The organism is Nocardioides sp. Root240, assembly GCF_001428825.1.
Classification (GTDB): Bacteria; Actinomycetota; Actinomycetes; order Propionibacteriales; family Nocardioidaceae; genus Nocardioides.
The window spans coordinates 318,885-374,025 of the sequence record NZ_LMIT01000010.1; the positions used below are offsets into that span (position 1 = coordinate 318,885).

Genomic DNA, 55,141 nt, shown 5'->3' on the forward strand with positions numbered 1-55,141 from the left:
TTGTGACCACTCGTGGGGGTCTCCGACTGGCCGCCGATCAACACGGGCCGGGCGGCCGCGTCAGCGGCGGCGCGGACGAAGTCCGCGCCGACAACCGCGCCGCNAGGCGCCGCGAAGCGGCGGAGCGCAGCGACGTCCTTGACGCCGGGGGTCGGTCGGCTGACGCGCGGCCGCCCCAGGAGCCACGGCCCCGGAGTCAGCGCGGAGTCAGCGCTGGTCGAGGAACGCGGGCCGCTCGAGGCCGGCGTACGAGTGCTGGCTCGACGTCGAGAAGTAGTTGATCCCGATGAAGTTGAACCACAAGGTGGCGACGCCGACCAGCGCCAGCATGGCGGCGCGGCGGCCCTTCCAGCCGGCGGTCGCGCGGGCGTGGAGGTAGCCGGCGTACACGACCCAGGTGATGAACGCCCACACCTCCTTCGGGTCCCAGTTCCAGTAGCGCGACCAGGCCTCGTGGGCCCAGATCGGGCCGGTGATGAGGACCGCGAAGGTCCACACCGGGAACGCGAAGGCGTGCACGCGGTAGGCGAGCCGGTCGAGGGCGTCGAGCTGCGGCACGCGGGCCAGCCAGCGGCCGAGCGGACGGCCGGCGGCGGCTGCGCGGCGCTCGGCGCGCATCCGGACGAGGTACATGATCGAGGCGATGCCGCCGAGCGTGAACGCGCCGGTCGCGGTCGCGGCGGACACCACGTGGATGACCAGCCACGGCGAGTTCAGCGCCTCGGACAGGGGCGCGACCGCGTCGTGCAGCCAGATGACCGCGACCATCAGCACGGTGATCACGAAGCCGACGACGAGCGGGCCCATCCAGCCGAGGCGGAAGCGGCGGTAGAGCGCGAGGTAGAGCGCCGCCACGATGAACGAGCCGGTCAGCGTGAACTCGTACATGTTGCCCCACGGCACCCGGTTCGGGTCCGCGGCCATGCCGCGCCCGACGAGCGCCACGAAGTGGAAGGCGGCGGCCAGGCAGGTCAGCATCAGGCCGAGCCGGCCGAGGAAGGCGACCCGCGGCGAGTCCTCGCCAGCGCCGGCAGGTGCGGCCGGGGTGGCGGTGCCGACGTACCCACCCTCGGCGACGGTGTCGCCGCCGCCCGCCGTGACCAGGTCGCCGGCGACCGCCGGCTGGCGCAGCGCGGCCCACTCGGCGAGGTGGACGAGGAGCGCGAGGAAGTAGAGGACCCCCGCGGCCGCGACCGTCTGGTTGCTCAGCGCCTCCCAGTTGGCGTCGGTCATCGTGGGTCCTCCTTGAGCTGGCCGAGCAGCGTGGAGAGGACCTCGTCCATCTCACCGTTGCCGGACCGATCGAGTACGGCGAGCTCGACAAGCGTCTCGCCACTGCCGTCCATTGTGCCGGGGATCGCCCGCACCCACACGCGGCGGGGGCGGAGGAAGAGCGAGGCGCACAGACCGACCAGCGCCATGATGACGCCGACCAGGGCGACGCCCTTCCCGGGCGTCTGGCTGATCTGGACCCGGATCCAGGGGTCGACGCGGTCGAAGGTGACCGAGCCCAGGCCGTCGGGCAGCTCGAAGGTGTCGCCGATCTGCAGGTCGACGCGGACCGGCTTGCCGTCCTTCTCGATCTGCTTGGCGTTCATCTTGTCGAGCACGTAGACCGACTGCGAGCGCCCCGAGTCGTAGCCGAGGTCGCCGGTGTAGGCGAGCATCGACAGGGTCGGGTTGAGGTCCTCGCCGAAGACGGTGACCGGGTTGCCGTTGCGGAAGTCGAACGTCGGGTAGAACAGCCCCTCCAGGCCGATCTGCGGATTGGTCGACGGCGGCTTGATCACGCCGAAGGAGAGGAAGCTGGCGTCCTGCGGCAGGAAGGGCGTCGGTCCGGTGTAGGTGATCTTGCCCGTGCCGTCGCGCACGGTGACGACCGGCGCGTACCCGTGCCCGATGAGGAAGACGTCGGTGCCGTCGATCTCGAGCGGGTGGTTGACCCGGAGGTCGTAGTGCTTCTCGGGGGCGTCCTGCGACGCGTGGTAGCTCAGGTGGGCCTCGAACTTGCGGGCCTGGCCGGTCTTGGGCCCCTTCTTGATCCACTCGACGTCGAACTCGTCGACGGTGAAGCGGAAGTCCTTCATCTGCTTCGTGGTGAACAGACCGCCGGGCTTGAAGTCGTCGTACTGCGTGAGGTTGTTGCTGAACGTGCTGCCCTCGGTGATGATCACGCCGCCCTGGTAGCCCCACAGCCCGCCGACGGCGAAGCCGGCCAGCACGACGAGCACCGACAGGTGGAAGAGCAGGTTCCCGGCCTCGCGCAGGTAGCCCCGCTCGGCCGCGACGTAGTCGTCGCCGGCGCTCGCCGCGCGCAGCCGGTGCCGCTTGCCGAGCACACTGCGCGCACGGTCGAGCACCTCGTCGACCGACAGCTCGGTCCGGTACGACGCCTGCACGGGCATCCGCGTCAGGTTCCTCGGCGCGACGGGCGGCTGCGCGCGCAGGGCCCGATAGTAGACGAACAGGCGCGGCACGATGCAGCCGACGAGCGAGAGCACGAGCAGCAGGTAGATCGCGGAGAACCACGGCGAGGAGTAGACGGAGAAGAGGTCGAGCTTCTCGTAGACCGGGGTCAGCTTCGGGTGCTCGTCCTTCCACTTGGTCACCTTCAGCGCGTCGACGCCCGCCTGCGGGATGACCGAGCCCGGGATCGCCGCGAGCGCGAGCAGCAGGAGCAGCATCAGCGCGGTGCGCATCGAGGTGACCTGGCGCCACAGCCAGCGCAGCAGCTCGCGCGCCGTCAGCTCGCCGGGCCGGCGGTCCTGGTCGCTCACACCGACACCTGGAAGGTGTCGACGAGGTGGAGCTGCATCCACTGCACGATGTGGTCCCACCAGCCGGTGACCATCAGCACGCCGATGAGGACCAGGAAGGCGCCGCCGATGCGCATGATGAGGACCTGGTGGCGTCGCACCCAACCGAGGGCGCGGGAGAGCCGGTTGTAGGCCAGCGCGACCACGATGAAGGGCAGCCCGAGGCCGAGGGCGTAGCAGAGCGCGAGGATCGCGCCGCGGGTCGCGGTCGCGCCGTCGGCGTAGGTCAGGTTGAGGATGACGCCGAAGGTCGGGCCGACGCAGGGCGTCCATCCGATCGCGAAGAGCGCGCCGATCAGCGGCGCGGCCCCGAGGCCGACCGCGGGGATCTTGTGGATGCGCAGGTCGCGCTGGAAGAGCGACAGCGCGCCGGCGAAGACCAGGCCGAGCACGATCAGCACCGCGCCGAGCGCCAGCTGGAGCTCGTCCTGCCAGCGGCGCAGGGACGTGCCGAGCGAACCGAAGGCGGTGCCGTAGAAGACGAAGACGATCGCGAACCCGAGCACGAACAGCACCGAGCCCAGCAGCATCCGGCCGCGGCGGTTGCTCGCCTTACCCGCGGCGAGGTCGGCGCCGGACAGGCCGGTGGCGTAGGAGAGGTAGCCCGGCAGCAGCGGCAGCACGCACGGGGAGAAGAAGGAGACCAGGCCCGCGATCGCCGCGACCGGGATCGCCAGGCCGAGCGAACCGGCGGCCGCCTGCTCCTGGAACCACTCCCCCATCAGGAATCGTTCTCCGCGAGGATGTCCTCGACGACGGAGGTCAGCGTGGTCCGCGACGGGACCGGACCGTTGATCAGGGCCGCGACCCGGCCCTGCTGGTCCAGGAAGATCGTGGCCGGCATGGACGGCGGCGCGTACTCGCCGAGCGCGAGCAGCGTCTCGCTGCCGGGGTCGTAGAGCGAGGGGTAGTCGACGCCGCGGTCCTTCTCGAAGGTGGCGGCGTTCTCGGGCGCGAGGTCGCGGATGTTGATGCCCACGAAGGCGACCTCCTCCTTGCCGAGCTCCTCCTCCGCGTCCACGAGCATCGGCATCTCCTTGCGGCACGGGCCGCAGCCCGACCACCACACGTTGAGGACGACGACCTTGCCGCGCAGGTCGGCGACGTCGAGCGGCTCGCCCTGCACCGTCGTACCGGAGATGTCGACGGGGTCCTGCCGGTCGCTCGTCGCGACGGTGACGACGTTGCCCTCACCGCCGACGTACTCGAGGTCGCCGGTGCCGCCCACGTCGGAGCAGGCGCTGGCCAGCAGCAGGACGCCGGCCAGTCCTGCCAGCGCGCGGGCGGGACGTCTCATGCTGGCGGGGTCCCCTCGGGCTTGTTCTCCTCCGGGGCGTCGCCGGCCGAGAACGGAGCCGCGATGTCGCCGGTCGGGATCAGGTCGATCGCCGGCTCGGCGTACGAGATCTCGACCAGGTCCTCACCGGCGAAGCCGAAGGAGGTGATCGAGCACAGCGTGCACTGCCGCTTGCGCGGGTCGTGGAGGAACGAGCGCTTCTCCGCCGCGAGCCGGGTCGTCCAGATCGGCAGCTGGTGGGAGACGAGCACCGCCTCGTGGCCGGCCGCGTCGCGGCGGGCGTCGTGGACGGCCGCCATCATCCGCTCGACGATCGCCTTGTAGGGCTCACCCCACGACGGACGGAACGGGTTGTAGAGGTGGCGCCAGAGCAGCGGGTTGCGCAGCGCGTTGTTGCCCTTGCCGAAGGTCAGGCCCTCGAACCGGTTCTGCGACTCGAGGACGCGTGGCTCGAGGCCGACCTCGAGCCCCAGCGCGGCGGCGAGCGGGGCCGCCGTCTCCTGCGCGCGCTCGAGCGGCGAGGAGCGGATCAGCGTGATGTCGTTGCCCTTCATCGCCTCCGCGACCCGGTCGGCCATCGCCCGGCCACGCACCGACAGGTGGAAGCCGTCGCGGCGGCCGTAGAGGATGCCCTGCGGGTTGTGGACCTCGCCGTGGCGGACCAGGTGGACGATCGTGTCGGGGGTGCTCATTCGTCAGCCTTCTCGGTGGTTGAGGTGCGAGCGCCAGCGAGCCTCGAAACCTCGGCGGCGGCGCGGGCGGCCGCCGGAAGGGCGTCGAGGACCTGCTGGACGGCCCGGTCGTCGTGGGAGGACGAGACGAACCACGACTCGTACGCCGACGGCGGCAGGTGCACGCCCTGGTCGAGCATGGAGTGGAAGAAGGCGGCGTACGCCGGCACGTCCGTGCGCTGCGCCTCGGCGTAGTTGCTGACCGGCTCGTCGGTGAGGAACACCGAGAACATGGAGCCGGTCGACTGGATCACGTGCGGCAGGCCGGCGGCGGCGAACGTCTCGGCCACCCCGGCGCGCAGCGCGTCGGCGACGACGTCGAGGCGGGCGTACACCTCGTCGGTCGCGTGGGTCAGCGTCGCGAGGCCGGCCGCCGTGGCGACCGGGTTCCCCGAGAGGGTGCCGGCCTGGTAGACGGGGCCCTCCGGCGCGAGGTGGCCCATCACGTCGGCGCGGCCACCGAAGGCCGCGGCGGGCAGCCCGCCCCCCATCACCTTGCCGAAGGTCATCAGGTCCGGGACCCAGCCCTCCACCGCACCGTCGGTGCCCCACTGGCCGGCCCTCGAGACACGGAAGCCGGTCATCACCTCGTCGCTGACGAACAGCGCGCCGTGGGCGCGGCACGTCTCGGCGAGGAACTGGTTGAAGCCCGGCGCCGGCGGGACGACGCCCATGTTGCCGGGGGCGGCCTCGGTGATCAGGCACGCGATCCGGTCGCCGTGCTCGGCGAAGACCGCGGCGACCGCCTCGCGGTCGTTGTACGGCAGCACCAGGGTCAGCTCGGTGGAGCTGGCGGGCACGCCCGGCGTACCGGGGATGGAGAAGGTGGTCAGCCCGGACCCGGCCGCGGCGAGCAGCGAGTCGACGTGGCCGTGGTAGCAGCCGGCGAACTTCACGACGACGTCGCGACCGGTGAACCCGCGGGCGAGGCGGATCGCCGACATGGTCGCCTCGGTGCCCGAGGACACCAGGCGCAGCCGCTCGACCGGGGTGCGCGCGACGATCGCCTCGACCAGGGCGACCTCGCCCTCGGTGGGCGTGCCGTACGACGTACCGCGCGACACCGCCTCCGAGATCGCCTCGACCACCGCGGGGTGGCCGTGGCCCAGGAGCATCGGTCCCCACGAGCAGACCAGGTCGACGTACCGGTTGCCGTCGACGTCGGTCAGCCACGGGCCGGTGGCGGAGCGGATGAAGCGGGGCGTCCCGCCGACGGCGTTGAAGGCCCGGACCGGTGAGTTGACCCCTCCCGGGGTCACGGCGCGGGCCCGGGCGAACAGCTCGTCGGAGCCGGAGGTCACGAGGTCGGGCACCGCGCCATTGTCACCGATCGCCCCCGGCCCCCCGACATCGCCGTCGCTTCCTGAGAGGCACCTGAGCACGTGGCGGTCCGCCAGGGGGTGATGTCACATCCGGCGTCTTTGTGCCGCGTGCACATACCACGGCGCCCGCATTGTGGGCCGGATCATGTGACACCCATAACTTCGGTGTGTCACGATTCGTTCTCCAGGTGTCGCGCCGTCGTGGCCTCCATCACCGGGGGCCGGAAGTTCTCGGCCGACGCACAGGTGGGGGCTTAGAGGGAGCGGCCCACGCGAGACGGCCAGCAATGGCCAAGGGGAGAGAGACGGGACATGTCGAGGAAGCGTCTGGGGCGGCTGCAGCGCGCCGCCACCATCATTCCGCTGGCACTGCTGTCGGCAGCCTGGACCGCTTCGGTCGCTGGTATCGGCGGCGTGTCGGCCCCGGTCATCGCGGCCGACAGCCCGGGTCGGGTCACCGACGACACGAGCGTGCCCGAGGAAGAGATCGAGGACCCCGCGAGCCTCTCCGACCCGTCCGAGGTGGAGGGCCTCGACGGAAACACGGCAGGCATCGTCAACGCGGCGTCGACCAACGCCATCCCGGCGGCGGCCCTGGCGGCCTACCAGCGCGCCGAGACGGTCATCAACTCCGCTGACAAGAGCTGCAAGATCACCTGGCAGCTGATCGCCGCGATCGGTCGCGTCGAGTCCGACCACGGCCGCTTCGGCGGCAACGTCCTCAACGACGACGGCGTGGCGACTCCGGGCATCTACGGCATCCCGCTCAACGGCAAGAAGAACACCAAGGCCGTCTCCGACACCGACGCGGGCGTCTACGACAACGACACCCAGTGGGACCGCGCCGTCGGCCCGATGCAGTTCATCCCGTCGACCTGGCAGGTCGTCGGCGTGGACGCCGACGACGACGCCGCCCGCAACCCGCAGGACATCGACGACGCTGCGCTCGCCGCCGCGGTCTACCTCTGCTCCGGCGACGGCGACCTGTCCACGGTGGCCGGCCAGCGTGCCGCGGTCTACCGCTACAACCACAGCGACGCCTACGTCGACCTGGTCCTCAAGATCATGAACGCCTACCTCGAGGGCGACTTCACCTCGGTGCCGAACAACTCGACCGCCGCGGGCTACGTCGTCCCCGAGCCGCCGAGCTTCAACGTCGGCGGCCCGAAGGGCACGAAGGGCCACAACGGCCACACGGGCGGCTCCACCGGCGGCACGTCCGGCGGCGGCACCGACACCCCGGGTGGCGGCGGCACCGACACCCCCGGTGGTGGCGACGGCGGGACCCCCGGCGGCACCCCCGGCGGCGGTGGCGACGGCGGCACTCCGACGGTCCCGAACGTCCCCGACGTCCCGGCTGCGGTCAAGGACACCGTCGACAAGGTCGACACCGGCGTGGGCACCGTGACCTCGAACCTGATCAGCGGCCTCCTCGGCCCGCTGACCAAGAGCGAGGCGCAGACCAAGTGCCAGGCGACGTACCCGAAGCTCACGCAGACGGTGCAGCTCCTGAACTGCCTCCTGAGCTACGGACTCGGCAAGTAGCCCCCAGCACGACCCGCGAGAGCCCCGGCCTTCCCCCAGGCCCGGGGCTCTCGTCATTTTTCTCCCCGAACCGTGCGTGATGGCACCACGAACCGTGCGTGATGGCACCACGAACCGTGCGTGATGGCANNGTGCGAGGAACGGAAGCGCGAGGTGCGTGTCGTGGCGGGCCGACGACGCGGCCCCCACCCCGAGGTGCCACGAGGCCCACTTCGTGGTGCCACGAGGCACGGCTCGTGGTGCCACGAGGCGCAGTTCGTCAGCGCAGGAGGCGGGCGGCCTCGGTGGCCCAGTAGGTGAGGATCACGTCGGCGCCGGCGCGGTGGATCGAGGTGAGGGTCTCGAGGATGGCGGGCTCGCGGTCGATCCAGCCGTGGGCGGCGGCGGCCTCGAGCATGGAGTACTCACCCGAGATGTTGTACGCCGCGACAGGTACGCCGAGCTCGCCGGCGGCATCGGCCACCCGGCGCAGCACGTCGAGGTAGGCGAGCGCGGGCTTCACCATCACGATGTCGGCGCCCTCGTCGATGTCGAGCAGCGCCTCGCGGACGCCCTCGCGGGCGTTGCGGCCGTCCTGCTGGTAGGTACGCCGGTCGCCCTGCAGCGAGCTGTCGACGGCCTCGCGGAAGGGGCCGTAGAAGGCGGAGGCGTACTTGGAGGAGTACGCCAGGATCCCGGTCGTGGTGTGGCCGGCCTCGTCGAGGGCGTCGCGGACCACGGCGACCTGGCCGTCCATCATGCCGCTGGGTCCGACCATGCCGACGCCGGCCTCGGCGTGCAGGACGGCCATGTCGGCGTACCGCGCGAGGGTGGCGTCGTTGTCGACCGTGCCGTCGGCGGCCAGCACGCCGCAGTGGCCGTGGTCGGTGAACTCGTCGAGGCACAGGTCGCTCATCACGACGAGCGCGTCGCCGACCTCGCTGACCACGTCACGGATGGCGACGGTCAGGATGCCGTCGGGGTCCGTGGCGCCGGAGCCGGCGGCGTCCTTGTGCTCAGGGATCCCGAAGAGCATCACGCCGCGAAGGCCGGCCTCGGCGGCCTCGGCGACGGCCTTGCGGAGCGTGTCGCGGGTGTGCTGGACGACGCCCGGCATCGAGCCGATCGGGAGTGGCTCGGTGGCGCCCTCGCGCACGAACAGCGGCAGCACCAGCTGGGCCGGCCGCAGCGAGGTCTCGGCGACCAGGTCCCGCATCGCCGCGGTGGTGCGCAGGCGGCGGGGGCGGACGACGGGACGCTCGAAGTCGGTCATGCGATCGATTCTCCCACCCTCAAAAACAGGTCGTGTGCCTGCGCCCCCGGAACACCGGGGTCACAGGCNNNAGCAGGTCCTCAGGCCTTGCGGCGGCGGGCCGACGGCTTGCGGTCGCTCGGCTTGGTGACCGGCTCGCCGTTCTCGACCATCGCGGCGCGGCGCTCGGAACCGAAGCCGGCGAGCGCCTCGACGAGCAGGTCGACGTCGGGCTGCGGGGCGATCACGTCGACGCGCAGGCCGTGCTCCTGGGCCGTCTTGGCGGTGGCCGGGCCGATGACCGCGATCACCGTCGACGGGTGCGGCTTGCCGGCGATGCCGACCAGGTTGCGCACCGTCGAGGACGACGTGAACACGACCGCGTCGAACTTGCCGGTCTTGATCGCGTCGCGCGTCGGCGCCGGCGGCGGGGCGGCCCGGACGGTGCGGTACGCCGTGACGTCGTCGCACTCCCAGCCGAGGTCGATCAGGCCAGCGACGAGGTTCTCGGTCGCGATGTCGGCGCGCGGCAGGAAGACCCGGTTGATCGGGTCGAGCTGCTCGTCGTACTCCGGCCAGTCCTCGAGCAGGCCGGCGGCGGACTGCTCACCCGACGGCACCAGGTCGGCACGCAGGCCCCAGGCGGCGATCGCGGCGGCGGTCTTGTCGCCGACCGCGGCGATCTTCAGGCCCGAGAAGGCACGGGCGTCGAGGCCGTACTCCTCGAACTTCTCGCGCACCGCCTTGACGGCGTTGACCGAGGTGAAGGCGATCCACTCGTAGCGGCCCTCGACGAGGCCGCGGACGGCCTTGTCCATCTGCTGCGGGTTGCGCGGCGGCTCGACCGAGATGGTCGGGACCTCCTCCGGCACGCCGCCGAACTCGCGCAGACGGTTCGACAGCGAGGCGGACTGCTCCTTGGTGCGAGGCACCAGCACGCGCCAGCCGAACAGCGGCTTGGTCTCGAACCACGACAGCTTCTCGCGCAGGTCGACGACCGAGCCGATGACCGTGATCGCCGGCGGGGTGATCCGGGCGGCGCGCACGTCGGCCGCGATCCGCTCGAGGGTCGAGGTGATCGTCTGCTGCTCAGTCGTCGTGCCGACACGGGTCATCGCGACCGGGGTCTGCGGCGACCGGCCGGTGGCGATCAGCTGCTTGGCGATGTCGCCGATCTGGCCGACCGCCGAGAGCAGCACCAGGGTCGGGGTGTCGGCGTAACGGGTCCAGTCGACCTTGTCGCCGCACGTCACCACGGCCACCTCGCGGTGGTCCTTGGTGGTCAGCGGGATGCCGGCGTACGCCGGGACCGCGCCCACCGAGGAGACGCCCGGGACGACCTCGAAGCCGAGGCCGGCCTTGGCGACCGCCTGCGCCTCCTCGGGGCCCGAGGCGTAGAGGAACGGGTCGCCACCCAGCAGGCGGACGACACGCACGCCGCGCTTGGCCTGCTTCACGACGACCTTCGCGCGGGCGGCGTGGGTGAGCGGCTGGCCGTCCTCGCCGAAGCCGCCGTCGATGAACTCGACCTCGTCGGAGGTCTCCTCACCGGTCGCCGCGGCCCGGGCGCGCACCACCTGGACCATGTCGGCGTGGCCGGGCTCCTCGGTGATGACCACGTCGGCGTCCTCGATGAGCCGGACGGCACGCACGGTCAGCAGGTCCGGGTCACCGGGGCCGGTGCCGACGAAGGCAACACCGCCGGGCTTGGCCTGGGGGGCGGGAGTCGGGGCAGCCTGGGCTGTCGTGGCTCGCGTCATGGGTTGAGCACCTCTGCAGGTCGTGCGGATGGGTGGGAAGCAGGTCCGGGGAGTGACGGACCGACGAGTTCTGCGGCACCGTCCTCGAGCATCTCGGCGGCCAGGGCCTCGCCGAGCGTGGTGGCGGCGGCCGGCCAGTCGGCCGGGTCGTCGCCGAGCGCCGCGGAGGCCGAGCGGCGGACGGAGAGCGCGCCGTCCTCGGAGAGGACGACCGCGCGGAGCCAGATCTCGGGGCCGTCGTCGCCCTCGGCGATCTCGGCGAGGGCACCGATCGGGGCGGCACAGCCGCCCTCGAGCCGGGCCATGACGGTGCGCTCGGCGCTGACCGCCGCACGGGTGCCCGCGTCGTCGAGCCGGGCGAGGAGGGCGAGGGTGGCGGCGTCGTCGGCACGGCACTCGATGGCGAGCGCGCCCTGGCCGGGGGCCGGGAGCACCTGCAACGGGTCGAGCACCTCGGTGGCCTCGTCGGCACGCTCGAGCCGGGCCAGACCGGCGCGGGCGAGCACCACGGCGTCGAACTCGCCGGAGCGGACCTTGCCGATGCGGGTGTCGACGTTGCCACGGACGCCGGCGATCTCGAGGCCGAGGCCGAGCGCCTCGATCTGCGCGACGCGGCGCGGGGAGCCGGTGCCGAGCCGGCTGCCCGGGGGCAGCTCGCCGAGGGTGAGCCCGTCGCGGGCGACGATCACGTCGCGCGGGTCCTCCCGGACAGGTACGGCGGCCAGCGCGATCCCCTCGGTGGCGTAGGTGGGGAGGTCCTTCAGCGAGTGCACGGCCACGTCGACCTCGCCGGCCAGCAGCGCGTCGCGCAGCGCGCTGACGAAGACACCGGTCGAGGGCGCCCCGGTGAGCGGGGTGCCCGCGGCCTGGCTGCGGTCGCCGTCGGTCGTGATCTCGACCAGCACGGTCTCGACGCCGGTGCGCTCGGTGATGGCGGTGGCGACGTGGCCGGACTGCGTGGTCGCGAGGGCACTGCGGCGCGTGCCGATCCTCAGGGTCGTGGGCGCGGTCATGAGCCGGCCTCCTCGACACCGATCGGGCGGGTGACGGCGTCGACGGCCTCGGGGTCGAGGGCGAAGAGCTCGGCGAGCGCGGCGGCGTAGGAGACGGCGCCCTGCTCGTTGGCGAGCTCCTTGACGCGCACGGTGGGCTCGTGGAGCAGTTTGTCGGCGACCCGGCGCACGGCGTGCCGGATCTCCTCGCGGGTGGCCGCGTCGAGGTCGGGCAGGCGGGCCTCGAGGCGGCTCATCTCGGCGTCGACCACGTTGGTGGCCATCGAGCGGAGCGCGACGACGGTCGGGGTGACGCTGGCCTGGCGGCGCGCGGCGAGGAAGGCGGTGACCTCCTCGCCGAGGATCCGGCGGACCTCGAGCACCTCCTGGCCGGTGGCGCTGTCCTGCAGCACCTCGGCGAGCTCGGCGAGGCCGACCAGGGTCACGGACTCGAGCGCGCGCACGTCGCGGTCGATGTCGTGCGGCAGCGCGAGGTCGATCAGCGCGACCGGCTTGTCGTTGCCGGCGCGGGCAGCGGCCAGCTGGGCGGCGTCGATGATCGAGCCGGCGGAGCCGGTGCAGGAGATGACGAGGTCGGCCCGGCCGAGCTCGGTGGCCAGCTCCTCGAGCGGGACGGCCTGGGCGTCGTACTGCGACGCCAGCCACTCCCCCCGCTCGACCGAGCGGTTGACGACGCTCAGCGTGCCGGCGCCGAGGCGGCTCACGGTCGCGGTGGCCAGGCCGGCCATCGCGCCGGCGCCGACCACGACGACGTACTGGCCCTGGACCGGGCCGACCGCCTTCGTCGTCTCGCCGAGCGCGGCGCTGACCAGGGTCGGAGCGACCTGATCGATGTCGGTCTCGGCGCGGGTGCGCTTGCCGACGCGCAGGGCCTGCTGGAAGAGCAGGTTGAGCGCGGGGCCGACGGTGCCGAGCTCCTGGCCGCGGCGCAGCGCCTCGCGGGTCTGGCCGAGGATCTGGCCCTCGCCGACCGCCATCGAGTCGAGGCCCGCGGCGACCTGGAAGAGGTGCGAGATCGCGCCGTCGTCGTAGTGGACGTAGAGGTGCGGGAGCATCGCCTCGGTCGTCTCGCCGGCCTGCTCGACGAGGAGCCGGGAGATCTGCTCGATGCTGCCGTGGAAGCGCTCGACCTCGGTGTAGATCTCGAGGCGGTTGCAGGTCGCGATGACCGTCGCCTCGGTGACGTGCTCGCACGACGCGGCGTCGGCCACCAGCTTGTGGACGCCGTCCTCGTCGAGTGCGACGCGCTCGAGCAGCGACATCGGCGCCGAATTGTGGGAGATCCCCACGACCAGCACGCTCATGCGGCACCTCCGTCGGCGGTTGCGGCAGCGGCCGGTCCGGGCTCGGCACCGTTGGCCTTGCGCTGCTCGTGGTAGGCGAGGATCTGCAGCTCGATGGAGAGGTCGACCTTGCGGACGTCGACACCCTCGGGGACGGCCAGCACGGCCGGCGCGAAGTTCAGGATGCTGGTGATGCCGATCGCGACCATCCGGTCGGCGACGTCCTGCGCGGCGACCGCCGGCGTCGCGATGACGCCGATGGCGACGTCGTGGTTGCGGACCGTCTCCTCGAGCTCGTCGAAGGGCTGGACCTGCACCCCCGCGACGGTCTGGCCGACCAGCTCGGGGTCGGCGTCGAGCAGCGCGACGATGCGGAAGCCGCGGCTGCGGAAGCCGGAGAAGTTGGCGAGCGCGTGCCCCAGGTTGCCGATGCCGACGATGACGACGGGCCAGTCCTGGGTGACGCCGATCTCACGGGCGATCTGGTAGCGGAGGTAGTCGACGTCGTAGCCGACGCCGCGGGTGCCGTAGCTGCCGAGGTAGGACAGGTCCTTGCGCAGCTTGGCGCTGTTGACGCCAGCGGCGGACGCGAGATCCTCGCTCGAACAGGTGCGGATGCCACTGTCGGCCAGGGCCGTCAGCGCCCGCAGGTAGACGGGCAGGCGGGCGACCGTGGCCTCCGGAATGACCCGGTTGGCATCCGTCGAACTCCGTGCGGTCACAGCTCCACTTTCCAGCCGCACCCAGCTGCTCAGTGGGGCGCGACTCGATCACTGTAGGAGTTTGTGAACGTGAGAACAAAACCGGCGAGAGCGCAACTCGACCTACGTCACACCGGGTCCCGGGCCGGTGGTCAGGCAGGCCTCTCCTCGCCCGGGTGCTCGACCGGCCACACGACGTACCGGTAGGCGAAGAAGTTGAGCACGAGGCAGCAGGCGATGGAGGCCAGCTTCGCCCCGGCGAGGTGGACGTCGGCCGCGGACATCGGTCCGACGGCGACCTCCGGGCCGCGCTCGAGCACCCACAGCCAGCCGTGGATGAGCAACGGCTGGGCGACCCACATCACGACGCCGTTGGTCGCCACGAAGAGCGCCGCGTGACGCAGCGTCAGCTTGTCGGCCTGGAACGTGAAGAGCCCGTTGACGACGAAGCTGAAGACCATCCCGGACGTGCTGGAGACGAAGTTCGCGCCGGTGATGCCGAGGTGGTCACGCAGCAGCACGAAGAGCACCAGGTCGATCAGGGTGTTGCAGACCCCGACCGCGGCGAAGCGCAGGACCGCGGTGCGGTTGCTCACGCGGTCACTCGCGTCGGTCCCGGGCCACCATGGCCAGGGTGTACAGCGGCCGGTCCTGCGTCTCGACGTACACGCGGCCGAGGTAGCTGCCGATCACGCCCATCATCACGAGCTGGATGCCGCTGAGCATGAACATGCCGACGCCGAGGAAGGCCCAACCGGGGACCGACTCGTCGGGCTTGAACACGCGGATGAACAGGACGTAGCAGGCCAGCAGCACGCTGAGCAGCGAGATGGCGTAGCCGAGCCGGGAGATCATCTTCAGCGGCGTCGTGGAGAAGCCGAGGATGCCGCTGGCGGCGAAGCTGAGCATCTTCTTGAACGGGTAGCCGGTCTCCCCCGCGAACCGCTCGTCACGGTCGAAGAGCAGCGCCTCCTGACGGAAGCCGACGTGGGCGACGATGCCGCGCAGGAAGCGGTCGTGCTCGCGGTAGCGCGCGACCTCGGCGACGACCTTGGCGTCCATCAGCCGGAAGTCGCCGACGTTGCGCGGGATCTCGATCGATGCGAGCCGGTCGAGCGCCCAGTAGAAGCCCCAGGCCGTGGCGCGCTTGAACGGCGTGTCCTTGCGGGTACGCCGCTGCGCGTAGACGACCTCGACGCCCTGCTCCCAGCGCTCGATCATCTCCAGGCTCACCCGGGGCGGGTCCTGCAGGTCGGTGTCCATGACGATCACCGCGTCGGCGCTGCCGGCCTCGGCGACCAGGTCGATGCCGGCGGTCACGGCGAGCTGGTGGCCGAAGTTGCGGGAGAACTGGACGACGGTCACGCGGGAGTCCTGGGCGCGGAGCTCGACCAGCCGCTCCAGCGACGCGTCGCGGCTGCCGTCGTCGACGTAGACGAACTCGAAGGCCAGGTCCGGCCGTTGGGCGGCGGCCTCGACGAGCGCAGCGTGGAAGACCGCGATGTTCTCCTCCTCGTTGTAGACGGGGAGGACGTAGGCGATCCGGCGGGGGCCGGCCGAGCGCTCTTCCATGAGGCCGAACCCTAGGCCATCGCTAGAGGACAACGGCGGAGAGCAGGACGACCACCACCGCGCCGGTCGCGACGCTGAGCAGCACCTGCACCCGCCCCAGCCAGCGCACGATGGTGGCGTCCGTCGCCGTGGCCACGCCGTCGGGTGGCGGCGGGGCGCCGCCGGCGGCGAGCTGGCGCTCGCGCAGCAGGGAGAACGCCGCGATGGCGAACACCGGGCCGGCGGTGGTCCAGTAGCGCGCGCCAGCGATGTGCACGAAGGGCTGCACCAGCAGGGCACCGAGCGAGAGCTTGGTGAGGATGTCGAGCACCCGCGCCTCGAGGCTGCGGCACACCTGGAACAGCAGCGAGAGCGCGCCGATCAGGATCAGCGGCGCGTACATCAGCCACGTGATCGTGTCGGCGGTCGTCTCCGCGGTCCGGCCGAGCAGGCCGCGCCCCTCGGGCGGCGCGAGGTAGCCGGTGAAGTTGTTGGGCTGCAGGGCGTACGCGCCGAGGTTGTGCACCACCTGGTCGAGGTAGTGCGCCTTGGAGAGGTCGCGCAGCGCGTAGTCCGACATCACCTTGAGGACCTCGACCTCGCTGGTGTCGGTCGATCGGCCGACCTCGCGGGCGTAGCGCAGCGGCCGGAACCACTGCGTGCTGTCGGGGTCGCACCGGCCGAAGCAGATCTCGCTGCGCTCGCCGAAGGTGTTGGCCATGACCGTCGGCACCGTCGTCGTCGTGATCACCCGGCCGCCGAGGGCGTCGGAGGCGAAGTACGACCACGGGGCGAGGAGCAGCACGAAGACGACGCCGGCCAGCACCGCCGAGCCGAGCGCCCGCACCCGGACGCGACCGCGCAGCAGGAGGACGGCGGTCAGCAGCGTGGCCGCGCCGAGACCGGCGAGCAGGATGGCCGTGCTGGAGCGCAGGTAGAGGACCGCGATCGCCAGCAGGCCCAGGACCAGGCCCTCCTTCAGCGAGGGCGCGTCACCGCGGCGCAGGCCCCGGAACATCTCCACGAGGTGCACGAGCAGCAGCACCAGGACCAGGCCCGCGCAGAGGTCGCCCCAGGCGCCGTACGTGAAGACGACGTAGCTCGGGATCAGGCCGGGGACGACGGCCAGCACGCACGCCCAGCCGGGACCGATCCGCCGCGTCACCGAGCGCAGCACGACCATGAAGAGGATCAGCGTCACCAGGCCGATGTAGCCGCGGACCAGCCAGATCGGCGCGTCCGGGAAGAGCAGATAGACCGGCGCCGTCAGCACCGGCATGCCCGGCATGAACCAGCCGGACGCGACGACGTTGCGCTCCAGCTCCGCCGAGTCCGGCGAGGTGAAGGAGAAGGTGTCGCGCAGGAGGTTGGACATCGCCCGCCCCCCGTTGAGGTACGCCGACTCGTCGCCCACCGGCGGGGCGTGCATGACCATGGGGTAGATCAGCAGCTTGAGCACGACGTGCGCGACCACGAGCCACCCGAGCAGGATCTCGGGGCGCGGGAGGCGGGTCTGGAGCGCCTGGGCGGCGGCGAACAGGCGGGTCATCGGTTCGGGCTCCGCTTCTCGTAGCCCGCGTCGGACCAGCGCTTCGTGGACGACGGGAAGGTGCAGACGGGGTCGTCGGGACGCGCCAGCGCGACGACCGGCAGGTCGAGGACGAAGTCGCCGCGGACCAGGGTCTCGGCGCTGGTGTCGGGCAGCTCGGTGACCGTGATCGTGATGTGCTCCGCGCCCTTGCTCATCGTCGTCGTACCGGCGTCGGAGGAGGCGTCACCGGCGTCCTCGTGGAAGCCGACCGCTGCGAAGGAGGCCACCAGCCGGCGCTGCGCCTCGTCGCGGTCCACGAGGTCGTACTGCCCGCGCAGGATGCGCCGCTCCCCCGACGCCGTGGCGACGTCCTCGTCCCAGCGCACCTGGTAGGCGAGGTCGAGCTGCGCGTCGCCGGGCAGCGGGTAGCAGCCGCTGGCGATCGCGTCGGTCGTGATCAGCGGGCGGTAGTTGTTCGTGGGGACGGCGCGGCCGAACGAGTGGCTCAGCAGGAGCAGCACGAGCGCGACCAGAGCACCGGCCGCGATGCCGATCCGACGCTGTCGCGGGCGGAGGAGCGGAAGCATGATCCGCCGAGGATAGTCGGCGAGGCGGCGCGGGGCGTGCCCTACTCCGTGAGGGCGCGGCGCAGCCGGTCCGGGGACACCCGCCAGAAGTCGTGCTGCCTGCCGTCGACGAAGGTCACCGGGATCTCGTGGGCGAAGCGGTCGCCGAGCTCCGGGTCGTCGTCGATGGAGATCTCGACGTAGCTCTCGCCCAGCTCGGCGCAGACCGCCTCGATGACCGCCCGCGCGTCGTCGCACAGGTGGCAGCCGGGCCGGCCGTAGAGGGTCACCCGGGCCGTCGTCCCGCTCACTCGAGCAGCCCCAGCGCCTTGCGCCGCTCGTGGCCGCGCAGCATGCCCTTGCGGATCTTGCCGGTCACCGTGCGCGGCAGCGCCTCGACCACGTCGACCCGCGTCGGCCTCTTGTACGCCGCCAGCCGCTCCCCGGCCGTGGCGTGCACCGCCGCCACCAGCTCGTCGGCAGGCGCGCCCGGGTCGGCCGGCACGACGTACGCGACGACCGCCTCGCCGGTCCGCTCGTCGGGTGTGCCGAGGACGGCGACCTGGCGCACCCCGGCGACCTCGCCCAGCACGGCCTCCACCTCGCTCGGGTAGACGTTGAAGCCGGAGACGATCACGAGCTCCTTGACGCGGTCGACGAGGAAGAGGTCGCCGTCCCGGTCGAGGAAGCCGACGTCGCCGGTGGACCACCAGCCGTCGTCCCCCGGGCCGTCGGAACCGTCGGGCCAGTAGCCGCTGAACAGGTTGCGGCCGCGGATCTGGATCTCGCCCGCGTCGTCGGCCTCGGCGCCCGCGAGCGGGTGGCCGTCGTCGTCGACGAGGCGCAGGTCGATGCCCTCGAGCGCGGCGCCCACCGAGCCGGGCTTCGCCGACGCGGACAGCAGCGTGCTGGTCACCACCGGAGCAGCCTCGGTGAGGCCGTAGCCCTGGTGGACCGGCACCTCGGCGAGCGCGGTGAACTCCTCGACCACCTCGGCCGACAGCGGCGCCGACCCGGACAGGATCATCCGCACCGGGCCCAGCCGCTCGGCGAGTGCGTCGACGTGCCGCCAGGCGGCGAAGACCGGCGGCGCGACGGGGACCACGCTGCACGCCTCGTCCTCGATCAGGTCGAGGGTGCCCTCGGGGTCGAAGCGGTCGGTCAGGACCAACTTGGCGCGGTGCCGGATGACACCGCCGAGCACGGCACCGAGGCCGTAGACGTGGAACAGCGGCAGCACGCCGAGCACGACGTCGTCGGTGTGGATCATCGGCGGGCTGACCGTCGCGACCTGCTCGACGTTGGCGAGCAGCGCACGGTGGGTGAGCATCGCGGCGCGCGGACGACCGGACGTGCCACTCGTGTAGAGCAGGACGGCGAGCTTCTCGGGGTCCGGCAGCGGCGGGACCGGGCGGACGTCGGTGGCCCGCAGGTCGTCGTACGACGTCTCGGTGGGGGCCGCCGCGGCGCCGACGACCACGAGCCGCGGCACGGGGCGGCCCTCGTCGCGGGCGGCCGCCACCACCTCCGTGCTCGCCACCGCGGCACGGACGACCTCGACGGTGTCGGCGTCGACGACCACGGTCCGGGCGCCGGAGTCGACCAGCATCGCGGCCAGCTCGGTGACCGTCGAACCGGGGTTGACCGGTACGGCGACCGCCTGCGCGCGCAGGATGCCGAGATAGGACGTGACGAACTCGATCCGGTTGCCGAGCACGAGCATGACGCGGTGGCCGGCCACGACGCCCGTCGTACCGAGCCCGGAGGCGACGCGCGCGGCCTCGTCGTCGAGCCCCGACCAGGTCAGGCCGCGACCCCCGGCCTCGACGACCGCGAGCCGTTCCGGCAGGTCCAGTGCGGCGGCGCGGACCAGCGCAGCCACGTCCGGAGCGCTGGCAGCGTCGGAAAACGGCATGAGGGCGATCCTACGCACGAAGCGCGGGACCCGGACCCGGTCTGCGCGGTGAATCCCTAGACTCCACCCATGGGTGCCTCGGCCGACCGGCCTCGCCGTCTGAACCTCCAGCAGCGCTCGAAGCTCGCCGGGGAGGCAGCCGCCGCTGCGGCCGAGGTCGAGACCGCGCTGGCCCAGCCCGCGGACCCGCACGCCGCGGCCTTCTTCGACGTCGACAACACCGTCATGCAGGGCGCGAGCATCTTCCACCTCGCCAAGGGCCTCTACCGCCGCGACTTCTTCACGACGAGGGACCTGATCGGCGCCGCGTGGAAGCAGGCCTACTTCCGGATCGCCGGCGTCGAGGACCCCGAGCACGTCGCGGAGGCGCAGAGCGCGGGCCTGGCCTTCATCGCCGGGCACACCGTCGCCGAGCTGAAGGAGATCGGCGAGGAGATCTTCGACGAGGCGATGGCCCACCGAATCTGGCCCGGCACCCGCGCCCTCGCCCAGATGCACCTCGACCAGGGCCAGCGGGTCTGGCTCGTCACGGCCGCACCCATCGAGATCGCGAGCCTGATCGCCCGGCGGCTCGGCCTCACCGGCGCGCTCGGCACCGTCGCGGAGCACGTCGACGGCGTCTACACCGGCCGGCTGGTCGGCGACATGCTCCACGGCCCGGCCAAGGCCGTCGCGGTCCAGGCGCTGGCGGAGCGCGAGGGACTCGACCTCGCCGCCTGCTCGGCCTACAGCGACTCGGCCAACGACCTGCCCATGCTCGGGCTGGTCGGCGACCCGTGCGCGATCAACCCCGACCCGAAGCTGCGTGCCCACGCCCGTGCCCACGGCTGGCGGATCCGCGACTACCGCACCGGCCGCAAGGCGGCCCGGGCCGGCCTGGTGGTGGGCTCGGCGGCCACCGGGGCAGCCGTCGCCGGAGCCCTCGTTCGACGGCAGTTCAGGCGCCACGTCTGACCCGTACGGGTGGTCGGATCGCAACCGTTCGGTTATCGCGTTCCAGTACCACTGCGACAGGATCCGCCGTAGGATCCCGTTCGGGGGTACGAGGGAGGGACCGGGTATGACCTGGGAACGGAGTGACGTCGCGCGCGGGCTGGAGGCCCTTCGCGCCGCTGTCGCTGCCGCGCTCACCCTCGAGCCGTCCCCGGCCTACGCCTTCGCGGGCGCTGCGGCCAGCTCGCGGCCCGCCCGTCGTACCGACTCCTGGCTGCTCAGCGAGGCCCACGTCGAGAGCGAGGACTCCTTCGACCGCGGCCCCGGCTCGACGTCGTACGGCGATGCCACGCTGGCCACCTCGTCGGAGGACTCCCCCGAGGAGCGCGAGCGGCTGATCGGCCTCGTCGAGCTCGCCCGCGGCGGTGACGCCGAGGCGTTCGGGATGCTCTACGACCACTACCAGCCGTCGGTCTACCGCTTCCTCTACTACCGCACCCGCTCGGTCGTGGTGGCCGAGGACCTGTGCTCGGAGACCTTCTTCCGCGCACTGCGCAACATGCCGTCGTTCCGGTGGCAGGGCAAGGACTTCGGCGCCTGGCTGATGACCATCGCCCGCAACCTCGCGACCGACCACTTCAAGGCCGGCCGCACCCGCCTCGAGCTGACCACCGAGGACATGGGTCAGCACGACGACTCGACCGAGGGCCCGGAGAACGCCGTCCTCGCGAGCCTGACCAACGAGATCCTGCTCGAGGCGCTGACCCAGCTGCCCAACGAGCAGCGCGACTGCCTGATCATGCGCTTCCTGCAGGGCATGAGCATCGCCGAGACCGCCGCTGCCCTCGGCCGCAGCGACGGCGCGATCAAGCAGCTCCAGCTCCGCGGCGTGCGCAACCTCGCCAAGCTGATGCCGGAGGGCCTGCGATGATCAGGCCCCTGGTCAATTCGAACCATGCCGTTGTGGCCATCCGCACCGTAACCACGACCGGTCCGCTGTCGTTGGATGTCTGTAAGGACATCGGGGTCACTGTGGCCCCCGAGGCACGAGGACGGTCGTTGTGATGCGCGGGAACGGTTGGGCGCGAGGCGCGGAGGAGTTCGACGCGCTGGTCTCCGGACGCGCCGACGACGCCGGGACGCACGCCGAGCTGCTCGAGCTCGTCGCTGCCCTGCGATCCGTCGAGCCCGCTCCGGCCCGTCCCGAGTTCGTCGCCTCCCTGCGCACCCAGCTCGTCGCCGCGGCCCAGCGTGAGCCCGCCCGCGTCGAGAGCGACCTGGCTGCCCGGCTCACCCCCCGTCAGCGTCGCGGCTCGCGTGAGCGTCGTATCGCCGCGCTCGTCGGCGGCTTCGCCGTGGTCTCGGCGACCGGCTCGATGGCGATGGCCGCGCAGGACGCCCTCCCGGGAGACGTCCTCTACCCCGTCAAGCGGGCGATCGAGAACGCACAGACCAACCTGCAGTCCGACGGCGGCTCGAAGGCCGACTCGCTGCTCTCGCACGCGCAGTCCCGCCTGCAGGAGGTCCAGGAGCTCACCGCGAAGGACGCCGACGCCGACGTCATCGCCTCGACCCTGCAGGACTTCACCGACCAGACCAAGCAGGCGTCCGAGCTCGCGCTCGACGACTACAGCGTGACCGGCAAGGCCGACCAGATCACGGAGCTGCGCGAGTTCGCGGCGCAGAGCATGGGCGTGCTCGACACGCTCGGCGGCATCATTCCCGACGAGGTCCGTGCGCCGCTGATCACCGCCACCCAGACGGTGCACCAGGTCGACGTGGCCGCGTGGGAGCTGTGCCCGAGCTGCGACGGTGGCGACATCACCCAGCTGCCGGACTACGCCATCGAACAGGTCAAGGCGCTCCTCAACGGCCCGGTCCTCGACCAGGCCGCGGCCACCGAGGTCCCACAGGCCAAGCCGAGCGACAAGCCGACGAAGGCCGCGGTCGACCCGAGCGACGCCCCGACCGACGCCTCCGACGCGCCGAGCGAGAACCCCATCAAGGAAGCCGTCGACGGCATCACCAAGATCCTGCCGGTCAAGCCGACCGACAAGCCGACGACCGACACGACGAAGGACACCACCGTCACCGGTGCGCTCGTCGACGGCGTCAGCGGCCTGCTCAACGGCCTCGGCGGCCTGCTCAAGTGAGTTGAAACCCCCGGCACCGGGCTTGTAACTCGGTGTCCGGAGGTACTTCCACGGACTCCTGACCGGTCAGGAGTCCGTGCCAGTCGCTCGAACACCGAGTTACAAGCGCGCCGGGCCGCCTACTTGAAGACGGACTCGCGCTGCATCAGCAGGCTGTAGAGCGTCTGCTGGATGGTCTCGCGGACCTGGTCGGTCACGTTGAAGACCAGCATCGGGTCCTCGGCCGCGCCGGCGTCGTACTCGTCGGTGCGGATCGGCTCGCCGAACTCCAGCAGCCACTTCGAGGGCAGCGGGATCAGGCCCAGGGGGCCGAGCAGCGGGAAGAAGGGCGTGATCGGGATGTAGGGGACGCCGATCAGGCGGGCCAGCGACGGGATGTTGCCGACCAGCGGGTAGATCTCCTCGGCGCCGACGACCGACAGCGGGATGATCGGGACGCCGGTGCGCAGCGCGGCCGACACGAAGCCGCCGCGGCCGAAGCGCTGCAGCTTGTAGCGCTCGGAGAACGGCTTGCCGATGCCCTTGAAGCCCTCGGGCCACACGCCGACGAGCTCGCCGCCGCGCAGCATGCGCTCGGCGTCCTCGTTGCACGCGAGCGTGGCGCCGCCCTTGCGGGCGATCGAGCCCACGAGCGGGAGCCGGAAGACCAGGTCCGCGCCGAGCGGGCGGAGGTAGCGGCCGGACTGGTCGTGGATCGAGACCATCGTCATCAGGCCGTCGACCGGGATCGTGCCCGAGTGGTTGGACACGACCAGGGCGCCGCCCTCGGTCGGGATGTTCTCGATGCCCCGGACCTCGACACGGAACCACTTCTGCGCGATCGGGCGCAGCGCGGCCATGAAGAACCGCTCGGTGACCTCGGGGTCGAAGCCGTACTCGTCGACGGTGTAGTCACCGGTCAGGCGGCGGCGCAGGAACGCCAGGAAGCGGGCCAGCTGCGGCTCCCACTGGTCGCCGAAAAGCTCGCGCGCGGCGTGCTGGAACGCCGCCAGCCAGTCGCCCACCGGGATGCCGGCGAGCGGGCTGAGGCCACGCTCCTCGGTGCGGGCCGCGGGGACCGCCGAAGCACTGTCACCGAGGCCGTCGAGAAGCGAGGCGGTCTCGATCACCGGGGCGGCCTCGGCCATCCGGATGACCGGTTCCGGCTTGGTCGCGGCCGGCTTCGCGGCAGCCGGCTTCTTCGCCGGGGCAGCCTTCCGGGCCGCGGGGGCCTGCGGCGTCGCGGCGGGCGCGTCCGGCGTGGCGGCAGGCGACGCGGGCTTCTCGGGCGTCGGCGTCGCGTCGGCCTTGGCCGGCTTGCGCGCAGCGCCGGCCTTGGGAGCCAGGCCGCGCGCCGCCGACGACGGGCGGGTTCCGGTGCCGCGGCCGGGGCGGCCGCGGGTACCGATCGGGATGATCTCGGCGTCAGCCATCCTTGCCTCCGGCAACGGTGAGCTGGGCGGGACGGTCCTCGTCGACCGGGGGCAGGCGGTCGGCCAGCGACGCGAGCACACGCTCCGCGCGACGACCGCCGGGCGGCAGGGTGCCGACGAACTCGGCGAAGGCTGCTGCCGTGGAGTACGACGGCTCGAACCCGAGCTCGGTGCGCATCCGGGTGGTGTCGACCCCGCGACCGTAGGTCAGGAAGGCGACGAGCTCGGGCGACAGGTCGGCCATCCGCGCCGACTTGAGCACCGAGCCGACCCCACCGAACGCCGGGCCAGGCAGCGGGACGCTGGTGCGACCCATCCGGCGCAGCGCCTGGGAGAGCATGAGGAGACCGTCACCGGCGACGTTGAACGTGCCGGCGACGTCGCTGAGCACGGCGTGCCGCAGCACCCGGTTCAGGTCGGTCTCGTGCAGGAACTGCAGGCGCGGGTCGAAGCCCAGCACGGTGGGGATCACCGGCAGGCGGAAGTACGACGCCAGCGGGCTGACCACGCGCGGGCCGATCACGTTGGCGCAGCGCAGCAGGGTGACGGTCACGTCGGGGCGGCGGCGGGCGAAGCCACGCACGTACCGCTCGACCTCGTTGACGTCCTTGGCGTACCCGCTGCGCGGGGGCCGGCGAGGCTCCATGTCCTCGGTGAACATCGCGGGGTCGCGACTGCTGGCGCCGTAGGCGGTCGTCGAGGACTTCACGACTAGCTGGCGCACCGTCTCGGCCTTCTGGCACGCAGCGAGCAGCTGCATGGAGCCGATGACGTTGAGCTCCTTCATCGTGCCGCGCGCGCCGGCGGAGCCGGGCGTGGCGATGACGCTCATGTGGACGACCGTGTCGACGTCCTCCTTGGCGATCACCTTGGCGATCACCGGGTTGCGGATGTCCGCACGCACGAAGGTGACGTCGCCGAGGTCGCCACGAGGCGGCATCACGTCGACGCCGATGACACGGTTGACCCCGGGGTCGGTGGCCAGGGTGCGCGCGAAGGTCCTCCCGAGGTCACGGGAGACACCCGTGACCAGGACCGTGCGACCGACGCCCATACCACTGACTCCTCAGGGTCTGGCCGGTGCGCACCCGCGCACCGGCGACGGCAGGCTCAGGCTTACTTGCCGAGCTTGCGACGCTGAACGCGCGTCTTCTTCAGCAGCTTGCGGTGCTTCTTCTTCGCCATGCGCTTGCGACGCTTCTTGATGACAGAACCCACGTGGAACCTCTCCAGAGGACGGACGAGACCCGCCCGCCGTACAAACGACGCCCCGGGCAGACCCCGGAGCACCGGGCCAGCCTATCGGGCCCGGCGTGGGCGCTGTGAATCAGCGGCTGCGATGGGATGAAGATCGCATCACGCCGGGAGGTGCAGGCTGCCGCCCTGAGCGTTGCAGGAATCCCCGCTCCGGCGGGGATGCCTGCGGTTGATGACCGTTGCAACCGTCAACAACCGCAGGAATCCCCACCTAGGCGGGGATTCCTGCAGAACCTCAGCCGGGACCCAGCCCGGACCAGCCGGTCTCAGCCAGCGGAGTAGAAGGACTTGCGGAGGTACTCGTTGACGTCCTCCTCGGTCACCCGGAAGGAGCGACCGACGCGGACGGCGGGCAGCTCGCCGCCGTGGACCAGGCGGTAGACGGTCATCTTGGAGACCCTCATGACCGTCGCGACCTCGGCGATCGTGAGGAACTTGGGATCTGGGAGGGACTCGGTGCGCTCGCGCGAAGGAGGAGTCATGACAAACCACGCTTTCTGCGCGTCCGTCACCGCCTTCCCCAGCTGTGAACCCTGCGGACGCCTCTGCGTGAGAATAGGGCCGGATGTGACTCGTGGGGAAGAGTTTGACCAGTGAAACTTTTGAGGCGCGGCGCGTCGGCTTGACTTCCGGATTCAGAAGCGTCGCGAACTACACCGTTGTCATCCGTCCGTGGCGGTGTCGGCGGTCGCTGGCAGACTGCTCGCCATGACGATCCAGGCCCTGCTCCTCGACCTGGACGACACGCTCGTGGACCACCGCGGCGCGGCCGATCGTGGCCTGCGCTCGTGGCTCGCCGGGCTCGGGCTGGCGAGCTCGCCGGCCGAGCTGGAGGAGCTCGTCGAGCGGTGGTTCGTGCTCGAGGCACGCCACTACGAGCGCGCCCAGCGCCGGGAGCTGACCCACACCGAGCAGCGGCGGGTGCGGATCCGCGAGTTCCTGCCCGGCTGGGACCTCGCCGACGACGCGCTGGCCGACGACGTCTTCGCCGGCTTCCTCGGCTGCTACCAGGCCGCCTGGCGGGCCTTCCACGACGCGGCGGCCACGATCGAGCGGGCCGTGCGGGCCGGACTGCCGGTCGGGATCCTCACCAACGGCGACCAGGCGATCCAGACCGAGAAGCTGCGGCGCACCGGGCTGCTGCGGTCCGACGTACCCGTGTTCGCGTCGTCCTCGCTGCCCGCCGCCAAGCCGGACCCGCGCTCCTACCTCACCGCGTGCGCGCGCCTGGGCGCCGAGCCCGCGCACACGCTCATGGTCGGCGACTCGCTGCGCCACGACGTGGTCGGGGCCCGCGATGCCGGCCTGCAGGCGCGCCTGCTGGACCGCTACGGGCGCCAGCGCGACGCGCAGGTGCCGACCGTGCGCGGGCTGGCCGAGCTGCGCTGGGTCAGCGCGGCCTGAGCCCGGACGTCAGCTGCCGAGCTCGGCGGAGCGGTTGCGCGCAGCCTCGAGGGCGGCGAGGAAGGCGGCCCGCAGGCCGTGGACCTCGAGCTCGCGGAGCGCCGCGGCTGTCGTCCCGCCGGGCGAGGTGACCTGCTCGCGGAGCACGGCCGGGTGCTCGTTGGTCTGGCGGAGCATCGTCGCGGAGCCGAGGACCGTCTGGACGGCGAGCTCGTGGGCGACGGTGCGCGGCAGACCGAGGTGGACGCCGGCCTCGATCATCGCCTCGACGACGAGGAAGACGTACGCCGGGCCCGAGCCGCTGATCGCGGTGACCGCGTCCTGCTGCTTCTCCGGCACGCGGACGACGTGGCCGACCGACGCCATCAGCTCCTCGGCCTCGGCGAGCTGGGCCTCGTCGCAGTAGGTGCCGGGCGAGACCGCCGCCATCCCCTCGTCGACGAGGGCGGGCGTGTTCGGCATGACCCGGACGACGCCGACGCCCTCGGGCACGAGCGACTCGATGAACGCGGTGGTGATGCCGGCTGCCAACGAGACCAGCAGGTGGCCGGGGCGCAGCGCGGGCGCGAGCTCGCGGAGCAGGTCGGCCATGTCCTGCGGCTTGACCACCAGCAGCACGGTGTCGGCGTCGCCGGCGCGGACCACGTCGGCGACCACGGGGACGCCGTACCTGCCCGCCAGCTCGGTGGCGCGCTCCGCGCGCTTCTCGACGACGACGAGGTCGTCACCACTGCGGCCGGTACGGATCAGGCCGGCGAGGAGGGTCTCCCCCATCACGCCGGCGCCGATGACGGCGGTGCGCTTGGTCATGCCGGCTGCTCACTCACTTCTTCGACACCAGGGACGTCAGGAAGAGTGACAGGTCGCGGGGACGCTCCGCCACTCGCCGCACGAGGTAGTCGTACCAGTGCTCGCCGTAGGGCACGGCCACCCGCACGCGCTCGCCGCTGGCTGCCAGCCGACGGCCCTCGGCCGCGCGCACGCCGTACTGCAGCTGGAACTCGTAGGTGCCGGGCGCGCGGCCGTAGCGGCTGGCCAGGGCGCTCGTGATCTCGATGAGGCGCGGGTCGTGGGTGGCGACCATCGGATGGCCGTCGCCACCGAAGAGGATCTTGAGGCAGCGGACGAAGGCGCGGTCGATGTCGCCGGGGTCGGTGAAGGCGACGTCGCCGGACGCGTCGTAGGAGCCCTTGCACAGGCGCACCCTGCTGCCCTCGTGGGCGAGGCGCCGGCAGTCCGACTCGGTACGACGCAGGCGGGCCTGCAGCGCGACGCCGGTCTCGGGGAAGTCGAGGCGCAGGGCCGCCAGGACGGCGAGCGTCGCGTCGACCGACGCGTGCTCCTCCATGTCGAGGGTGACCGTCGTGCCGGCGGAGACGGCGGCGCGGCAGATCTTGCGAGCGTTCTCGAGGGCGATCTTCTCGCCGTCGGGCAGGCGCAGCCCGATCGTCCCGAGCTTGACCGACACCTCCGCGCGCGGGCCGAGCCCGGCGTCGGCGATCCGGTCGAGGAGCACGCGGTAGGCCTGCGCGGCCGCGATCGCCTGCGCCTCGTCGGCCGGTTCGGGGGCGAGGTGCTCGACGGTCGCATCGATCCGCTCGGCCGCGAGGTGCTCGACGGCGGCGATCGCATCGCGCACGGTCACGCCGGCGACGTACCCCCGGACGAGGGCGGGCGGGAACGGGAGCGCAGAGACGACCAGTCTCATGCTGCCGCGTGAGAGCGCGTGGAATGCACCCCGACCCGGTCCCATACCCCCAATCTACGGGGGTTCTGGGCATCCAGCTCAGTCGGTACGACGCTGCAGCGTCGCCGCTCCGAGCGTCAGGGCGGCCGCCGCGAAGCCGGCGACGACGCCGATGTCGCGCCACACCTGCCCGGTGGCACTGGTGGTCGCCAGCTCCTGCATGGCGTCGACGGCCCAGGTCAGCGGCAGCACGTGCGCGACGGCCTCCAGCACGCCGGGCAGGCGCTCGAGCGGCACGAGCAGGCCGCAGAGCAGGATCTGGGGGACGACGATCGCGGGCAGGAACTGGACCGCCTGGAACTCGGTGCGCGCGAACGCGGAGACGAACAGGCCCAGTGCCGTACCGAGCACGGCGTCGGCGACCCCGACGACGCCGAGCAGCACCGCCGGTCCGTTGAGGTCGAGGTCGAGCAGGGTGACCGCCACGGTCGCGGCGAAGGCGGCCTGGACGGCGGCGACGGCACCGAAGGCGAGGGCGTAGCCGGCGAGGAAGTCGAGTCGGCCCATCGGCAGCGTGAACAGCCGCTCCAGGGTGCCGCTGGAGCGCTCACGGAGAGTGGTGATGCTGGTGACGAGGAACATCACGAAGAACGGGAAGATCGCCAGCAGGGCCGGACCGATCCGGTCGAACACCAGCGGCGTGGACTCGAAGATCCACCAGAGCAGGGCCTGGAGCAGGCACGGCAGGACCAGCAGCATCGCCAGCGTGCGGTGGTCGCGGCGCAGCTGGGTCAGCACGCGGGCGGCGATCGCGAGCGTCACTCGCGGGGTGATCATGCGGCCTCGCCCCCGGCGGTGTCGACGAGGGCGAGGAAGGCACCCTCGACGTCGTCGACCCCGGCCTGCGCCTTGATGGCGGCGGGGGTGCCCTGGGCGATGATCCGGCCCTCGCGCATCAGCAGCAGCTGGTCGCAGCGCTCGGCCTCGTCCATCACGTGGCTGGACACGAGCACCGCCGTGCCGTCCGCGGCGATGCGGTGGAAGAGCGCCCACAGGTCGCGGCGCAGCACCGGGTCGAGGCCCACCGTCGGCTCGTCGAGCACCAGCAGGTCCGGCCGGCCGAGCAGTGCGACGGCCAGACCGACGCGCGAGCGCTGGCCGCCGCTGAGCCGGCCGACCACCTGGTCCCGGTGCCCGGCGAGGTCGACGGCGGCGACGGCCTCGTCGACCGAGCCGGGCGGACCGCCCAGGACACGGGCGAAGAAGCGCAGGTTCTCGGCGACGGTCAGGTCGTCGTACACGCTGGAGGACTGGGTCTGGTAGCCCACCCGGTCGCGCAACGGCGTGGTCCCGGCCGGTACGCCGAGCACGGTGACGCTGCCGCCGGCGGTGCGCTGCACGCCGACCACGCTGCGCAGCAGCGTGGACTTGCCGCAGCCGGACGGCCCGAGCAGGCCGGTCACGCCGGGCCCGATCTCGAGGTCGAGCCCGACCAGCACCTCACGGCCGCCGCGCACGACCCGCAGTGCGTCGACGACGACCACGGAATTCATCATGTGTTGAATAATGCGCCTCGTCGCCACTCAGGGCAAGGGGCCGGCCAGGAAACCGTCCAGCACGGCGGCGTAGGTCGCCACCACCTGGTCGGCGTCGAGGCTCACCAGCGCGTCGGCCCGGACGACGTAGCGCAGCAGGATGATCCCGATGACCTGGCTCGCGACGAGCGGCATCCGGCGCTCCGGCTCGGCGACGCCGAGCGCCTGCCCCAGCGGGAGGAGGACGACCGGCAGGAAGCCCTCACGGAACAGCGCGTCCCCGCCCGGCTCGACCAGCCGCCGCACCATGGCCAGGAGCGCGGGCTGCGTCGCGGGGTCGTCCCACACGGAGAGCAGCGCGCGCAGCAACCGCTCGCCGGCGCCCTCGAGTGGGCCCACGACCTGCTCGGCCAGCACCGCCCGCGGGTCGACGGGGAGCTCCAGCGCCGCGACGAAGAGGTCGTCCTTGGAGCCGAAGTAGTGGTGGACCAGCGCTGGGTCGACGCCCGCAGCACCCGCCACCGCGCGGATCGTCGTACCGCCGAAGCCGGCGACGGCGAAGCGCTCCCGGGCGGCGGCGAGGATCGCGGCGCGGGTGTCGGGGCTGCCGCGCCGGCGGCCGCGGGCAGGGGCGGTCACGACTCGGCGACCGGAGCGGACGTCAGGTGCTCGATCGCGAACTCCAGCGACTCCCGCAGGTCGGCCTCGCGCTCCTCGCGGGAGGTGCAGCGCCGGGTGTTGATCTCGAGCACGACCTCGCCGGCGAAGCCGGTTTGCGCGAGGTGCCGGAGGAAGGCGGCCGCGCCGACGTCGCCGCGACCGGGCACGAGGTGCTCGTCCTTGGCGGAGTCGGTGCCGTCGGTGAGGTGGATGTGGCGCAGCCGCGGGCCGAGCCGCTCAGCCATCGCGACCGGGTCGGAGCGCGCGATCGACGCGTGGGACAGGTCGATCGTGGTGTTGGCGTAGGGCTCGTCGGAGGGATCCCAGCCCGGGAGGTACATCTCGAGCTTGCGGCGCGAGGCCCGCCACGGGTACATGTTCTCGACCGCGAACGCGATGCCCGAGGACTCCTCGAGGGCAGCGATCCCGTTGACGAAGTCGCGGGCGTACTCCTTCTGCCAGCGGAACGGCGGATGCACCACGACCACGCCGGCCCCGACCTCGCGCGCCATCTCCGCGGACCTCTCGAGCTTGCCCCACGGCTCCACGCCCCAGACCCGCTGCGTGAACAGCAGGCAGGGCGCGTGGATCGCGCTCACCGGCAGTCCGTGGTGCTCGGACAGCTCCCGGACCGCGTCGTGCTCCTGGGAGAGGGCGTCGATGCCGACCATCACCTCGACGGCCTCGTAGCCGACCCGGGCGGCGTACCCGAAGGCGTGCGCCGTCGACTCGGGGTAGACCGAGCTGGTCGACAGCCCGACCCGCGGCCGGGTCATGCGGGTCATGGCTCGTCGGTCACGCTGATCTTGTCGAGGCGCTCGAGGATCACGCCCTCGCGCAGCGCCCAGGGGCAGACCTCGAGCTCGGAGAGGTCGAAGATGTCCATGCAGGCCTCGGCGACGAGCGCACCCGGCACGATCTGGTGGGTCCGGCTCGGCGAGACGCCGGGCAGCTCGGCGAGCTCCTCGGGCGTCATGACGACGAGCTTCGGGATCCACTGCCGCAGCTCCGCGAGCGGCAGGCTCCGGGGGACGAGCTGGCCCTCGCCGGACGGCGCAGCGCCGCATATCCGGGCGAGCGACCGGAAGGTCTTCGACGTGGCGGCCGCGCGGTGCGTCGTACCGGCGCGGAGGAGGTGGCCCGCGTCGCGGGCGATGTCGGCCCGGATCCGGCGCCGGATCTGGCGCAGCCGCTCCTCGTCCGGGCGCTCCGCGAAGTCCGCGCGGGCCAGCCGCGCCGCACCCAGCGGAAGCGACCAGGCGACGTCGGGACGCTCGTCGGAGCCGGCCGCGATCTCGAGCGAGCCGCCGCCGATGTCGAACACGGCCAGCCGGCCGGCCGACCAGCCGAACCACCGTCGTACGGCGAGGAAGGTCAGCCGCGCCTCGTCCTCACCCGGCAGCACCTCGATGCGCACGCCCGTCTCGCGCTCGACGTGGGCCAGCACCTCCTCGGAGTTGCCGGCGTCGCGGACCGCGGAGGTCGCGAACGGGAGCATCTCCTCGCAGCCCTTCTCCTCCGCGACCCGCAGGGCCTGCGCGGTGAAGGCGGTCAGCGCGTCGATGCCCGTCGGCGACACGTCGCCGGCGTCGTCGAGGTGCTCGGCGAGACGCAACGGCTCCTTGTAGGAGAAGGCGGGCAGCGGCGCGGCCCCGCCATGGGCGTCGACCACGAGCAGGTGACCGGTGTTGGAGCCGATGTCCAGGACGCCCAGGCGCATGCGTCCACCGTACTCGTGCCTGCGGGTGCGACGAGCAGGGAGCATCTAGATTTGAGCGGTGCCAGAGGTCTCGCTTGATTTCCCCCGTGCGTGGGTCGAGTTCGTCAACCCCGCCGACGAGACCGAGGTCCTGCGCTGCGACCTGACGTGGCTCACGTCGTCGTACACCTGCATCTTCGGCAGCGGCTGCGCCGGCATCTACGCCGACTCCCCCGACGTCGGCTGCTGCACCCTGGGCGCCCACTTCGCCGACAAGGAGGACGAGCGCCGGGTCGAGTCGTTCGTCCTCCAGCTCACTCCCGAGCACTGGCAGCACCACCCCGGCCGGCCCGTGAAGCGCCGCGACTGGGTCGAGAAGGACGAGGACGGCGAGCGGAAGACGCGCATGCACGAGGTCGGCGGGCAGCGTTCGTGCGTGTTCGCGAACCGTGCCGACTTCGCCGCGGGTGCCGGCTGCGCGCTCCACGGGCTCGCCCTCGAGCAGGGCCGCAACCCGCTCGAGACCAAGCCGGACGTGTGCTGGCAGCTGCCCATCCGTCGTACCTTCCGCGAGGTCGAGCGGATGGACGGCACGTCGTACACCGAGGTGACGATCACCGAGTACGACCGCCGCGGCTGGGGTCCGGGCGGCCACGACCTCGACTGGTACTGCTCCGGCAACACCGACGCGCACGTCGGCGTCGAGCCGGTCTACGTCACCAACGAGGCCGAGCTGGTCGCCCTGATGGGCCGTGAGGGGTACGACGAGCTGGTCCGTCGCTGTGAGGCGCACCTGCGCTCGCGGTCGGCGCTCGCGCTGCACCCGGCCGACCCGCGCTGACCTCTCGACGTCAAGAGGAACCGACCCCGATTCACCCTTCTTCTCAGGACATGTTCAGAATGTCTGACATGCGCCTGGACCACCTCTCCTACGCGGCAGGACCCGACGGACTCGCGAGCACGGCCGCCCGGCTCGGGTCAGCGCTCGGGCGCGACTTCACCGACGGCGGTGTCCACCCCCGCTTCGGCACTCGCAACATGATCCTCCCGCTCACCGACCACACCTACATCGAGGTCGTCGAGGCGCTCGACCACCCGGCGTCGGACAAGGCCCCCTTCGGCCAGGCCGTCAAGGCCCGCTCCGCCCTCGGCGGCGGCTGGCTCGGCTGGGCCGTGGCGGTCCCCGACATCTCGGTCGTCGAGCAGCGCCTCGGCCGCTCCGCGGTCCCCGGCTCGCGGCACCGCCCCGACGGCACCGAGCTGCGCTGGCAGCAGATCGGCATCAACGGCCTGATCGCCGACCCGCAGCTCCCGTTCTTCCTCCAGTGGGACGTCCCCGCCGACCTGCACCCCTCGCAGGGTGGCGACGGCACCGTCTCCCTCGCCGGCATCGAGATCGCCGGCGACCCGCAGCGGGTCAGCGAGTGGCTCGGCGAGACCGTCGAGGCGCCGCTCGAGGACGTCAAGGTCGAGTGGGTCGCCCCGCACGGTACGCCGGGCATCCTCGCCGCGCAGGTGCTGACCCCGAACGGCATCGTCCGTATCTGATTTGGCTCGCTCCGCTCGCATGTCGCGCGCCCTTTTGACGCGCGGTCTTCCCTCGCTGCGCTCGCTCGTTCCTCGCTCGCTCCGCTCAGTCCAGACCGCGCGGGGCGCCCGACGAGCACCCGCCCGGCGTACGTCCGCGGCCCACCGGCACGACGTCGGGATGCGGCCATGACGCACCCCAGGGGGACCATCCCCAGCCCGAACATCTGGCACCACACCGCGACGTACGAGCTCGAGAACCGCGCCGCCGATCCCGACGGCCGGCTCTGGGACGCGATGGCGGCCCGCGCCGACTGGACCGACCGGGTCGTGCTCGACCTCGGCTGCGGCACGGGCTTCCACCTGCCGCGCTTCGCCGAGACGGCGGCGAAGGTCATCGGCGTCGAGCCGCACGACGGACTGGTCCGGCTGGCGCGGCGCCGGCTGCGCACCCGTGCCGTCTCCGACCGGGCCGAGGTGCTGGCGGGTACGGCGCAGGCGATCCCGCTGCCGGACTCCTCCGTCGACGTGGTCCACGTCCGCTGGGCCTACTTCTTCGGACGTGGCTGCGAGCCCGGCCTCGTCGAGCTCGACCGGGTCCTGCGCCCCGGCGGCACCGCGCTGATCATCGACAACGACGGCTCACGCTCGACCTTCGGCGCGTGGTTCCGGCGCGGCTACCCGCACCTCGACCCGCCCGCCGAGATCGAGCGGTTCTGGAGCCTCCGGGGCTGGACGCTCGACCGGGTGGACATGGGCTGGCGGTTCGCGTCACGGGCCGACCTCGAGGCCGTCGTCCGGATCGAGCTCGCGCCGGAGGTCGCCGACGAGGTGCTGCGCCACCACGAGGGCGTCGAGGTCGACTACGCGGTCAACCTCTGGTCGAAGACCTTCTGACCTCCAGGCTCGGCGTCAGGAGCACCTCCGCGTCCGGGTGCTCGGCCGCCGACAGCAGGTCGGTCAACGCGCCGACCAGCTCGACGGCGACCTGCTCGAGCGGCTGGCGCACCGAGGTCAGGCCCATCACCTGAGCGACCTGCGAGTCGTCGAAGCCGACCACGGCGACGTCCCGGCCCGGTGCGATGCCCCGGTCCCCCAGGGCGTGCAGGGCGCCCACCGCGAGCGTGTCGGACGCGCACACGAAGGCCGTCGCGCCGTTGTCGAGCAGTACGCCGGCCGCGGCACGCCCGGCGTCGACCGAGTCCGCCACGGCCGCCTCGAGCCCGGCCGTCGGCAGTCCGTGGGCGGCCATCGCGCGGAACCAGCCCGCGCGACGGTCCTCGCCGATCCGCGATCCCGGCTCCCAGCCGAGCCAGGCGATCCGCTCGTGGCCCTGCCCGCGCACGTGGGTGGTGGCCGCCGCGACGCCGGACGAGCCGTCGACGTCGACCCACGGGTGGGTCGCGTCCGGGTCGTCCCACGGCCGCCCGAAGGCCACGAACGGAGCACGGCGGCGTGCGAGCTCGACGGTCTGCGGGTTGCCCAGGTAGGTGTCGGTCACCACGAAGGCGTCGACCGCGGTCGAGCGGAGCAGGTCGTCGTACCCGCCGAGGGGGTCGGGGACGTCGCCCTCGGCGACGGGACCGCCGGAGAAGAGGAGCACGTGGTAGCCGACCTCGCGGGCGGCCTCCACCAGCGCACGCACGAACCGGTCCATCGCCATGTTGGCCGTGAACTCCTGCGCCGGCGTCAGCCGGAGGCCGACCAGCCGCGAGGAGCGGGTCCGCAGGTGGCGGGCGGCGTGGTTGGGGGTGTAGCCCAGGGCGTCGATCGCGTCCTGGACCCGGACGAGCGTCTCCGGACGCAGCAGGTCGGGGTTGTTGATCGCGTTGGAGACGGTCTGGCGCGAGACGCCGGCGCGCTCGGCGACGTCGGCCAGGGTGGCCGGCGGGCGAGGGTTCTCCACAGGCCGATCCTCGCACGTGGGCGTGGCAGGGTTCGAAGAGTCGGAGCCTTGCTCTACCTTCGGGGCATGGCTTCGAAAACACGTTCGAACTACCGCTGTGCGGAGTGCGGCTGGACCACTGCCAAGTGGGTCGGCCGCTGTGGCGAGTGCCAGGCCTGGGGGTCGGTGACCGAGGTGCCGGTCGCGGCAGCGGTCAGCACCAGCCGCACGACGGCCTCCGCCGTCACCCGCCAGGCCATCCCGATCGGGCAGGTCCCGGCCGACCACGCCGTCCACGTCGCCTCCGGAGTGCCCGAGCTCGACCGGGTCCTCGGCGGCGGGCTGGTGCCCGGCGCGGCCGTGCTCCTCGCGGGCGAGCCGGGAGTCGGCAAGTCGACATTGCTGCTCGAGGTCGCGGCGCGCACGGCGCAGCGCCAGCAGCGCACCCTCTACGTCACCGGCGAGGAGTCGGCCGCCCAGGTCCGGCTGCGGGCCGACCGCACCGGCGGCATCCACGACGAGCTCTACCTCGCCGCCGAGACCGACCTCGGTGCCGTGCTCACGCACATCGACCAGGTCCGGCCGCAGATGGTGGTCGTCGACTCGGTGCAGACCATCGGTGCCGCCGACGTCGACGGCGTCCCCGGCGGTGTCACGCAGGTCAAGGAGGTCGCGCAGGCGCTGGTGCGGATGGCGAAGGCCCGCGACATCACCGTCGTGATGATCGGCCACGTCACCAAGGACGGCGGGATCGCCGGTCCGCGGGTGCTCGAGCACCTCGTCGACGTGGTGCTCCACTTCGAGGGCTCGCGCGACTCCCGGTTCCGCATGGTCCGCGCCGTCAAGAACCGCTTCGGCCCCGTCGACGAGGTCGGCTGCTTCGACCTCGGTCCCGAGGGCATCCGTGCCGTCGACGACCCCACCGGCATCTTCACCGAGCGCCACCACGGCCGGGTGCCCGGCACCTGCGTCGCGGTCACGATGGAGGGCCGACGTCCCCTGCTGGCCGAGGTGCAGGCGCTGGTGACGCTCTCGCCGGCGGAGCGGCCTCGCCGTACGACGTCAGGGCTCGACGGCTCCCGGCTCGCGATGATCCTCGCCGTGCTCCAACAGCACTGCGGCATCAAGCTCCACCAGCACGACGTGTTCGCCTCGACGGTCGGCGGTGCCCGGCTCACCGATCCCGGCAGCGACCTGGCAGTCGCGGTGGCGCTGGCCTCCTCGACCTTCGTCAGCGCGCCCCCTGCCGGCGTGGTCGCGATGGGCGAGATCGGGCTCTCCGGCGAGCTGCGCCGGGTCCGGGACCTGCGCCTGCGGCTGGCCGAGGCCGCACGGCTCGGGTTCCAGATGGCCGTGGTCCCGGCCGATCCGGGCCAGGCGCAGGGGCAGCGGGGGCCGGCCCGCGACCGCGACATCGACGGGATGCGGGTGATCGAGGCGCCGGACGTCATGTCGGCCCTGCGACTGCTGAACCTCGACCGTCGTACGAAGCACGCGCTGGAGGTGGTCGAGGGCGCCGAGTGAGCGCCGGACAACTGAATCTCGGGCAGTGACGGAGTCCGGTCGCGTCCGTCCAGGTCAGTCCTGGAGGAGGCGCTCCCACCACACGACGTCGATCCAGCGGTCGAACTTCCGGCCGACCTGGTGCAGGACGCCCTGTCGCTCGAAGCCGCAGGCGCGGTGGAGTCCCTCGCTCGCGTCATTCGGCAGCGAGATGCAGGCCAGCGCGACGCGGACGCCACTCGCGGTCAACCGGGCGAGCAGCTCGCCGTAGAGCGCGCGGCCGAGGCCGCGGCCGGCGGCGGACGGGTCGAGGTAGATCGTCACCTCGCGGGTGGCGTCGTAGGCGCCCTTCTCGCGGAAGGCGGAGGAGTAGGCGAAGCCGAGCACGGCGGCGTCGGTCTCGTGATTGGTCTCGTCATCGGTCTCGTCGTCGACCGCGACGAGGAAGTGGTCGCCGGGGTGGAGCGAGGCCAGCAGCTTCTCCCACTTGGAGCGCGGCGGCGGCGTGAGGTCGAAGGTCGCGGTGCCCTCGCGGACCTCGCGGGCATAGATCGCCGCGACGGCGTCCAGGTCGCCGTCCGTGGCGGCCCGCAGGGTGATCGTCACCCCTCTAGTCCTCGGTCAGCGAGGCGCCCTCGACGACGCCGAGCGGCTCGGCGGCGATGTCGGAGCGGCGCTGGAGGCCCTCGAAGGTGATCAGGTCGGCGGCGGCGTAGGCGCGGGCGCGGGCGTCGGCGACGTCGTAGCCGACGGCGCGGACGGCGAGCACCCGGCCACCGGCGGTGACCAGCTGGTCGTCGACGAGGGCGGTGCCGGCGTGGATGACGTCGACGTCGTTGACGCCGTTGGCCGCACCGACGCCGGTGATCACGTCGCCCTTCGACGAGGACTCGGGGTAGCCCGCCGAGGCGAGCACGACCGTGACCGAGGCGGCGTCGCGGAAGCGCGGCGCCTCGACCTCGGCCAGCCGACCACCCGCCGCGGCCGCCAGCAGCTCGCCGAGCGGCGACTCGAGCACGGCGAGGACCGGCTGGATGTCCGGGTCGCCGAAGCGGCAGTTGAACTCGATGACCCGCGGACCGGTGGCGGTCAGGGCGAGCCCGACGTAGAGGCAGCCGACGAACGGCGCGCCGCGGCGCACCATCTCGTCGAGCGTGGGCTGGACGACCTGCTCCATCACGGTGGCGGCGAGGTCGGCGGGCGCCCAGGCGAGCGGCGAGTACGAGCCCATGCCGCCCGTGTTCGGGCCGCGGCCGCCGTCGAAGATCCGCTTGAAGTCCTGGGCGGGCTGGAGCGGGTACGCCGTGGTGCCGTCACAGACGGCGAAGAGGGAGACCTCCGGTCCGTCGAGGAACTCCTCGATCACGACGGTGCCGCAGGCCGCCGCGTGGGCCTCGGCCTCGGCGCGGTCGCGGGTGACCACGACGCCCTTGCCGGCGGCGAGCGCGTCGTCCTTGACGACGTAGGGCGCCCCGAACTCGTCGAGCGCGGCGGCGACCTCCTCGGCGGTGCGGCAGGTGCGCGACCCGGCGGTCGGTACGCCGGCGGCAGCCATGACCTCCTTGGAGAACGCCTTGGATCCCTCGAGCTGCGCAGCGGCCCGGGACGGTCCGAAGACCGGCGTGCCCGCGGACCGGACGGCGTCGGCGACGCCCGCGACCAGCGGGGCCTCGGGACCGACGACGACCAGGTCGGCGCCGACCGTGGTGGCGAGCGCGGCGACCGCGGCGCCGTCCATCAGGTCGACCTCGTGGAGCGTCGCGAAGGCGCCGATGCCCGGGTTCCCGGGGGCTGCGTGCACCTCCGTCACCGAGGGGTCGCGGGAGAGCGCGAGAGCGAGCGCGTGCTCGCGGCCGCCGGTGCCGATGACGAGGGTCTTCACGGGGGTCGATCCTATTCGCCGCTCGGTCGGGTCAGGCGCCCAGTCCGTGGCGCGCCAGGAAGTCCAGCGCAGCGTCGGCGACCTCACGCCAGTGGCTGTCGATCACGAGCGAGTGCCCGACGCCGGGGATCTCGACGAGCTCGGTCGCGTGGTGCCGGTTCCTGCGCTGCAACTTGTAGGCAGCGTTGGCCATGGCGAAGGGGACGATGTTGTCCTTCTCGCCGGTCACGACCAGCATCGGGCCGCGGTCGGCGTTCTTCTTGGCGGCCTTGGTCCGCGCCCACGGGTTGACGTTCGCGGTCGCCGCCTGGAAGAGCGGGCGACCCGGTGCCGGGGTGTGCACGGTGTCGTAGAGCTCGCGGGCCTCCTGCTCGGGGACGGCGTTGGCGAAGCCGTAGCGGAACTCGTCGAAGGTCAGGGTGACGGTGCGGCCGTGGTTCAGCGGGTTGCCCAGCACCGGGAGGGCCGCCTTGAGCGAGGAGTACGGCAGCGGCAGCACGCCCTGGCTCGGGGCGGGGTCGATCGCCACGGTGCCGGCGGCCAGGCCGCGCCCGGCGAGGATCTGGACGAGCAGGCCGCCGAAGGAGTGGCCGATCACGATCGGCTTCCGGTCGAGGCGCTCGATGACCTCCTGGACGTGGTCCGCGACGTCGCGGACCGAGGTACCGGCGAGAGAGCCGGCGTTGGCGTGCGCGGCCTCGAAGCCGGCCTCGTCGTGGGGCCAGTCGACGGCGACGGCGGCGTACCCGCGCTCCTCGACGTAGGCCTTCCAGGCGTCCCAGCTGCTGTGGAGCAGCCAGAGCCCGTGGACGAGCACGACGGGCTGCCGGCCCGACGTGTTGGCGGCCTCGACCTCGGCGGCCTCGCGGGCGGTGACGGTGCTGGTCGCCTTTGCACTGGTGTTCATGATGTCCTCCTGTAGGATGTAGAAAGAACGTTCGTTCTTCTCATGGCCCCAACTCTGGAGGATCGCGATGCATTCCGTCAAGAGGGGAATTCGTAGGATCGACTCCGTGCCCGACGTCACCAAGGTCTCCGAGCCCCGCGAGCGCCTGCTGAGCACGGCGACACGGCTGTTCTACGAGGAGGGGATCAACGGCGTCGGCGTCGACCGGGTGCTCGCCGAGGCCGCGGTCACCCGCGCCACGATGTACCGCCACTTCCCCGGCAAGGAGGCGCTCGTCGTCGCCTACCTGGAGCACGAGGACGCGATGATCCGCGGCCTCTTCGCGGCGGCTGCGGAGCAGGCCGCGACGAGCGACGCGTCGCCGCGCGACCTGCTGGCGCTGGTCATCGACGGCGTCGCCGAGGACGCCACGCGCCTGCACACGCGCGGGTGCCCGTTCATCAACGCGAGCGCGGAGTTCCCCGATGCGGACGGGCCCGTCCGCGGCGTCGTACGACGCCACCGGGACTGGTTCCGCGCCACCCTCACGGAGCTGGCGACCGCCGCCGGGGTCGACGACCCGGCCGCGACGGCGGCATCACTCGTGCTGCTGCGCGACGCGATGCTGGTGGGCAGCTACCTCGACGGCGCGGACGTCGCCGCCGACTTCCGGGCCACCGCCCGTCGGGTCGCCGGGATCGACTGAGCCGGCGGTCACCGCGTCAGGACCGTGGGATCTGCGGGGTCGCCGGGAGCTCCAGCACGAAGGCGGGCCGGTTGTCGTCGTCACCGGGCACGTACCGGGCCTCTCCCCCGTGCAGCCGGACGATCTCGCGCACGAGGTAGAGACCCAGACCGGTGCCGGCGCTGGGCCCGGCGTGCGCGAACCGCTCGAAGAGCCGGTCCACCAGCCGCGGCTCGACGCCGTGACCAGCGTCGCTGACGACGATGCGGACCCCGTCGCCGGTGCGGTGACCCGCCAGCAGGACCGGCGCACGGCCGTGGCGCAGAGCGTTGTCGAGCAGGTTGTCGAGCGCCTGGCCCAGTCGACTCGCATCCGCGACCACCTCGACCTCCTGGTCGACGCGCACCTGGATCCGCGCGCCCCCGTGGGCTGCATGGGCCCGATCGGCAGCGGCGGACAGCGCGGACCGCAGCTCCATCCGCTCCGGGGCGAGCGCGAGTGCCTCCGTCTGGACGTCGAACGCGGTGCGCAGGTCGGTCGCCAGGCGCTGCAGTCGCAGTACCGTCGAGGACATCGCGTCGAGGATGCCAGCCGTCTCCGGATCCTCCGCGCCGCCGGTCGCGCGCAGCAGGCCGACAGCGCCCTCGACCACCGCAGCAGGGGTGCGCAGCTCGTGGGCCGTCACCGCCAGCAGGTGGGCCTGCTGCTCCAGGGCCCGGCGGCGCTCCTCCTCGTGGGCACGCTGCTCACTCTGGTCGCGGGTGATCTTCGCGAAGCCCCGGTGCCGGCCGGCGTCGTCGTGGATCGCCGTGATGACGACCCCGGCCCAGAAGACGCTGCCGTCACGCCGGATCCGCCAGCCCTCCTCGGCGTACACCCCGTCGCGGAGCGCCAGCTCCAGGTTGTGCTCGGGATGCTTCGCGTCCTGCTCCTCCTGGGGGTAGAACACCCGGAAGTGGCGTCCGACGATCTCGGCGGCGGGGTAGCCCTTGATGTTCTGGGCGCCGGCGTTCCAGCTGGCCACCGTCCCGTCGACGTCGAGCATGAAGATCGCGTAGTCCTTCACGGCCGTGACCAGCTGGCGGAACACCTCCTCGCTGCGCCGCAGCTCGACCTCGGCCGAGACGTCCTGGACCTGGGCGAAGACGTAGAGCGCCGCACCCTTCGAGTCCCGGATCGGGGTCAGCGTCACCCGGACCGTGTGCACGACGCCGTCGCCGTCGATCGGGTGCTCGAAGGCGACCAGGTCCTCGTCGCCCTCGGTGATCCGCGCCAGCGCCTCGTCGAGGTGGTCGCCGTGCTGGCGGGTGAGCACGCCGTAGTCGAGGCCGACGAGGTCGAGCCCCGGCCGCTGCACCATGTCCACGAGGGCGCGGTTGGCGCGCACGATGCTGCCGTTGAGGGTCATCGTGGCCATCCCGATGGCCGCCTGGTCGAACACCTCGCGGTAGCGCTCGAGGTGCTCGTCGAGCGTGGCCTGCTCCCGCAACCGGGCATCGTCCTGGTCCTGCGCGAGCCGCAGGCCGCCCCGCGGCCGCCCGGCCCGGCCGCCGACCTCCCCGGCGCGTTGGGCCTCCAAGGGAACCTGGGCCCACAGTCGTTCGACCAGCACCTCGAGCGGGGCCGACTTCTCGACGAAGTCGGCCGCACCGAGGTGCCGGGCCCGGTCCGCGAGGTCGCGGCTCTCGAAGCCGGTGAAGACCACGACCTTCGTGTCGGGTGACACGGCCAGCACCAGGGGCAGGCACTCGAGCCCGTCGAGGACGGGCATCGAGGTGTCGAGGAGCATCAGGGTCGGCTGGTGCTCATGGGCCAGGAGCAACGCCTGCCCACCGTCGCCGCCCTCGCCGACCACGTCGAACAGCCCGGAGGCCCGCAGGCGGGCTCCGACGATCGCCCGCAACTCAGCCGAGTCGTCGACGATCACCACCGTCGGCAGGTGTGCCACCTGACCCCCTACTTGTCCCCGGACGTCCCACACGTCCGTCGCGAGGTGCCCGGGCGGCAGGATTCCATACGTCCTCGTTTTCGAGGACGTGGCGCACCAGTCCGGCCGAGCCGGTCCGGCTCAGCGCAGCGGGTGCCGGACGACGGCCTGCTCGCGCTCGGGACCCACACCGACGACCGAGATCCTCGCCCCGGAGCGCGCCTCGACGAACTCGACGTACTCCTGGGCGGCCTTCGGCAGCTCCTCGAAGCTGCGGCAGCCGGAGAGGTCCTCGGTCCAGCCGGGGAGGTTCTCGTAGATCGGCACGGCGTGGTGGAAGTCGGTCTGGTTGACCGGCATCTCGTCGTGGCGCACGCCGTCGACGTCGTAGGCGACACAGACGGGCAGCTCGGCCAGGCCGGTGAGGGTGTCGAGCTTGGTGAGCACGAAGTCGGTGACACCGTTGACGCGCGCGGCGTAGCGGGTGATCACGGTGTCCATCCAGCCGCAACGACGCGGGCGGCCGGTGGTGGTGCCGTACTCCCAGCCGGCCTTGCGGAGGAACTCACCGTTCTCGTCGTGCAGCTCGGTCGGGAACGGACCCTCGCCGACACGGGTGGTGTAGGCCTTCGCGATCGCGATGACCTGGTCGATCCGGGTCGGCGGGATGCCGGTGCCGGTGCAGGCGCCGGCGGAGACCGCGCTGCTGGAGGTGACGAAGGGGTACGTGCCGTGGTCGACGTCGAGCAGCGTGGCCTGGCCGGCCTCCATCAGCACGACGTCGCCGCGGTCGAGCGCCTCGTTGAGCAGCAGCCCGGTGTCGCAGACGTACGGCGCCAGCCGCTCCGCGTGCCCGCGCAGCTCCTCGACGGTCTGCTGCACCGACGGCGCGCGGCGGTTGTAGATCTTGGTGAGGATCTGGCCCTTGAGCTCGAGGGCGCCCTCGACCTTCTGGGCGAGGATCTTCTCGTCGAACAGGTCCTGGACCCGGATGCCGATGCGGTTCATCTTGTCGGCGTACGTCGGCCCGATGCCCCGGCCCGTCGTACCGATCTTGCGGGACCCGAGGAAGCGCTCGGTCACCTTGTCGATCGTGCGGTTGTAGTCGGCGATGACGTGCGCGTTGGCGCTCAGCTTGAGCGCGGAGGTGTCGATGTCGCGCGACTCGAGGCCGTCGATCTCGTGGAAGAGCACGTCGATGTCGACGACGACGCCGTTGCCGATGACGGGGGTGCAGCCCGCCGTGAGGATGCCGCTCGGCAGCAGGTGGAGGGCGTACTTCTCGTCGCCGATGACGACGGTGTGGCCGGCGTTGTTGCCGCCGTTGAACTTGACGACGTAGTCGACCTGGCTGCCCAGGTGGTCGGTCGCCTTGCCCTTGCCCTCGTCGCCCCACTGGGCTCCGACGATCACGATTGCAGGCATCTCGGTTGCTCCTTCGCACGGACGGAGTCCCTCCGCCCCGGCGCACCGGGTCGGCTGCTCAACGCACCACTTGTCTTCACTGGTGTCGGTCAAGCAAGAAGCCCCGGCAAGGACCGGGGCTCTCTTGCGGCGCAACGTTACCAAATCGCGACGAAAGGACTAGATTCAGCGAAACAGGAACACGTTCTACTTTCAGGAGCAGCAGTGGGCGCCAGCCGCGAGAAGATCCTCGAGACCATCCAGCAGTACGTCGACCTCGTCGCCACCGGCGCGTCCGCCGACGTCGTCGCGCTCTACGCCGACGGCGCCACCGTCGAGGACCCGGTCGGCACCGACGTGCGCACCACCCGCGAGTCGATCGCGGAGTTCTACGGCGCGCTCGACGGCCTCGAGCAGTCCGCGAAGCTGCTGCACGTGCGGGTCGCGGGCAACGAGGCGGCGTTCGCCTTCGAGCTGGTCACCAAGGCAGGCGACCAGACCTACACGCTCGCACCGATCGACGTGATGACCTTCGACGACGACGGCAGGATCCTCAGCATGCGGGCGTTCTGGTCCGGCGAGGACATGGTCGTCAGCTAATTCTGGGAGTTTCACCGGCCGGCCGGTGTTTCTCCCGTGCTTGGACGACGAAACTCACGCTTGGACGNNNCTTCGTCGTCCAAGCGTGAGTTTCACCGGCCGGCCGGTGAAACTCATTTGAGCCGCGCCGCGATCTCGGCGACCACGGCGCGGGCGAGGGTCTCGGGGGTGTCCCCCTCGACCTCGGGTACGACGCCGTGGACGTCGCCCGAGGCGAGCAGGTCGAGCGCGCCGACCTTCTGCTCGGCCGCCATCTGCGCGGCCCGGGACGGGTCGCCGTGGACGATCACGCTGGCCCCCTCGGGAGGCAGCGGCGAGAGCCACGCGCGCTCGGTCGCGAGCACGGTCCGCGCGGGCAGCAGCGCGAGCGCGCCGCCGCCGCAGCCCTGGCCGAGGATGACCGAGACCGTCGGGACGGTCATCGTGACCAGGCCGGCGATGCAGCGGGCGATCTCGCCGGCCATCGCGCCCTCCTCGGCGGCCTGCGAGAGCTCGGCGCCGGGGGTGTCGACGACGGTCACGAGCGGCATGCCGAGCTCGGAGGCCAGCTCCATCGCGCGCCGGGCCTCGCGCAGCGCGCCCGGCCCCATCGGGGTCGCGGGCGTCTGGCGGGAGCGGTCCTGGCCGACCAGCACGCAGGGCTGCCCGTCGAGCCGGGTGAGCGCGATCAGGACCGAGTCGTCGCGCTCGCCCTCGTCGGTGCCCTTGAGCCGCAGGGTGCTGCTGGCGCCGTACCGCAGGAGGTCGCGGACCCCCACCCGCCCCGGGGCACGGGTCGCCTCGATGTCCTCCCAGACCGGGTGGTCGAGGGTCGTGCCCGGCACGACCGGCGTACGACGCTCGAGCGAGCCCGCCGAGGCCGGCGCGACGAGGACGCCGAGGGCGTGGTCGACGAGCGCCGGCAGCTCCTCCGCGGGTACGACGGCATCGATCACGCCCTTCGCGGCCAGGTTCTCCGCCAGCTGCACCCCCTCGGGGAACGGCCGGCCGTTGAGCGCCTCGTAGACCTTCGGGCCGAGGAAGCCGACGAGGGCGCCGGGCTCGGCGACGGTGACGTGGCCGAGCGAGCCCCACGACGCGTAGACGCCGCCGGTGGTGGGGTGGCGCAGGTGGACGAGGTACGGCAGCCCGGCGGCACGGTGCTCCATGAGGGCGCGCGAGATCTCGACCATCTGGACGAAGGCCCGGGTGCCCTCCTGCATCCGGGTGCCGCCCGAGGAGGTGCTCGCGAGGACCGGCAGGCCCTCGACGGTGGCGCGTCGTACGGCGGCGGCGATCCGGTTCGCGGCGGCGATGCCGATCGAGCCGGCGAGGAAGCCGAACTCGTTGACCACGAAGGCCACCGGGCGGCCGCGCACGGTGCCCCGCCCGGTCAGCACGGACTCGTCGGTGCCGGCCCTCTCGGCCGCCGCCCGCAGCTCGGCCTGGTAGGCCTCGGCGTGCCCGCTGATGTCGACCGGGCGGTCCCACGACTCGTAGGAGCCGTCGTCCAGGACCAGGTCGATCAGCTCGCGGGCGGTCCAGCGGCGGGGCGTGCTCATGGCTCGGAATCCAACCACGCGTCCCGCGCGGCCACGTCGGCAAGTTCTGCCAATCAATAGGGTGGGCGCGTGGCCACGAAACTGCTGCTGATCACCAACAGCGACGCCGGTACGGCGGACCAGGAGGCCGTCGACGCGGCGCTCGCCGTGCTTCGGGAGCGGACCGAGGTCGAGGTCCGCGGGACCTCCTCGCCCGAGGAGCTCGACGACGTGCTGGCCGGCGCGGGTGAGCGCACGGTCGTGGTGGCCGGCGGCGACGGGAGCATCCACGCAGTGGTCCAGGCGCTGCACACGCGCGGCGAGCTCGCCGGCCGGACGCTCGCGCTGATCCCGCTCGGCACCGGCAACGACTTCGCCCGGACGCTGGGCCTGCCGCTCGACGCCGCCGAGGCCGCGCAGGTCGTGGTCGACGGGACCGCCCGGCCGACCGACCTGGTCGTCGACGAGGACGGGCAGGTCACCGTCAACAGCGTGCACCTGGGCGCCGGCGCCGAGGCCGGCAAGGCGGGCGCGCGGTGGAAGGAGCGGCTGGGCAAGGTCGGCTACCCGATCGGCGCGCTGCAGACCGCGCTCAACCCGCCGACCCTGCGGCTGCGGGTCGAGGTGGACGACGAGGTGGTGGCCGACCTCGACCAGCGGGTGCTGATGGTGGCGGTCGGCAACGGCGCCTCGGTCGGCGGCGGCACCGAGCTGACACCGGACGCCGAGCCGCACGACGGGCTGGTCGACGTGCTCGTCGCGACGCCGGTGAAGCCGCTGGCGAAGCTCGGCTACGCCCTCCGGCTGCCCTTCGCACGGCACGGCGAGCACGACGACGTGGTGATCGTGCGCGGCAGCACGGTGCGGGTCGCCGGTACGCCGTTCGACTGCAACAGCGACGGGGAGATCGAGGGCCCGGTGTCCGCGCGCACGTGGCGGGTGCTCCCGGCGGCGTACACGATGATCGTGCCTCGCTGAAACCCCACTAGGCTTGCGCCTCGTGGCACGAGGACAGCAGAACCAGCAGGACCCCGCCGACTGGGTGACCCGGACCGCCGACCTGGCGCTGCGGCACGCCGAGCAGGTCAACGGCGGCACGCTGCCCGACCTCGTCACGTGCGCCTCCGGCATCAGCCCGTCCGGGCCGATCCACCTCGGCAACCTGCGCGAGTTCCTGACCGTGCACTTCGTGGCCGAGGAGATCCGCCGCCGCGGCATCAACGTGCGCCACCTGCAGAGCTGGGACGACTACGACCGGTTCCGCAAGGTCCCGGCCGGCGTCGACACCGCCTGGAACGAGCACATCGGCCGCCCGCTGTCCGCCGTCCCCGACCCGACGGGCGAGTTCGCCAACTGGGGCGAGCGCTACAAGGCCCCGCTGCGGGCCGCGCTCGCCGACCTCGGCTGCGACATGGTCGAGGTCAACCAGACCGAGATATACCGCGCCGGCACCTACCGCGAGCAGATCCTCACCGCGATCCGCAAGCGCGGCGAGATCGAGACCGTGATGTCCCGGTTCCGCACCAAGAAGTCGGAGTCGGTCGACGGGGAGGGCGCCGAGGGCGAGGAGTCCACGGCCGAGGAGGACGCGGGCCACGGCGCCAGCGAGGACCTCGCGCGTTTCCCCTACAAGCCCTACTGCCGCGGCTGCGGTCGCGACACGGTCACCCTCACGTCGTACGACGACGAGACCACCGACCTCGCCTACACCTGCGACACCTGCGGCGAGTCCTTCGTCACCAACGTCGCCACCCAGGACGAGGGCAAGCTGGTCTGGAAGGTCGACTGGCCCATGCGCTGGACCTTCGAGGGCGTCCACTTCGAGCCGGGCGGCGTCGACCACGCGACGCCCGGGTCGTCGTACACGGTCGGCAAGGAGATCGTCGGCCCGATCTTCGGCGGCACCGCGCCGTCGTTCGTGGGCTACTCCTTCGTCGGCGTCGCCGGCATGCCCAAGATGTCCTCGTCCAAGGGCGGCGTGCCGACCGCGGCCGAGGCGCTGCGCATCCTGGAAGCGCCGATCCTGCGCTGGCTCTACGTCCGCCGGCAGCCGAAGCAGGCGTTCAACGTCGACTTCGGCCAGGAGGTGCTGCGCCTCTACGACGAGTGGGACGCACTGACGAAGAAGGCCGCGATCCCGGAGAAGCGCGACGCCGCCGTGCTGGCGTGGGAGCGGGCCTCGGCGACCTCGACCGCGGGCGCGCTGCCGACGCCGTCGGTCGTCGTACCGTTCCGGATGCTGTCGTCGGTCGCCGACGTCACGGCCGGCTCCCGCGAGATCACCGCCCGCACGGTCGGTGCGACCGAGGCCGACCTCGAGCCGCGCCTGACCAAGGCCGCCACCTGGATCACCGCCTACGTCGACCCCGAGGACCGCACGACCGTGCGCGAGGAGGCCGACGCCGCGCGGCTGGCCGGCCTCGGCGAGGACGAGGAGCTGTGGCTGCGCCAGCTGCTCGACCGGCTGCCCGACTCCTTCGCCGACAGCGACGAGCTGACCACGCTGATCTACGGCGTGCCGAAGCTCGCCCGCGGCCTGGCCCTCGAGGACGCCCCGACCGACGAGGTCAAGGCCGACCAGAAGGCCTTCTTCAAGCTGCTCTACGAGCTGCTGGTCGCCGCCGAGCGCGGCCCCCGGCTGCCCACCCTCTTCGCGGCCCTCGGCCCGGAGAAGGTGCGCGCGCTGCTCACGCCCCAGGGCTGACGGCGGCGCCGGCGGGTACCTCCCGTACGGCGCGACGGGCAAACAAATCTCCGAAATCGCGTGATGAACGACCACGCGCTGCGTCCGGACAGGTGTACGTCTCGGACAAGGAGATCACCATGACCACCTCTTCGCTCACCCACAAGCACCGTGCGACGGAGCCGCTCCCGCCCGCGGAGCGACCCACGGCCACCCGTGCCCACCGCGCCCACCGGGCGACGGACCTGCCGATCGCCGCGGTGCTCGGCATCCTGCTGGTGCTGATCGCCGTCTACTTCAGCCTGCGGGGCTGAGGTGAAGATCTGGCTGCCGTCGCTGGGCGCCGTGGTCGCGACGCTGGTGATCGACCCGCTGCGGCGGGCCGCCCGGCGCTGACCAGCGCCGACCGGCGCCGGCGAGCGGCCTCAGCCGAGCAGCTCGTCGTACGCCGTCGGGCTGGAGTCGCGCAGGAACGCCGAGCAACGCTCCCACTCGTCGGTCTCGCCGATGGCGCGCGCCGAGATCGCGAGCAGGCCGAGGGCACGCAGGAAGCCACGGTTGGGCTCGTGCTCCCACGGCACCGGGCCGTTGCCCTTCCAGCCGTTGCGGCGCAGCAGGTCGAGCGAGCGGTGGTAGCCGACGCGGGAGTAGGCGTAGACCGTCACGTCGTCGGCGCCACCGTCGCGGGCCTGCTCGGCCAGGGTCGCCCAGGCGAGCGGTGAGGCCGGCAGGCGTCGTACGACGGCGGCGGGCGTCTCGCCAGCGGCGAGCAGCTCGGCAGCCGGGTCGACGGGCAGGTGGGTGGGCGGGGGGCCGGCCATCAGGTCGGCGCCGGGGGTGAGGCTCATGGCCCCATTGTCCCCATCGGGGAACACGATGTCGGCGGGAGGGTGTTGACTCGCTTCGTGACCCAGAGCGCACCCCCCACCTCGACCCAGACCGAGGTCAGCAACCCGTGGCCGGCCCTGTGGGCCCTGGTCATCGGGTTCTTCATGATCCTGGTCGACCTGACCATCGTGACCGTCGCGACGCCGACGATCATCGAGGACCTCGACGCGTCGGTGAACGACGTCGTCTGGGTCACCAGCGGCTACATGCTCGCCTATGCCGTGCCCGTGCTGATCATGGGACGCCTCGGAGACCGGTTCGGGTCGAAGAACCTGTACCTCGTCGGCCTGACCGTCTTCACGCTCGCCTCCCTGTGGTGCGGGCTGACGAGCACCGTCGAGGCGCTGATCCTGGCGCGCGTGGTGCAGGGCTTCGGCGCGTCGATGATGACGCCGCAGACCATGGCGATCATCACCAGGATCTTCCCGCCGGCCTCCCGTGGCAGCGCGATGGCCGTGTGGGGCGCGACCGCCGGCGTGGCGATGGTGGTCGGCCCGATCCTCGGCGGCCTGCTCACCGACGGCCTCGGCTGGGAGTGGATCTTCTTCGTCAACATCCCGTTCGGCATCATCGCCTTCACGATGGCGTGGCGCCTGGTGCCGGCGCTGCCCACGCACGCCCACCGCTTCGACTGGCTCGGCGTCGCGCTGTCCGGGGCCGCCATGTTCCTGCTCTGCTTCGGCATCCAGGAGGGACACCAGGAGGACTGGGCCGGCTGGATCATCGCGATGATCACCGGCGGCCTGGTGCTCTTCGTCGTCTTCGTCGTCTGGCAGCGCCTCAACCGTGCCGAGCCGCTGGTCCCGCTGAGCCTGTTCAAGGACCGCAACTTCTCGGTGTCCAACGTGGCGATCGCGTGCATGGGCTCGATCGCGGCGGCCTTCGGCTTCCCGCTGATGCTCTTCGCCCAGGCGGTGCGCGGCTACAGCCCGACCGAGGCGGCGCTGCTGATGCTGCCCATGGCCGTGATGTCGATCTTCCTCGCCCAGCCGATCGGCAAGCTCACCGACCGGGTGCACCCGCGCTCGGTGACCGGGGCCGGCTTCGGCATCAGCCTGGTCGGCTTCCTGCTGCTGCTGTGGCGCCTCGAGCCCGACGTCGCGATCTGGGAGATCGGTCTCGCGATGGCGATCATCGGCATCGGAAACGCGGCCATCTGGGCACCGACCGCGGCGACCGCCAACCGCAACCTGCCGATGCAGCTCGCGGGCGCCGGCGCGGGCGTCTACAACGCCACCCGCCAGGTCGGCTCCGTGCTCGGTGCGGCGGCGATCGCGGTGCTGATGGACAGCCGGCTCGCCCACTTCCTCCCCGGGGCCGCGGCCCACGGCGACGCGGGTGCGGCCAAGATCGCCGATCCCCACGCCGCCGAGCTGTTCAGCAGGGCGATGCAGGACTCGCTGTGGTTGCCCGCGGCGATGTACGCCGTCGGCCTGGTCGCGGTGATGTTCTACGAGGCGCCGAAGCACGCAGGGTACGGCGGCCACTGAGCCTCGGCGTTCACCGATCGGTCCGGTCGAGCTGGTCGATGACCGCCTGCTCGACCGGGCCGCCCTTGCGGAGCGTCCAGGTGCGGGTCATGTGGTGCGGGTCGCGGTAGACCAGCACGTGCCCCTGCACCACCGGGCAGACGTCGTCCGGGCACAGCAGGTCGGCGACGTCGACGTACGCGAAGTGCTCGAGCTGCTCGAGGCCGGCGAGGCCGCGCGGCTCGTCGTCGGCGTAGAACCTGCTCCGCGGCCGGGCGCACGCGTCGATCCCCTTCGTCTCGACGCACACGGGCGGGTCGAAGGGGAAGCGCGGGTTGTCGCGGATGCCGAGGACCGGGATGCCGGCGGCGTCGAGGGCCTCGAAGTAGGTGCGGTACGCCGGGAGCACCTCGTCGTGGTCGCCGATCTGGCGGCTCGCCGTCGTCACCACCAGGTCCGGCTCGAGGGCGAGCACCTTGTCGAGCGCACGCGCCGCCCACTCCGAGCAGGACGGCAGCAGCTCGAAGCCGAGGGCGTCGATGTCGGCGAACAGGCAGCCGCTCTTCGTCATCGTCAGGACCCGGGCGTCGAGCCCCACGGCCGCCCGACGGACCACGTCGATCCACTGTGCCGAGTGCGAGCCGCCGACGACCACGATGGTGCGGCTGCCGTCGGGCACGCCCGACTCGCAGACGATGACCTCGGCCCGGTCCGCGACCTGGTGGCACCCGTTGTCGTAGACGTCGACGAGGTCGAGGCGGGCGGCGGAGGGTGCCGGCACCAGCTCGTCGGCGCCGAGGTCGCTGAGGTCGCCGCCGGCCGCCGCCCGCTCGGCGCGCGCCCGGGCGGCGTCCTGCCGCTCGTCGAGCACGTGCTGCCAGTACGACAGGGCGGCGTACGCCGGGGCGACCAGCAGGGCCACCACGACGAGGGTGGCGACGGCGGAGCCCTGGAGCCGCTTCCACTCACGCACGGGCGTCTCGACGAACCGGGTCGTCACGTGGGCGAGGACCGCCGACAGGACGAGGATCGCGAGGCCGCCCCGGACGCCCGGGTCGTGCCCGGACCAGCCCCGATAGGTCACCAGGATCGGCCAGTGCCACAGGTAGAACGCGAAGGAGGCGTGGCCGAACCAGGCCAGCGGTCCCCTGCTCAGCACCACGGGTGCGGCACCGCTCGCGCTGCTCACCATGATCAGCACCGCGGCCGTCACGGGCACCAGCGCCACCCAGCCGGGGAACAGCGTCGAGACGTCGAGTGTCGCGCCGAGGACGACGAGCACGCCGAGACCGACCCATCCGAGCGCGTTGGCGACCACCTTGTCGGCCAGGCCGCGCCTCATCACGAGGAAGAGCACCGCACCCGCGACGAGCTCCCAGTACCGCGTGAAGGTGCTGAAGTACGCCGCCGGCTGGTCCACCGCGGTGTACCAGACCGAGAAGGCGAAGGAGGCGAGCAGCACGACGAGGAGGGCCACGGTCGTCGCGTGCGTGCCGCGCCGGCCCAACCATGCCGCGAGCGACGTCGCGAGCAGGAGCACGACGGGAAGGGTCAGGTAGATCTGCACCTGCAGCGAGAGCGCCCAGAACTGCTGGAACGGCGAGGGCGCGATGTCCTGCTGCAGGTAGTCGGCGCCGGAGGCGATGAGCTGCTGGTTCTCGTGGTGGAGGAGCGCCGCGAAGCCGTGCGGGAGCGTGTACTCCCAGGTGCTCTCCGGGAGGAAGAGCATCCCCGCCACGACGGTGCCGGTGATGACGACGACGGCCGACGGCGTGATCCGCCGCAGGGTGCGCATCCAGTAGGCCACCACCAGCGCCACCCGCTCGCGCGTCGACGCGGCGGTCCGCATCCGCAGCAGCGACTTGGCGGCGAAGTACCCCGCCACCACGAAGAAGACGTCCACGCCGCCGGACACCCGGTGGAACCAGATGTGGTAGATCGCGACCAGCAGCGCCGCGACGGTGCGCAGCCCCTGCACGCCGCCGAGGTACGACGGCAGCGGGCTGTCGGGGACCGCGGCGACGGGAGTTTCACCGGCCGGCCGGTGAAACTCATGCCTGGACGACGAAGCTTCGTCGTCCAGGCGTGAGTTTCGTCGTCCAGGGTCGTCGGTCACGAAAGGAGCAGCCCGAACAGCGGGCTGTTGGGAGGCACCTTCTCGACGGTCAGGCGCGAGGCCTCCATCCGGGCCAGCAGGCCGGCGAGGTCGTCGCGGTGCCGCATCTCCACACCGACCAGGGCCGGCCCGGTCTCGCGGTTGTTGCGCTTGGTGTACTCGAACAGGGTGATGTCGTCGTCGGGGCCCAGCACGTCGTCGAGGAAGCGGCGCAGCGCGCCGGGCTCCTGCGGGAACTCGATGAGGAAGTAGTGCTTGAGGCCCTCGAAGACCAGCGCCCGCTCGACGATGTCGGCGTACCGGGACACGTCGTTGTTGCCGCCGGAGACCACGACCACGACCCGGCTCCCGGGGGCGAGGTGGGCCCGGACCTCGTCGAGGCGCAGCGCCGAGGCGGCGAGCGCGCCGGCGGGCTCGGCGATGATGCCGTCCGCCTGGTAGAGGTCGAGCATCTCCACGCAGATCAGGCCCTCGGGCACCGACGCGAGCGAGAGGGACACCGAGGACCGTGCACCGGCGACGGCGGCGTAGGTGAGGTCGCCGACCCGTCGTACGGACGCCCCGTCGACGAACGGGTCGACCGAGGCCAGCTCGACCGGCCCCCCGGACTGGAGCGCCGCGGCGAGCGACGCGGCGCCGGACGGCTCGGCCGCGACCACGCAGACACCCGGCAGTCGCTCGGCGAGCACGGTGAGGCAGCCGGCGATCAGCCCGGCGCCGCCGACGGGCAGCACCAGGGCGTCGGGCTGCCAGCCGAGCGCGGCCGACTGGTCGAGGATCTCGGCGGCCACGGTGCCCTGGCCGGCGATGATCCCCGGGTGGTCGAAGGCGGGGATGGAGGTCGCTCCGGAGGCCGCGGCGAAGTCTGCCGCGGCGACCGCGGCGTCGTCGTAGGCCTCCCCGGCGATGACCACCTCGACCATGTCGCCGCCGAGGGCAGCCACGCGGTCGCGCTTCTGGCGCGGCGTGACCCGCGGCAGGAAGATCGTCGCGCGCACGCCGGCGCGGGCGCACGCGAAGGCGACGCCCTGCGCGTGGTTGCCGGCGCTCGCGCAGGTCACCCCGCGGGAGCGCTCCTCGTCGGTGAGGCCGGCGAGCACGGTGTAGGCCCCCCGGGCCTTGTACGAGCGGACCGGCGTGAGGTCCTCCCGCTTCAGCCAGACGTCGAGCCCGGTGAGGGCGGAGAGCCGGTCGGCACGCTGCAGCGGGGTCGGCGGGATGACGGACCCGAGCAGTCCGGCCGCCCGGTCGACGTCCGCCGCAGTCGGCAGCCGGGTTCCCTCGACGTCCGGCATGTCAGCCGACGGTGGTGCCGGCCGACCGGAGGTTCTGGCAGGCCTCGACGACGCGCGCGGCCATGCCCGCCTCGGCGGCCTTGCCCCAGGCACGCGGGTCGTAGGCCTTCTTGTTGCCGACCTCGCCGTCGACCTTCAGGACGCCGTCGTAGTTGGAGAACATGTGCGCTGCCACCGGACGGGTGAAGGCGTACTGGGTGTCGGTGTCGACGTTCATCTTCACGACACCGAAGTCGACGGCCGCGCCGATCTCCTCGGCCGTCGAGCCGGAGCCGCCGTGGAAGACCAGGTCGAACGGCTTGGAGCCCTCGGGCAGGCCGAGCTCGGCGACGACCGCGGCCTGCGCGTCGCGCAGGATCTCGGGACGGAGCTTGACGTTGCCCGGCTTGTAGACGCCGTGGACGTTGCCGAAGGTGAGGGCGGTCAGGTAGCGGCCGTTCTCGCCGACGCCGAGCGCGCGCACGGTCGCCAGCGCGTCCTCGGGCGTGGTGTACAGGTGCTCGCCCATGCCACCGTCGACGCCGTCCTCCTCGCCGCCGACGACGCCGACCTCGATCTCGAGGATGATCCGCGCGGCCTTCGCCTTCGCGAGCAGCTCCTCGGCGATCTGCAGGTTCTCGTCGAGCGGTACGGCGGAGCCGTCCCACATGTGCGACTGGAACAGCGGCAGCTCGCCTCGCGCCACGCGCTCGGCGGAGATGTCGAGCAGCGGGCGGACGAAGCCGTCGAGCTTGTCCTTGGGGCAGTGGTCGGTGTGCAGCGCGATGTTGACCGGGTAGCTCTTCGCGACCTCGGCGGCGTACGCCGCGAAGGCGACCGAGCCGGTGACCATGTCCTTCACGGTCGGCCCGGAGAGGTACTCCGCACCG

At 72.2% G+C, this 55,141-nt stretch carries 54 protein-coding genes (1 of these 54 running past the window's edge); 15 read left to right on the plus strand and 39 right to left on the minus strand.

The features are described 5' to 3' along the window. Positions 1 to 207: 207 nt before the first annotated feature. Genes ccsB through hemL form a run of 6 tightly spaced genes read right to left on the minus strand, consistent with a single transcriptional unit; the run spans position 208 to position 6,157 of the window. Positions 208 to 1,233: a c-type cytochrome biogenesis protein CcsB gene (gene ccsB, locus ASE20_RS11645; protein ID WP_056894705.1), complete on the minus strand. Its 1,026-nt coding sequence runs from the start codon at positions 1,231 to 1,233 to the stop codon at positions 208 to 210. After that, positions 1,230 to 2,777 carry a cytochrome c biogenesis protein ResB gene (locus tag ASE20_RS11650; protein ID WP_225869090.1) on the minus strand — a complete coding sequence of 516 codons (1,548 nt, stop codon included), beginning with the start codon at positions 2,775 to 2,777 and terminating at the stop codon, positions 1,230 to 1,232. Before ASE20_RS11650 ends, ccsB begins: the two co-directional genes overlap by 4 nt. Next, positions 2,774 to 3,538: a cytochrome c biogenesis CcdA family protein gene (locus ASE20_RS11655; RefSeq protein ID WP_056894707.1), complete on the minus strand. Its 765-nt coding sequence runs from the start codon at positions 3,536 to 3,538 to the stop codon at positions 2,774 to 2,776. The genes ASE20_RS11650 and ASE20_RS11655 overlap by 4 nt, the downstream gene beginning before the upstream one ends. After that, positions 3,538 to 4,113: a TlpA disulfide reductase family protein gene (locus ASE20_RS11660; protein ID WP_056894708.1), complete on the minus strand. Its 576-nt coding sequence runs from the start codon at positions 4,111 to 4,113 to the stop codon at positions 3,538 to 3,540. Before ASE20_RS11660 ends, ASE20_RS11655 begins: the two co-directional genes overlap by 1 nt. After that, entirely contained in the window at positions 4,110 to 4,805 is a 696-nt protein-coding gene (locus ASE20_RS11665) for a histidine phosphatase family protein (protein ID WP_056894709.1), read from the minus strand. Before ASE20_RS11665 ends, ASE20_RS11660 begins: the two co-directional genes overlap by 4 nt. Further along, on the minus strand, positions 4,802 to 6,157 hold the full coding sequence (hemL, locus tag ASE20_RS11670) for a glutamate-1-semialdehyde 2,1-aminomutase (protein ID WP_056894710.1): 1,356 nt from the start codon (positions 6,155 to 6,157) through the stop codon (positions 4,802 to 4,804). Before hemL ends, ASE20_RS11665 begins: the two co-directional genes overlap by 4 nt. A 321-nt stretch (positions 6,158 to 6,478) precedes the next feature. On the opposite strand from hemL, the gene ASE20_RS11675 reads away from it, so the two are divergent. Then, positions 6,479 to 7,711: a lytic murein transglycosylase gene (locus ASE20_RS11675; protein WP_056894711.1), complete on the plus strand. Its 1,233-nt coding sequence runs from the start codon at positions 6,479 to 6,481 to the stop codon at positions 7,709 to 7,711. A 259-nt stretch (positions 7,712 to 7,970) separates the two neighbouring features. Here the strand turns inward: ASE20_RS11675 and hemB are convergent, their stop codons facing one another. The 11 genes from hemB to ASE20_RS11730 form a co-directional block, all read right to left on the minus strand. Further along, entirely contained in the window at positions 7,971 to 8,963 is a 993-nt protein-coding gene (gene hemB, locus ASE20_RS11680; protein WP_056894712.1) for a porphobilinogen synthase, read from the minus strand. Positions 8,964 to 9,043: 80 nt separating this feature from the next. Beyond that, complete coding sequence (locus tag ASE20_RS11685) at positions 9,044 to 10,702, minus strand: uroporphyrinogen-III synthase (protein WP_056894713.1); 1,659 nt, start codon at positions 10,700 to 10,702, stop codon at positions 9,044 to 9,046. Next, complete coding sequence (gene hemC, locus ASE20_RS11690; RefSeq protein WP_056894714.1) at positions 10,699 to 11,715, minus strand: hydroxymethylbilane synthase; 1,017 nt, start codon at positions 11,713 to 11,715, stop codon at positions 10,699 to 10,701. The genes ASE20_RS11685 and hemC overlap by 4 nt, the downstream gene beginning before the upstream one ends. Continuing rightward, the gene (locus ASE20_RS11695; protein WP_056894715.1) at positions 11,712 to 13,019 is read right to left on the minus strand and encodes a glutamyl-tRNA reductase; all 1,308 of its coding nucleotides are present in this window, start codon (positions 13,017 to 13,019) and stop codon (positions 11,712 to 11,714) included. Before ASE20_RS11695 ends, hemC begins: the two co-directional genes overlap by 4 nt. After that, the gene (locus tag ASE20_RS11700; protein WP_056894716.1) at positions 13,016 to 13,720 is read right to left on the minus strand and encodes a redox-sensing transcriptional repressor Rex; all 705 of its coding nucleotides are present in this window, start codon (positions 13,718 to 13,720) and stop codon (positions 13,016 to 13,018) included. The genes ASE20_RS11695 and ASE20_RS11700 overlap by 4 nt, the downstream gene beginning before the upstream one ends. 131 nt (positions 13,721 to 13,851) lie before the next feature. Next, positions 13,852 to 14,295, minus strand: coding sequence for a GtrA family protein (locus ASE20_RS11705; protein WP_056894717.1), 444 nt, complete (start codon positions 14,293 to 14,295; stop codon positions 13,852 to 13,854). 4 nt (positions 14,296 to 14,299) lie between these two features. Then, complete coding sequence (locus ASE20_RS11710) at positions 14,300 to 15,271, minus strand: glycosyltransferase family 2 protein (protein ID WP_056894718.1); 972 nt, start codon at positions 15,269 to 15,271, stop codon at positions 14,300 to 14,302. Between the two features lie 22 nt (positions 15,272 to 15,293). Further along, positions 15,294 to 16,799 carry a hypothetical protein gene (locus tag ASE20_RS11715; protein ID WP_056894719.1) on the minus strand — a complete coding sequence of 502 codons (1,506 nt, stop codon included), beginning with the start codon at positions 16,797 to 16,799 and terminating at the stop codon, positions 15,294 to 15,296. Next, positions 16,796 to 17,368: a hypothetical protein gene (locus ASE20_RS11720; protein WP_056894720.1), complete on the minus strand. Its 573-nt coding sequence runs from the start codon at positions 17,366 to 17,368 to the stop codon at positions 16,796 to 16,798. The genes ASE20_RS11715 and ASE20_RS11720 overlap by 4 nt, the downstream gene beginning before the upstream one ends. 41 nt (positions 17,369 to 17,409) lie before the next feature. Continuing rightward, positions 17,410 to 17,658 (minus strand): glutaredoxin family protein, encoded by a 249-nt coding sequence (locus ASE20_RS11725; RefSeq protein WP_056894721.1) that lies wholly within the window; start codon positions 17,656 to 17,658, stop codon positions 17,410 to 17,412. After that, positions 17,655 to 19,262 (minus strand): AMP-binding protein, encoded by a 1,608-nt coding sequence (locus ASE20_RS11730; protein ID WP_056894722.1) that lies wholly within the window; start codon positions 19,260 to 19,262, stop codon positions 17,655 to 17,657. Before ASE20_RS11730 ends, ASE20_RS11725 begins: the two co-directional genes overlap by 4 nt. A gap of 69 nt (positions 19,263 to 19,331) precedes the next feature. Here ASE20_RS11730 and ASE20_RS11735 point away from each other — a divergent pair, with 69 nt between their 5' ends. The 3 genes from ASE20_RS11735 (at position 19,332) to ASE20_RS11745 (ending at position 22,348) form a co-directional block, all read left to right on the plus strand. Further along, a complete protein-coding gene (locus ASE20_RS11735; protein WP_056894723.1) occupies positions 19,332 to 20,216 on the plus strand; it encodes an HAD family hydrolase in 885 nt (294 codons plus the stop codon). Positions 20,217 to 20,322: 106 nt separating this feature from the next. After that, the gene (locus tag ASE20_RS11740; protein WP_056894724.1) at positions 20,323 to 21,126 is read left to right on the plus strand and encodes a sigma-70 family RNA polymerase sigma factor; all 804 of its coding nucleotides are present in this window, start codon (positions 20,323 to 20,325) and stop codon (positions 21,124 to 21,126) included. A gap of 133 nt (positions 21,127 to 21,259) precedes the next feature. Next, on the plus strand, positions 21,260 to 22,348 hold the full coding sequence (locus ASE20_RS11745) for a DUF5667 domain-containing protein (protein ID WP_157560754.1): 1,089 nt from the start codon (positions 21,260 to 21,262) through the stop codon (positions 22,346 to 22,348). Between the two features lie 119 nt (positions 22,349 to 22,467). Here the strand turns inward: ASE20_RS11745 and ASE20_RS11750 are convergent, their stop codons facing one another. The 4 genes from ASE20_RS11750 to ASE20_RS11760 form a co-directional block, all read right to left on the minus strand. Further along, the gene (locus tag ASE20_RS11750) at positions 22,468 to 23,760 is read right to left on the minus strand and encodes a lysophospholipid acyltransferase family protein (RefSeq protein WP_056894726.1); all 1,293 of its coding nucleotides are present in this window, start codon (positions 23,758 to 23,760) and stop codon (positions 22,468 to 22,470) included. After that, a complete protein-coding gene (locus ASE20_RS11755) occupies positions 23,753 to 24,814 on the minus strand; it encodes an NAD-dependent epimerase/dehydratase family protein (RefSeq protein ID WP_056894727.1) in 1,062 nt (353 codons plus the stop codon). Before ASE20_RS11755 ends, ASE20_RS11750 begins: the two co-directional genes overlap by 8 nt. 62 nt (positions 24,815 to 24,876) lie before the next feature. After that, complete coding sequence (locus ASE20_RS24310) at positions 24,877 to 24,978, minus strand: 30S ribosomal protein bS22 (protein ID WP_008356322.1); 102 nt, start codon at positions 24,976 to 24,978, stop codon at positions 24,877 to 24,879. A gap of 305 nt (positions 24,979 to 25,283) precedes the next feature. Further along, positions 25,284 to 25,499 (minus strand): helix-turn-helix domain-containing protein, encoded by a 216-nt coding sequence (locus ASE20_RS11760; RefSeq protein WP_056894728.1) that lies wholly within the window; start codon positions 25,497 to 25,499, stop codon positions 25,284 to 25,286. A gap of 226 nt (positions 25,500 to 25,725) precedes the next feature. Between ASE20_RS11760 and ASE20_RS11765 the strand changes: the two genes are divergently transcribed. Then, positions 25,726 to 26,421: an HAD family hydrolase gene (locus ASE20_RS11765; RefSeq protein ID WP_200952781.1), complete on the plus strand. Its 696-nt coding sequence runs from the start codon at positions 25,726 to 25,728 to the stop codon at positions 26,419 to 26,421. Between the two features lie 9 nt (positions 26,422 to 26,430). Here ASE20_RS11765 and proC read toward each other — a convergent pair whose 3' ends face one another. From proC to ASE20_RS11800, 7 genes are all read right to left on the minus strand, one after another. Beyond that, entirely contained in the window at positions 26,431 to 27,231 is an 801-nt protein-coding gene (gene proC / locus ASE20_RS11770; protein WP_056894729.1) for a pyrroline-5-carboxylate reductase, read from the minus strand. A gap of 13 nt (positions 27,232 to 27,244) precedes the next feature. Further along, on the minus strand, positions 27,245 to 28,129 hold the full coding sequence (locus tag ASE20_RS11775; RefSeq protein ID WP_225869091.1) for a proline dehydrogenase family protein: 885 nt from the start codon (positions 28,127 to 28,129) through the stop codon (positions 27,245 to 27,247). A 78-nt stretch (positions 28,130 to 28,207) separates the two neighbouring features. Continuing rightward, on the minus strand, positions 28,208 to 28,945 hold the full coding sequence (locus ASE20_RS11780) for an ABC transporter permease (protein WP_200952782.1): 738 nt from the start codon (positions 28,943 to 28,945) through the stop codon (positions 28,208 to 28,210). Further along, positions 28,942 to 29,664: an ABC transporter ATP-binding protein gene (locus tag ASE20_RS11785; protein ID WP_056894731.1), complete on the minus strand. Its 723-nt coding sequence runs from the start codon at positions 29,662 to 29,664 to the stop codon at positions 28,942 to 28,944. Before ASE20_RS11785 ends, ASE20_RS11780 begins: the two co-directional genes overlap by 4 nt. A gap of 27 nt (positions 29,665 to 29,691) precedes the next feature. Beyond that, the gene (locus tag ASE20_RS11790) at positions 29,692 to 30,282 is read right to left on the minus strand and encodes a TetR/AcrR family transcriptional regulator (RefSeq protein WP_056894732.1); all 591 of its coding nucleotides are present in this window, start codon (positions 30,280 to 30,282) and stop codon (positions 29,692 to 29,694) included. Further along, positions 30,279 to 31,088: a sugar phosphate isomerase/epimerase family protein gene (locus tag ASE20_RS11795; RefSeq protein ID WP_056894733.1), complete on the minus strand. Its 810-nt coding sequence runs from the start codon at positions 31,086 to 31,088 to the stop codon at positions 30,279 to 30,281. Before ASE20_RS11795 ends, ASE20_RS11790 begins: the two co-directional genes overlap by 4 nt. Then, positions 31,085 to 32,023, minus strand: a complete 939-nt coding sequence (locus tag ASE20_RS11800; protein ID WP_056894734.1) for a Ppx/GppA phosphatase family protein — start codon at positions 32,021 to 32,023, stop codon at positions 31,085 to 31,087. The genes ASE20_RS11795 and ASE20_RS11800 overlap by 4 nt, the downstream gene beginning before the upstream one ends. 58 nt (positions 32,024 to 32,081) lie before the next feature. Here ASE20_RS11800 and ASE20_RS11805 point away from each other — a divergent pair, with 58 nt between their 5' ends. The 3 genes from ASE20_RS11805 (at position 32,082) to ASE20_RS11815 (ending at position 34,426) form a co-directional block, all read left to right on the plus strand. After that, entirely contained in the window at positions 32,082 to 32,843 is a 762-nt protein-coding gene (locus tag ASE20_RS11805) for a hypothetical protein (protein ID WP_056894735.1), read from the plus strand. A 68-nt stretch (positions 32,844 to 32,911) separates the two neighbouring features. Then, complete coding sequence (locus ASE20_RS11810) at positions 32,912 to 33,550, plus strand: VOC family protein (protein WP_056894736.1); 639 nt, start codon at positions 32,912 to 32,914, stop codon at positions 33,548 to 33,550. Between the two features lie 168 nt (positions 33,551 to 33,718). Further along, on the plus strand, positions 33,719 to 34,426 hold the full coding sequence (locus tag ASE20_RS11815) for a class I SAM-dependent methyltransferase (RefSeq protein WP_056894737.1): 708 nt from the start codon (positions 33,719 to 33,721) through the stop codon (positions 34,424 to 34,426). Here the strand turns inward: ASE20_RS11815 and ASE20_RS11820 are convergent. Then, a complete protein-coding gene (locus ASE20_RS11820; RefSeq protein WP_056894738.1) occupies positions 34,401 to 35,435 on the minus strand; it encodes a LacI family DNA-binding transcriptional regulator in 1,035 nt (344 codons plus the stop codon). The genes ASE20_RS11815 and ASE20_RS11820 overlap by 26 nt on opposite strands. Positions 35,436 to 35,501: 66 nt before the next feature. On the opposite strand from ASE20_RS11820, the gene radA reads away from it, so the two are divergent. After that, positions 35,502 to 36,938, plus strand: a complete 1,437-nt coding sequence (radA, locus tag ASE20_RS11825) for a DNA repair protein RadA (RefSeq protein WP_056894739.1) — start codon at positions 35,502 to 35,504, stop codon at positions 36,936 to 36,938. 54 nt (positions 36,939 to 36,992) lie between these two features. On the opposite strand, the gene ASE20_RS11830 is transcribed toward radA, so the two are convergent. The 3 genes from ASE20_RS11830 to ASE20_RS11840 are packed head-to-tail and all read right to left on the minus strand — an operon-like array spanning position 36,993 to position 39,706. Continuing rightward, positions 36,993 to 37,523, minus strand: coding sequence for a GNAT family N-acetyltransferase (locus ASE20_RS11830; protein ID WP_082612336.1), 531 nt, complete (start codon positions 37,521 to 37,523; stop codon positions 36,993 to 36,995). Positions 37,524 to 37,527: 4 nt separating this feature from the next. Beyond that, positions 37,528 to 38,799, minus strand: a complete 1,272-nt coding sequence (gene purD / locus ASE20_RS11835; protein ID WP_056894740.1) for a phosphoribosylamine--glycine ligase — start codon at positions 38,797 to 38,799, stop codon at positions 37,528 to 37,530. 31 nt (positions 38,800 to 38,830) lie between these two features. After that, on the minus strand, positions 38,831 to 39,706 hold the full coding sequence (locus ASE20_RS11840; protein WP_056894741.1) for an alpha/beta hydrolase: 876 nt from the start codon (positions 39,704 to 39,706) through the stop codon (positions 38,831 to 38,833). A 106-nt stretch (positions 39,707 to 39,812) separates the two neighbouring features. Between ASE20_RS11840 and ASE20_RS11845 the strand changes: the two genes are divergently transcribed. After that, positions 39,813 to 40,391, plus strand: coding sequence for a TetR/AcrR family transcriptional regulator (locus ASE20_RS11845; RefSeq protein ID WP_056894742.1), 579 nt, complete (start codon positions 39,813 to 39,815; stop codon positions 40,389 to 40,391). 16 nt (positions 40,392 to 40,407) lie between these two features. On the opposite strand, the gene ASE20_RS11850 is transcribed toward ASE20_RS11845, so the two are convergent. Together ASE20_RS11850 and ASE20_RS11855 are read right to left on the minus strand one after the other, a co-directional pair. Beyond that, on the minus strand, positions 40,408 to 42,318 hold the full coding sequence (locus ASE20_RS11850; RefSeq protein ID WP_225869092.1) for a PAS domain S-box protein: 1,911 nt from the start codon (positions 42,316 to 42,318) through the stop codon (positions 40,408 to 40,410). Positions 42,319 to 42,438: 120 nt separating this feature from the next. Continuing rightward, entirely contained in the window at positions 42,439 to 43,722 is a 1,284-nt protein-coding gene (locus ASE20_RS11855; RefSeq protein ID WP_056894744.1) for an adenylosuccinate synthase, read from the minus strand. Between the two features lie 204 nt (positions 43,723 to 43,926). On the opposite strand from ASE20_RS11855, the gene ASE20_RS11860 reads away from it, so the two are divergent. Next, the gene (locus tag ASE20_RS11860) at positions 43,927 to 44,301 is read left to right on the plus strand and encodes a nuclear transport factor 2 family protein (protein WP_056894745.1); all 375 of its coding nucleotides are present in this window, start codon (positions 43,927 to 43,929) and stop codon (positions 44,299 to 44,301) included. Between the two features lie 113 nt (positions 44,302 to 44,414). On the opposite strand, the gene ASE20_RS11865 is transcribed toward ASE20_RS11860, so the two are convergent. Then, positions 44,415 to 45,842: a carboxyl transferase domain-containing protein gene (locus tag ASE20_RS11865; protein WP_056894746.1), complete on the minus strand. Its 1,428-nt coding sequence runs from the start codon at positions 45,840 to 45,842 to the stop codon at positions 44,415 to 44,417. A gap of 69 nt (positions 45,843 to 45,911) precedes the next feature. On the opposite strand from ASE20_RS11865, the gene ASE20_RS11870 reads away from it, so the two are divergent. From ASE20_RS11870 to ASE20_RS11880, 3 genes are all read left to right on the plus strand, one after another. Further along, complete coding sequence (locus tag ASE20_RS11870) at positions 45,912 to 46,799, plus strand: diacylglycerol/lipid kinase family protein (RefSeq protein WP_225869093.1); 888 nt, start codon at positions 45,912 to 45,914, stop codon at positions 46,797 to 46,799. Between the two features lie 22 nt (positions 46,800 to 46,821). Continuing rightward, positions 46,822 to 48,525: a lysine--tRNA ligase gene (gene lysS, locus ASE20_RS11875; protein WP_200952783.1), complete on the plus strand. Its 1,704-nt coding sequence runs from the start codon at positions 46,822 to 46,824 to the stop codon at positions 48,523 to 48,525. A gap of 119 nt (positions 48,526 to 48,644) precedes the next feature. Then, on the plus strand, positions 48,645 to 48,818 hold the full coding sequence (locus ASE20_RS11880) for a hypothetical protein (RefSeq protein WP_157538500.1): 174 nt from the start codon (positions 48,645 to 48,647) through the stop codon (positions 48,816 to 48,818). A 111-nt stretch (positions 48,819 to 48,929) separates the two neighbouring features. On the opposite strand, the gene ASE20_RS11885 is transcribed toward ASE20_RS11880, so the two are convergent. Beyond that, positions 48,930 to 49,352, minus strand: a complete 423-nt coding sequence (locus ASE20_RS11885; RefSeq protein WP_056894749.1) for a DUF3151 domain-containing protein — start codon at positions 49,350 to 49,352, stop codon at positions 48,930 to 48,932. 57 nt (positions 49,353 to 49,409) lie between these two features. Here ASE20_RS11885 and ASE20_RS11890 point away from each other — a divergent pair, with 57 nt between their 5' ends. Beyond that, positions 49,410 to 50,882 (plus strand): DHA2 family efflux MFS transporter permease subunit, encoded by a 1,473-nt coding sequence (locus tag ASE20_RS11890; RefSeq protein ID WP_056894750.1) that lies wholly within the window; start codon positions 49,410 to 49,412, stop codon positions 50,880 to 50,882. Positions 50,883 to 50,892: 10 nt separating this feature from the next. On the opposite strand, the gene ASE20_RS11895 is transcribed toward ASE20_RS11890, so the two are convergent. The 3 genes in view from ASE20_RS11895 to fbaA are tightly spaced (at most 1 nt apart) and all read right to left on the minus strand, a layout consistent with a single transcriptional unit that may run on beyond the window. Beyond that, positions 50,893 to 52,977 carry an acyltransferase family protein gene (locus ASE20_RS11895; RefSeq protein ID WP_082612338.1) on the minus strand — a complete coding sequence of 695 codons (2,085 nt, stop codon included), beginning with the start codon at positions 52,975 to 52,977 and terminating at the stop codon, positions 50,893 to 50,895. After that, positions 52,974 to 54,272: a threonine ammonia-lyase IlvA gene (ilvA, locus tag ASE20_RS11900; protein ID WP_056894752.1), complete on the minus strand. Its 1,299-nt coding sequence runs from the start codon at positions 54,270 to 54,272 to the stop codon at positions 52,974 to 52,976. The genes ASE20_RS11895 and ilvA overlap by 4 nt, the downstream gene beginning before the upstream one ends. Before the next feature lies 1 nt (position 54,273). Further along, a protein-coding gene (gene fbaA, locus ASE20_RS11905) for a class II fructose-bisphosphate aldolase (protein WP_056894753.1) crosses the window boundary here: on the minus strand, positions 54,274 to 55,141 show its 3' portion. It continues 164 nt past the right edge of the window; only the last 868 of its 1,032 coding nucleotides appear in the window; its start codon lies off the right edge, out of view; the stop codon is at positions 54,274 to 54,276.

What these genes read in the sequence shown, in the direction of transcription:
- ASE20_RS11665 (WP_056894709.1), bottom strand. Translation starts at nt 4,805, where the DNA reads ATGAGCACCCCCGACACGATCGTCCACCTGGTCCGCCACGGCGAGGTC.
- ASE20_RS11755 (WP_056894727.1), bottom strand. Translation starts at nt 24,814, where the DNA reads ATGGGCGTCGGTCGCACGGTCCTGGTCACGGGTGTCTCCCGTGACCTC.
- ASE20_RS11865 (WP_056894746.1), bottom strand. Translation starts at nt 45,842, where the DNA reads ATGAGCACGCCCCGCCGCTGGACCGCCCGCGAGCTGATCGACCTGGTC.
- ASE20_RS11775 (WP_225869091.1), bottom strand. Translation starts at nt 28,129, where the DNA reads ATGAGACTGGTCGTCTCTGCGCTCCCGTTCCCGCCCGCCCTCGTCCGG.
- ASE20_RS11800 (WP_056894734.1), bottom strand. Translation starts at nt 32,023, where the DNA reads ATGCGCCTGGGCGTCCTGGACATCGGCTCCAACACCGGTCACCTGCTC.
- ASE20_RS11735 (WP_056894723.1), top strand. Translation starts at nt 19,332, where the DNA reads ATGGGTGCCTCGGCCGACCGGCCTCGCCGTCTGAACCTCCAGCAGCGC.
- radA (WP_056894739.1), top strand. Translation starts at nt 35,502, where the DNA reads ATGGCTTCGAAAACACGTTCGAACTACCGCTGTGCGGAGTGCGGCTGG.
- ASE20_RS11855 (WP_056894744.1), bottom strand. Translation starts at nt 43,722, where the DNA reads ATGCCTGCAATCGTGATCGTCGGAGCCCAGTGGGGCGACGAGGGCAAG.
- ASE20_RS11660 (WP_056894708.1), bottom strand. Translation starts at nt 4,113, where the DNA reads ATGAGACGTCCCGCCCGCGCGCTGGCAGGACTGGCCGGCGTCCTGCTG.
- ASE20_RS11780 (WP_200952782.1), bottom strand. Translation starts at nt 28,945, where the DNA reads ATGATCACCCCGCGAGTGACGCTCGCGATCGCCGCCCGCGTGCTGACC.
- ASE20_RS11695 (WP_056894715.1), bottom strand. Translation starts at nt 13,019, where the DNA reads ATGAGCGTGCTGGTCGTGGGGATCTCCCACAATTCGGCGCCGATGTCG.
- ASE20_RS11720 (WP_056894720.1), bottom strand. Translation starts at nt 17,368, where the DNA reads ATGCTTCCGCTCCTCCGCCCGCGACAGCGTCGGATCGGCATCGCGGCC.
- ASE20_RS11785 (WP_056894731.1), bottom strand. Translation starts at nt 29,664, where the DNA reads ATGATGAATTCCGTGGTCGTCGTCGACGCACTGCGGGTCGTGCGCGGC.
- ASE20_RS11880 (WP_157538500.1), top strand. Translation starts at nt 48,645, where the DNA reads ATGACCACCTCTTCGCTCACCCACAAGCACCGTGCGACGGAGCCGCTC.
- ASE20_RS11815 (WP_056894737.1), top strand. Translation starts at nt 33,719, where the DNA reads ATGACGCACCCCAGGGGGACCATCCCCAGCCCGAACATCTGGCACCAC.
- ASE20_RS11740 (WP_056894724.1), top strand. Translation starts at nt 20,323, where the DNA reads ATGACCTGGGAACGGAGTGACGTCGCGCGCGGGCTGGAGGCCCTTCGC.
- ASE20_RS11810 (WP_056894736.1), top strand. Translation starts at nt 32,912, where the DNA reads ATGCGCCTGGACCACCTCTCCTACGCGGCAGGACCCGACGGACTCGCG.
- ASE20_RS11710 (WP_056894718.1), bottom strand. Translation starts at nt 15,271, where the DNA reads ATGGAAGAGCGCTCGGCCGGCCCCCGCCGGATCGCCTACGTCCTCCCC.
- ilvA (WP_056894752.1), bottom strand. Translation starts at nt 54,272, where the DNA reads ATGCCGGACGTCGAGGGAACCCGGCTGCCGACTGCGGCGGACGTCGAC.
- hemB (WP_056894712.1), bottom strand. Translation starts at nt 8,963, where the DNA reads ATGACCGACTTCGAGCGTCCCGTCGTCCGCCCCCGCCGCCTGCGCACC.
- ASE20_RS11655 (WP_056894707.1), bottom strand. Translation starts at nt 3,538, where the DNA reads ATGGGGGAGTGGTTCCAGGAGCAGGCGGCCGCCGGTTCGCTCGGCCTG.
- proC (WP_056894729.1), bottom strand. Translation starts at nt 27,231, where the DNA reads ATGACCAAGCGCACCGCCGTCATCGGCGCCGGCGTGATGGGGGAGACC.
- ccsB (WP_056894705.1), bottom strand. Translation starts at nt 1,233, where the DNA reads ATGACCGACGCCAACTGGGAGGCGCTGAGCAACCAGACGGTCGCGGCC.
- ASE20_RS11715 (WP_056894719.1), bottom strand. Translation starts at nt 16,799, where the DNA reads ATGACCCGCCTGTTCGCCGCCGCCCAGGCGCTCCAGACCCGCCTCCCG.
- ASE20_RS11795 (WP_056894733.1), bottom strand. Translation starts at nt 31,088, where the DNA reads ATGACCCGCATGACCCGGCCGCGGGTCGGGCTGTCGACCAGCTCGGTC.
- ASE20_RS11840 (WP_056894741.1), bottom strand. Translation starts at nt 39,706, where the DNA reads ATGAACACCAGTGCAAAGGCGACCAGCACCGTCACCGCCCGCGAGGCC.
- ASE20_RS11765 (WP_200952781.1), top strand. Translation starts at nt 25,726, where the DNA reads ATGACGATCCAGGCCCTGCTCCTCGACCTGGACGACACGCTCGTGGAC.
- ASE20_RS11885 (WP_056894749.1), bottom strand. Translation starts at nt 49,352, where the DNA reads ATGAGCCTCACCCCCGGCGCCGACCTGATGGCCGGCCCCCCGCCCACC.
- ASE20_RS11685 (WP_056894713.1), bottom strand. Translation starts at nt 10,702, where the DNA reads ATGACGCGAGCCACGACAGCCCAGGCTGCCCCGACTCCCGCCCCCCAG.
- ASE20_RS11750 (WP_056894726.1), bottom strand. Translation starts at nt 23,760, where the DNA reads ATGGCTGACGCCGAGATCATCCCGATCGGTACCCGCGGCCGCCCCGGC.
- hemC (WP_056894714.1), bottom strand. Translation starts at nt 11,715, where the DNA reads ATGACCGCGCCCACGACCCTGAGGATCGGCACGCGCCGCAGTGCCCTC.
- ASE20_RS11745 (WP_157560754.1), top strand. Translation starts at nt 21,260, where the DNA reads ATGCGCGGGAACGGTTGGGCGCGAGGCGCGGAGGAGTTCGACGCGCTG.
- ASE20_RS11675 (WP_056894711.1), top strand. Translation starts at nt 6,479, where the DNA reads ATGTCGAGGAAGCGTCTGGGGCGGCTGCAGCGCGCCGCCACCATCATT.
- ASE20_RS11730 (WP_056894722.1), bottom strand. Translation starts at nt 19,262, where the DNA reads ATGCCGTTTTCCGACGCTGCCAGCGCTCCGGACGTGGCTGCGCTGGTC.
- ASE20_RS11760 (WP_056894728.1), bottom strand. Translation starts at nt 25,499, where the DNA reads ATGACTCCTCCTTCGCGCGAGCGCACCGAGTCCCTCCCAGATCCCAAG.